Genomic DNA, 44,356 nt, shown 5'->3' with positions numbered 1-44,356 from the left:
CTTTTTTAGTATTTTTCGTTCCATCCGGCCAAAGAATAATAAGGTAATCAGGACTATTGCCGTAGTACCCATTGCCCCCTGATAAAAACCACACCCCAGGGCCAGGCCTATGCCGGCTACTGTCCAGAGACTGGCGGCTGTGGTTAAACCCCTGACTGACGCCTTGAATCTCAAAATCGTGCCGGCGCCCAGGAACCCGACCCCGGTAACTATCTGGGCGGCAATCCTGGCCGGATCTACCTGAGCTATTCCCTGATAAATCTCGGCGATATATATAGAAACCATCGTAATAAGCGCGGCACCCACGCAAACCAGGATATGCGTCCTAAAACCAGCGGCCCGGCCATGTATCTCCCGCTCAAATCCCACCAATCCGCTTAAGACAGCCGCTATAACCAACCGCAGCATAATCTGACCATCCGTCAACATTTTATCCCCCTCCAAATTCCAGGCTTGGCATTGCTGTTAGGCTCAAATCAAACCTTTTTCCTTTTTTATATTGCCTGTATCCTAAGCTGGCCACCATCGCCGCATTATCCGTGCAAAATTCCTTCTCCGGCCAACAGATTTTTATGCCTGATTTATCTGCTTCAGCAGTCAGTTTTTTTCTGAATCTAAGATTAGCTGCCACGCCCCCGCCGACCGCCATCTTATCAACCCTTTTCGTTTTGCAGGCAGAAATTGCTTTAGCGGTCAGGGTATCTACCACTGCCTCTTGAAAACCGGCAGCGATATCCGCTATCTGCGCTGTGCGCTGTGCGTCGTGCGTCGTGCGTTCTAATGTTTTAAAATTCCGCTTTTCTTCAAAATCCCGCTTTATTTTTCCTGACGCACGACGCACAACACACAATGCGCTACGATCAACATGATCTCTTACGTAGTATAACACAGATGTTTTTATTCCGCTAAAACTAAAATCCAGAGAATCCTTTTTTAAAAAACAGCGGGGAAATTTTATCTTTTGCGGATCGCCTTTCCTTGAGAGACGCTCAATGACCGGCCCTCCGGGATAACCCAGGCCTAATATCCTGGCCACTTTATCAAATGCCTCTCCGGCAGCGTCATCGCGAGTCCGGCCCAAAAGCTGATACCTTCCCTTCCTGTTATAAACCAAACTGGTATGGCCTCCGGAAACCACCAAGCCGATAAACGGGGAGCGGGGAATTCTCTTGCCGATAAAATTGGCCTCTAAATGGGCTTCTAAATGATTAATCCCGACAAGCTGTAACTTATGGCTGAGGGAAAAACTTTTAGCAACAGAAATCCCCACCAGCAGGCTGCCGACCAGACCAGGGCCATAGGTAACCGCGATTAAACCGATGTCTTCAAGCCCGGCTTCGGCCTGCTCCAGGGCCTGATGAATGACATAAATCACTTTTTCCAGGTGAGCCCGGGATGCTATCTCCGGAACAACCCCGCCAAATTTTTTATGCAGTTTAAGGCTGGAAAAGACAACGCTGGAAAGAACCTTTCTGCTGTTTTCTACTATGGAAACAGCTGTTTCGTCGCAGGAGGTATCTATGCCCAGCACTAACATTTTTTCGTAACTTTCAAAACTGGTTTATGGTTGTCGATGCTCGTATCGATGCTCGTCTTGGAAGCTGGAAGCTCGGGGTTTAATCCTAAATTATCCAGCTTCCAGTTTCCAGCTTCCAGTTTCGACACCAGCATCGACAACGTTAAACGAGCTTCCAGCATCACATGTTTTTAATCAGTTCGATCGCTTGCGACAACTGTCGATCATCAGCCGGGTCTTTAGGCTCAGTAAGCCCGGATATTTCCTCAGCTACTTGCTCCACGGTCGGTTCTTCTTCGTCCTCTTCCCGAGATTCTGGCTCTACGACTACATCGGGAGTAATACCGATATCGTGAATACAAATTCCACTGGGAGTAAAATATTTTGCAGTAGTTAACCTCAAAGCCGAGCCGTCGCTTAACGGAATTACTGTCTGAACCGAACCCTTGCCAAATGTTTTCTCCCCCAACAGCACGCCCCGCTTATGATCCTGGATTGCGCCAGCCACAATTTCAGAACCACTGGCACTACCTTTATTTACCAGAACAATCAAGGGATAACCGGGGTGAGTAAACCTGGCGCTGGCTCTGAATTTCATATTCTGGCTGTCCCTCCGGCCGCGGGTAGAAACAATCGGCTTGCCGCTAGAGATAAATTTATCCGCTACCTTGACCGCCACATCCAAAAGCCCGCCGGGATTATTTCTTAAATCCAAAATTAACCTGTCCATGCCTTGTTTTTCTAAATTATCCAGGGCCTGCTCCAAATCCCGGGGGGTCTTTTCTTGAAATTCAATAAGTTTAATATAACCTGTCCGCCCCTCGACCAGCCTAACATCTTTTACGCTTTTTATCTTTATTACAGCCCTGGTAATCGGGAACTCTAATAATTTCTGTTCAGGCTCTCTTAAGATAGTCAGGGTGCAATCTGTCCCCGGCTTTCCCCTCATTTTTTTAACCGCTTCCATCAGGGTAATGTCCTTTGTCGATTCATTATTGATCTTGATGATTTTATCCCCGGATTCCACCCCGGCCTTATAAGCCGGCGTATCCTCGATCGGAGAAATAATAGTCAACAGGCTGTCCCTGATAGTAATAACAATACCTAATCCCCCGAATTCACCCTTGGTTTCAACTTTCATTTCTCTGTAAGTATCCGGGTTCAGGAATTGGCTGTGTTTATCAAGGGAAGAAAGCATGCCTTGAAGCGCACCGTAGATTATGTCCCGGGCACCTACCTCTTCTACATAATCGGTTTGGATTATGCTTATGGCATCGGCAAAAATCGGCAGTTGGTCGTAAATCGATGTTTCTTTCTCTGCAGCCATTACCGGCCAGGCAAGATTCATGACAAAAGCAAATACCGCTACGTAAATAACTATTTTTTTTCTAATCATTATTGCCTCCATTATAGATAAATTGTTAAATGGTTATATTGTTAAATGGCTAAATGGCTAAATTGTTAAATGGTTAAATTGCTAAATTGCTATACTGGTTTAGCAATTTAGCAGTATATCTAGCAATTTATCAGTTTAACAGTTTAGCAATTTAGCTATTTATCAGTTTAGCTATTTTTAAGCCGCTCTTTTAATATCTCGTTTACCATCCGGGGATTGGCCATCCCCTTTGTCTGCCTCATTACCCGGCCTACTAAAAATTCCAGGGCCCTGACTTTGCCACCCTGGTAATCTTTAACCGATCCCGGGTTATCTTCTATTGCTTTATCTATTATCCCGGCCAACTGATCCTTGCTCGAGACCTGGACCAAACCCCTGTTTTTTACTATTTCAGCGGGAGAGGACTTCTTTTCGATTAATTCCGGCAATATCTGCTTAGCCATCTTAATATTAATCTCTTCGGAATCCACCATCTTGATCAATTCGGCTAAATGGGAAGCTAAAAGGCCAAGTTCTTTTATCCTCACGTGTCTCAAATTCAATTGGGCCAGCACCTCACCGGTAATCCAGTTGCTGATCTGCTTGGGATTGTTATACGATTTAACGCATTCCTCAAAATAATCCGCTAAATCCTTACTGGAAATCAATACCCCGGCGTCATAATCGGAAAGAAAATAATCTTTTTTAAAGCGTTCTTTTTTGCTTCCGGGAAGTTCGGGAAGCTGGTCTTTTATCGCTTCAATCTCAGCCGGTTCAATTACAAACGGCACCAGATCCGGCTCGGGAAAATAACGGTAATCATGGGCTTCTTCTTTACTGCGCATAGATTTGGTAACGCCTTCTGCCGCATCCCATAACCTGGTTTCCTGAATTATCCTTTCTCCTCCAGCAAGCATTTTCTCCTGGCGGGAAAGTTCATAACTTAGCGCGTCTTTAACCCCTTTGAATGAATTCATATTCTTTATTTCTACCTTCGCGCCTAAAGAGGCCGTGCCCTGAGGCCTGATCGAGACATTGGCATCACAGCGAAGACTGCCTTTCTCCATATTGCAATCGCTTATCTCTAAATAACCTAAAATTGATTTTAACAATGAAAGATACCGGTAAGCCTCCTCTGGAGAAGATATCTCAGGAGTGCTTACGATTTCCAGTAAAGGTATACCTGCGCGATTAAAATCAACCAGGCTCGTCTTAACGGATAATTCCGGATGCACGAGCTTGCCGGCGTCCTCTTCCAAATGAACCCTGACAATTCCTATCCGTCTGCCGGCGACTTCCAGATAACCCTGATAAGAAAGGGGTTCGCCAAATTGGGAAATCTGATAGTTTTTAGGCAGATCCGGATAAAAATAATTTTTGCGGTCAAACTTAAGCTTACCGGCTATCTTGCAGTTTAAAGCCAAGGCAACTTTAACAGCCCTGTTAAGCACTTCTTTATTTAAAACAGGCAAAGACCCGGGCAGTCCCAGGCAAACCGGACAGGTCTGGCTATTGGGCCGGGCTCCAAACCGGGTGCTGCATCCGCAAAATATCTTGCTTTTCGTGGAAAGCTGAACATGCACCTCTAAGCCGATATTCGCTTCGTACTTCACTGGTTGCTTTCAACTCCTTTTGAGCTTTGAGCTTTGAGCTTTGAGCTCAAAGCTCACTTGTGTTCTATTTCCGGTTTTTTCAGGTGATAGCCAGTGTTCTGCTCAAACGCGTAAGCGCATTTAAAAATAGCTTCTTCGTTAAATGGTTTAGCTATAATCTGAAGACCGATCGGCAATCCTGAAGCAGTAAAACCGCAGGGAATCGATACCGCCGGCAGTCCAGCCAGATTAACCGGAATAGTAAGTATGTCTGAAAGATACATCTTGAGAGGGTCATTGATTTTTTCTCCGATATTGAACGCAGGCGTCGGAGAGGTAGGGGTTAAAATCAAATCATAGCGGGAAAAAACCTTGTCAAAATCTTTCTTGAGCAGGGTGCGAACCTTCTGGGCCTTAATATAATATGCCTCGTAATACCCGCTGCTTAAGGCATAAGTCCCTAATATCACCCTCCGTTTGACCTCCCGGCCAAACCCTTGTTTTCTGGTATCGAAATAGGTATCAAGCAGGTTTTCTTCTTTTGCCCGATAACCATACTGGATGCCGTCGTATCGGGCAAGATTCGATGAGGCCTCGGCAGGCGCCAGGATGTAATATACGCTGACCGCAAATTCAGTGTGGGGCAGGCTTACCTCCCGGCATTCAGCCCCTAAATCAGATAACTTTTTAATCGCGTTGCGCACTGAATCTTCCACCTCCCGGTCAATGCCCCGGCCAAAGTATTCTTTAGGTATGCCTATCTTTAATCCTTTAACACCGGCCCGGAGCACCTGAGTATAATCGGGAACAGCTAAATCAACAGATGTGGAATCACAAGGATCATGTCCGGCGATCATATTTAAAAGCAAGGCAGCATCCTCTACGTCTTTTGTAATCACACCGATCTGGTCAAGGCTAGAGGCAAAAGCAATCAGGCCAAAACGGGAAACGCGGCCATAGGTAGGCTTTAAGCCTACCACTCCGCACATTGCAGCAGGCTGTCTGATCGAGCCGCCGGTATCTGAACCGATTGCCAAGATGGCCTGATCAGCGCTGACAGCAGCTGCCGAACCTCCGCTTGATCCGCCGGGAATAGTTTTTAAATTCCAGGGATTACGGGTCGGGCCAAAACAGGAGGTCTCGGTAGAGGAGCCAAAGGCAAATTCATCCATATTGGTCTTTCCGATAAAAACAGCCTTTGAAGCCTCAAGTTTTTGAATAACGCCGGCATTGTACGGCGGCCTGAACCCGCTTAATATCTTTGAACCGCAAGTGGTCGGCTTGCCTTTGGTGCAAATATTATCTTTGACAGCAACCGGAATGCCGGCGGGTCTGGCCTTTGCCTGGTTAAGCGATGCCTGTTTATCCAGAAAGACATAGGCATTTATATCTTTTTCAAAGCATTCGATCTGCTTAAAGATATCTTTAACCACTTCATGGGAACATATTTCTTTTTTCTTTATTTTAGCCAGCATTTCGTGGGCGGTTAATTCATTCAATCCCATTGTCCGTGACCTTTAATTCCCTCTATGAGCTATGAGCTTTGGGCTATGAGCTTAAAGCTCAAAGCACTCTCGGCACCTTAAAAGATGTTCCGTCTTTCATCGGTGCATTATCCAAGGCCTGATCTGTTGTCAAAGAATCCAAAACCTTGTCTTCTCTGAATACATTCTGAAGTTTGATTACATGGCTGGTGGACGGGACTTGCCCGGTATCTAACTGATTTAACTTGTTAATGTAGTCTAAGATAGTGGAAAGGTCTTTGGCAAAACGCCCCTTTTCCGAATCGGTCAACCCGATCCTGGCCAGCTTTGCCGCATAATTAATGTCTATGGTACTCAAGATAACACCCCCGGTTAAAAACCAAAATAACACAGCCTTATTTAAAAGTCAAATACCTGCCTTCAGGTTATTAAAAAGCCCGGCGAATTCCTCCAGCTTCAGGCTCTCGGCACGCCTTAAGGGGTCCAGCCGGGATTTTTTAAAGACGTCCGACCATTCCTGCTTAGTTAAATTAAAACATTTTGAACCGGCCAGAGAGTTCAAGATTGTTTTCCTCCTTTTGTTAAAAGAAGCCCTGACCAGCCTAAAGAACTCCTGCTCATCATTCACTCGTACCGCCGGCTGCTTAAGCATCTTAAGCCTGATGATACTACTGTCTACCTTTGGCCGGGGGAAAAAGGCATCTTTTTTTATTACGCTTTGCAGCGACGGCTCGCTGTAATATCTTATGTTCAGGGATATGCTTGCGTAATCTTTTGTATCCGGTCCGGCCAGTAAACGCCGGCCTACCTCTTTCTGGACAGTAATCAACACAACATCAATAATTTTTCCCGCATTAAGCAAACGAAAAATAATCGGACTGGTAATATAGTAGGGAAGACTGCCGATCACTTTCAACTTTTTATTGCCCCTGACCAGACTGAACAGGTCAATCTTTAATATATCATTACAAATGATCCGCAGGTTTGAATAATTGCCAAGAAGGTCCTTCAGAATCCGGCAAAGTTTTTTGTCTTTTTCAACCGCAATAACCTCTTTTGCCTGCCGGGCTATCTTTTCGGTCAGCATTCCCAGGCCAGGCCCGATCTCCAGCACTGAATCTGCCGGCTTTATCCCGGCAAACCCGATCATCTTATCCCTGACCTTATCGTTAATTAGAAAATTCTGCCCCCATCTCTTTCTCGGCCTGAAATCATACTTGCGCAATATCGGTTTAATATTCATTTTATATACAGATCAGCTATGAGCTGTGCGCTGTGCGCTTTTTAGCTCATAGCCCAAAGCTCATAGCCCAAAGTTCACATTACTGCTTACCTTTTCTGTGTCCATCTGTGTCTAATTCTAGTTTGTTAACTAGCTTTTTGTAGCGGCTGCCCCTGGGGATTAGTTTGATAATCCTGGCCTGTTGGCTGTGATGAAACAGCTCTATTTTTAGATGTTCGGCTGGCAGGGCGCCCTTTAAGCTCTCGGCCCATTCTATTGCGGTTATTCCATCTCCATAAACGTATTCGGTATAATTTATTTCTTCCAGATCGTCAGGGCTATCCAGCCTGTACAAATCAAAATGATAGAGCGGCAGCCTACCCTGATAGATATTTAACAAAATAAACGAAGGGCTCCGGACATAATTTTTAATTCCTACTCCCAAGCCCGAAGCCATACCCTGAACCAAGACAGTCTTGCCTGTTCCCAGCTCGCCTACTAAACCGACTACATCGCCTTTGTTTAAATACCGGCCTATTTCTCTTCCTAACGCCCTGGTCTGGCTGGTGCTCTTACTCAAAATAGCCTTCATCTAAAAATGCTGCCAGCCTTTTGGCCCGATGCTTTTTATTCTGCCGTGTTTATCGGCTAAACAAATGCCCTTGTTTTTGACAATCTCTCCGATCATGCTGATCGGGGTGCTGAACGCCTTTCCGAAAGAAGAAAGCGCCTTCCTTGCCTCAGCCTTTGGCATGGTAAATAACAATTCAAAATCTTCTCCATGCTCTATAGCCCGCTTAAAATCCCGGTTTGAACAGACAGGGATATCCCTCTGGTAAATCACAGCCCCCAGCCTGCTCTCTTTTGTAATATGGCCAAGGTCCCCAATAAGACCGTCAGATATATCGATCATGCTGTTTATTTTAAAATTATTATTTAAAAACCGTGCTTCGTTCAAGCGGGGCATAAACTTAAGGTGTTTATCAAAAATAACCCCTCCCAGCCTGCCGGTAACTAAAATAGCGTCTCCAGGCCGGGCTGTACTGCGCAAGAGAACATCTTTTTTATTTACCAGGCCGGTCATACTTACATTTATAACCAGTTTTTCCGATTTTACGATGTCTCCGCCCACCAGGTCAACAGCAAAAAGACCTGCCAGTTTTTTTAATCCGGAATATATTTGGTCGACAAATTTTACGCTCAACCCAGGTGCCAGTCCTAAAGATATCAGGGCCTGGCCCGGTAAAGCGCCCATGCTGGCTATATCGCTGATCGAAACACCTATTGCCTTCCACCCTATCTGATAAGGAGTGGCCCTGCTGCAATCAAAATGCACACCCTCAACCAGCATATCGCAGGTCAAAACCAAGTATTTATCCCTGCTAAACTTTATTATTGCGGCATCATCGCCGATGCCTTTGATTACCCGGCTGCTGGTTTTTGTCTTACGCCGGATTCTATCGATCAATCCGGCTTCACCGATATCTTTTAATAACTTCACGTTACGCCCCTAATGCTATGCACTTAGCTTTGGGCTTTGGGCTCATAGCTCATAGCCCACACCACTGCTTACTTTTTTCCTATTCACTTGCCCTTACCGGGGCTGCAGTTTTTCGATGATAGCATCAGCCATCTGAGAAGTGCCTACGGCTGAGGGGTCAAGGGGGGAGTCTTTCAAATCATAGGTAACTCTTTTTCCTTCCCGGATCACTTCTGCTGCCGCTTTTTCCAGCCTGTCAGCTGCCTGTTTTTCCTGAATATAGCGGAGCATTAAAACACCGGATAATATCATCGCAACAGGATTGACTTTATTCCGGCCTTTATATTTAGGCGCTGCCCCGTGGATCGGTTCAAACAGAGCGATATCATCGCCGATATTCGCCCCCGGGCCCAGGCCCAGCCCCCCGCACAGCCCGGCGCATAAATCAGAGATAATATCACCGTAAAGATTGGGCAAAACCAGCACGTCGTAAAGATGGGGTTTCTGGATCAACTGCATACACATATTATCAACCAGCCTGTCTTCAAATTCTATTCTGCCTTGATATTTCTGCGCTATTTTCCTTGCTGATTCCAGGAACAGGCCATCGGTATATTTCATAATATTGGCCTTATGAACCGCGGTAACCTTTTTCCTTTTATTTTCCAGCGCATATTCAAAGGCAAACCTTACAATTCGCTCAGAAGCGGATCTGGAAATCGGTTTTATGCTAATCGCTGAATCCCCGGCAATCTTTTGAAGAGAAATGCCCTCAATTTTTTTTATGATATCTAAAGCCGGGGAGCTGTTTTCCTCAAATTCTATTCCGGCATAGAGATCTTCGGTGTTCTCTCTGACCACAACCAGGTCTATATCTTTATATTTCGACCTCACGCCCTGGTAAGATTTGCAGGGCCTTAAACAGGCATACAATCCCAGGGCCTGCCGCATCTTCACGTTAACAGACCGAAAACCCCTGCCGATCGGGGTAACTATCGGGCCTTTTATCCCGACCTTATTTCTTTTTATTGAATCAAGCACTGCCGGAGGAAGGGAGTTATTCTCCTGGTCAAGCATTTTTTGGCCAGCCTCGACTTTTTCCCACTCTATCTTTACGCCGGTAGCGTCCAGGCATCTTCTCATTGCCTCCATTACCTCCGGTCCAATACCGTCTCCGGGAATAAACGTAATTTTATGGTCCAAATTCAAACCCTCCGTATTTCTTAAAATGCTCGATAGCCCCTCCGTCTTCGAGCAGTCTTTTCATCGTAGGGGGCAAAACACTTATTTTAATTTCAATATTTTTTGTAATGTCTTTAAGCAATCCCTGGTCTAAATCAACCACCAGCTGATCGCCCTGTTCGATGTTTGAGGTATCGCACTCAACCAGCGCCAGGCCTATATTAAAGGAATTGCGGTAAAATATCCGGGCAAAGCTTTTGGCGATAATCGCCGAAATACCGGCCGCCTTCAAGGCCAGGGGCGCTTGTTCCCGGGAAGAACCCATGCCGAAATTTTTTCCTGCCACCAAAAAAGATCCTTTTTTGACCCTGTTATAAAAATCATTGTCAATATCCTCAAAAATATGCCGGCTGAGCTCAACAGGATCCTGAATATGAAACTTATACCTTCCCGAGATTATATAATCGGTATTTATGTCGTCATCAAAGGGAAGTTTTAACGCATCGCCTCTTAACATTAAAGAAACTCCTATTATAATGCCTAATTAACCTAATTGACCTAATTTCTAATCAATTCCCAATTTCTAATGTCCAAATTTTGTTATTGTTAATTGGTCATTGGGATTTATTTAGGTCAATTAGAAATTAGTTATTTATTTACCAATATACTCTCGGGGATCGGTTATTTTGCCTTTGATTGCGCTGGCCGTAACAGTTGCCGGAGAAGCTAGATATATCTCCGCAGAGCTGTTCCCCATTCTTCCTTTAAAATTCCTGTTTGCTGTTGAAATAACCGCTTCTCCGTCAGCAGGAACCCCTCCCTGCGTTCCGACACAGGGCCCACAGCCAGGGGGCAAAATCACAGCCCCTGACTCTATAAAAGAAGAAAGCAGTCCTTTTCTTGCTGATTCCAGCATAATATTTTTAGACGCCGGGCAAACTATAAATTTTACCCCGGGTTGGATTTTCTTACCTTTGATAATCCCAGCGGCTATTTCTAAGTCTTCCAGCCGGCCATTGGTGCATGTGCCTAAAAATGCCTGATCGATGCGCTTGTCTTCCAGTTCTTTGATCCCGCAGACATTATCAACGGAATGGGGTTTTGAAACCTGGGGTTCTAATTTGCTGACATCATATTCCCTGATATCTTTATACCGGGCATCGCGATCTGCGCTAACCGGCCTGGGCTTTCGTTTAGAATGCTTCTCGATCCATTTTAGGGTCTTTGCATCTGCCTCCATCAATCCGCATTTTGCGCCCATCTCAACCGCCATATTGCTTATGGTAAACCTTGCTTCCAAGCTTAGCTGGTCGATCGTGCTGCCGGAGAATTCAATTGAATCATAGGTACAGCCATCGGCCTTTAGGCCGCCGATTATCGAAAGGATTACATCCTTGGAATAAACCCCCCGGGGTAATTTCCCTTTTATTTTTATCTTTATTGTTTCGGGGACCCTGAACCAATTCTTCCCGCTGGCCAGACTAATGGCAAGATCGGTAGACCCGACACCCGCAGCCAGGACATTGATTGCGCCATAAGTAGTAGTATGTGAATCTGCCCCGATTACCAAATCGCCGGCTACCACCAAGCCGCGCTCGGGAATTACTACGTGACAAACGCCATTACCAACATCATAAATTTTGCTAGCCGTATCAGTAGAAAAACGCCTCATCTTCTGGTGTAAATCCGAAACACCCTGGTTAGGGCTGGGCGCGCTATGGTCAATGACCATGCAGAACTTCCGGGGATCAGGTATGGACTTCAGGCCCATCTGATAAAAACTATCGATAATAATTCCGCTGGTGCCGTCCTGTCCGAAACAAAAATCCACTTCGCAGACAGCTATATCCCCTGCCCTTACTTCCCTGCCGGCGTGATTGGATAATATCTTCTCGGCTATTGTCTGTCCCATATTTTAATTAAACGTCATGGGTTATAGATCATAAGAAATTGGTAAACCATATGTCATGGGTTTTTACTTATGGCCTATGACCTATGGCCTAATGCGGCTTATGAACTTCGCCAACCTATTCACTCCTTCTTTTATATCTTCCATGCCCGTAGCAAAGCTAAGCCGGATGTAATTATCTTCTCCAAAAGCAACGCCGGGCACCACAGCCACTTTTTCCCGTTCAAGGAGTTTTTGGCTAAAATTTAACGAACCTCTGCCTGTTTTCGATATATCACAGAATAAATAAAACGCGCCTTCGGGTTTAGAAAATGAAATTTTATCTATTTTTCGAATTTCTTTTAAAAGATAGTTACGTCTTTTGCTAAATTCCTTTTGCATCTTAACGATAAACTCTTCCTTGCCGTTTAAAGCTGTCAGGGCTGCCTTCTGGGCAATTGAATTAGGATTAGACGTAGAATGGCTCTGGAGAACAGCTACGGCCGAAGCAAGCTCTTTTGGCCCGGCCAAATATCCTATCCTCCAGCCGGTCATCGAATAGGCCTTGGACAGGCCGTTTACTACAATGGTTATTTTATTAACTTTCTTGTTCAGGGAAGCAATAGAAATATGGCGCTTTTTATCATAGATTATCTTTTCATAAATTTCGTCGCTGATCAGATATATATTATGCCTGAGGACAACCCTGGCTATTTCTGCAAGTTCTTCCCGGTTATAAACACTGCCGGTCGGGTTAGCCGGGCTGTTTAAGATAACTGCCCTGGTCCGGGAAGTAATCGAAGATGCTAACTGCTTTCCGGTCATCTTAAATTGATTATTTATTTTTGTCGGAATAATAATCGGCCTGGCGCCGGCCAGCTTAACCATCTGGGGATAGCTTACCCAATAAGGAGAGGCAATTATTACTTGATCGCCTTTTTGACATAAGACCTGAAGGATATTAAATAAGGAGTGTTTAGCCCCGCAGGAAACGACAATTTGTTCTGTCTGATAATTTAACGCATTATCGCGCCTAAGCTTATCGCAGATGGCTGCTTTAAGCTCTCTTGCGCCGGAAACAGGAGTATATTTGGTAAACCCGTTATTAATGGCCTGGATTGCGGCTGTTCTGACATGCAGAGGAGTATTGAAATCCGGTTCTCCGGCTGCAAAATTTATGACCCTGATACCCCGGCCAGCCATCTGTTTAGCCTGGCTAGTGACAGCTAAGGTTACGGACGGCTTAATACCGGCAATTTTTTTAGCCAGATTCATGCCTAAAATATTTTCTCAAGCCTCGCAAAAAACCTTCGGGTTTTTTTACCTTCGGCTTTGCTTTTTCTTTCGGCTTTACTTCTTTTTCCGGCTTTGTCTCTTTTTTCAGCAGTGGTTTTTTATCTACCTGCTCTTCTTTTTTAAGCTTAGCCGGCTTGGAAGCTATTAATTCAGTCAACTCCAGAATTGCCATTTCAGCTTTATCGCCCGCCCGCGGCGAGATACGGATCAGCCGCGTATAACCTCCCTGACGATGTTCAAACTTAGGCCCTATTTCTGTAAATAACTTTTTTACCAACGACCTGTCCTGTAACGTCTTGATGGCCTGCCGCTGCCTGTGCACTGTGGGCTGTTTGGCTAAACTGATTAATCGATCAGCTAACCGCCTAATCTCCTTGGCCCGGGCTACAGTAATCTTGATCCTCTGGTGCGTAAACAAACTGATCAGAAGGCTTCTGATGATGGCTTTTCTATGCCCAACCCTGTGGGCTTTAATTCTCTTCTTTTTCTTTTTGTGCCGCATTTATAACCTTTCTTTGTCTACCTTTATTCCTAAAGACAGATCCATTCTTTTAAGAATTTCCAGAATTTCGCCTAAAGATTTTTTGCCAAAGTTTCTATATTTTAACATCTGATATTCGCTCTTCTGGACAAGCTCCCCGATTGTCTTGATCCTGGCTTCTCTCAAACAATTAGCGCTTCTTACCGACAACTCCAATTCAGATATTGGTTTCCGCAAAACTTCATAAAACTCTTTTTCTTCTTCTTTTTCCTCAACTTCTTCTTCTTCTGGAAGTTTGCCATATTCAACAAATACTTCGAGGTGTTTTTGCAGGATATTTGAACCATAAAGAAGAGCCTCTTCAGGAGAAAGGCTGGAATCTGTCCAGACTTCTAAGATCAGCCGTTCATAATCCGTCAGCCGGCCGACCCTGGTATTTTCAACATGATAGTTTACTTTTCTTACCGGAGAAAATATCGAATCTATCGGTATAATTCCTATGGGCTGATTTTCTTTTTTATTGCTCTCCGCAGGCAAATAACCTCTCCCTTTAGCCACTTCCATTTCTACGTTAAATTTAGTCTTTTCCGATAAGGTGGCAATGTGCAAATCGTTATTTAAAACCTCAACCGTTGCGTCTGTCTGAATATCCTTGGCCGTGATTTCTCCTTTCTTGTCCACATTTATTTTGATAGTTTTCGGCGTCCTTGAATGAGAACGCAGGACAAGCCCTTTTATGTTTAAGATAATCTGAGTCATGTCTTCGACTACTCCCGGAATGATCGAAAATTCATGAAGTACGCCATTTATTTTGACATTGGTTACTGCCGTACCTTCAATAGAAGAAATCAGGACCCGGCGCAAAGAATTCCCGATCGTAACCCCGTAACCTTTTTCAAAAGGTTCAGCTATAAATTTGCCGTAAGTAGCAGTTAACTTGGTCTTATCGCATTCCAATACCTTTGGTAACTCAAAATTTCTCCACCTTACGCCCATGTTAAAACCTCCTGATTACACAAATGTTTATTAGCTATTAAAAACTAAATAAATCAGATTAAGTCATAGGTCATAGGTTATAAGTTTTATGACTTATGACTTATGACCTTTTTAGGATTTATCCTTTATCCGCGCTCATCTGTGTTATTATTTCGAATATAGCTCTACTATTAACTCTTCCTGTATACCAATAGTGGCTTCTTCCCGACGCGGCGGCCTAAGAACCTTAGCGGTCAACGCTTGATGATCGGCTTTTAACCATTCCGGCACAGGCCGTTCACCCACCCGCTCTATGCTGTCTTTGGCCTGCTTTAAGCTTCTTTCAGATCCCTTGATCCGTATTTCATCTTTCTCTTTTACAATATAGGAAGGAATATTGACCTTTTTAGAATTTACATAAACATGATTATGCTTAACAAGCTGCCTGGCCTGGGCCCTGGACGTGCCGAAACATAACCGGAATATTACGTTATCAAGCCTTCGCTCTAAAAGCTCAAGAAGCTTCTGGCCGGTAACGCCTTTAGACGCTTCAGCCCTTTTGAAGAAAAGCCTGAACTGTTTCTCTAAAAGTCCGTATATCTTCTTTACCTTTTGTTTTTCTCTGAGCTGCAAGCCGTAATTAGACAGTTTCATCCGCGCTTTACCATGTTGTCCGGGACGATGGCCTCTTCGGTCAAACGCACATTTATCAGTCTGGCATCTAGTGCCTTTTAAGAATAACTTTGCTCCTTCTCTCCGGCAAAGCCTGCAAACCGGACCTAATCTTCGTGCCATCGGTTAAACCCTCCTGCGTTTTGGCGGACGGCAGCCATTATGGGGAATCGGGGTAACGTCTTTAATAATGCTTATTGAAAGCCCTGCGGCCTGTAAGGCCCTGATGGACGACTCGCGTCCAGAACCCGGCCCCTTAACATAGACCTCGACTTCTTTCATTCCGTGCTCCATCGCCTTTTTAGCGGCATTTTTACTGGCCATCTGCGCTGCAAAAGGAGTGGATTTTTTCGAACCTTTAAACCCAATTGCTCCGCTTGAAGACCATGATATAGTTGCTCCGCCAATACCGGTAATGGTAATTATGGTATTGTTAAATGTTGCCTGAATATGGGCGATTCCTTTAACTACTGATTTGATCTTTTTTTCCTTAGCCATTTATTTTTTCTTTTCCCCCTTCGTTGGCGCTGTTTTAATTCGCCTTACACCTACGGTTCTCTTCGGCCCTTTTCTTCCCCGGGCATTTGTATGCGTCCTCTGGCCCCTTGCCGGAAGGCCTTTGCGGTGGCGCAGACCCCGATAAGTGCCGATGTCAATCAGCCTCTTAATGTTCTGAGAAATTTCCCTTTTTAAATCTCCCTCTACCTTGCATCCCTTCCGGATAACAGCCGAGAGCCGGGAGACCTCTTCGTCAGTCAAATCCCTTGCTCTTCTCTCAAGATCTATTCCGGCAGTTTTCAACAATCTATTAGATAAAGACCTGTTTATTCCGTAAATATAAGTAAGGGCTATTTCTATTCTTTTATCTTTTGGCAAATCAACCCCGACAATCCTTGGCATCCTACCTCCTTAATAATATTGCTAAATGGCTAAATTGCTAAATTGCTATAACAGTTTAGCAATTTATTTCTGTCTCTGTTTATGTTTCGGATTGGAGCAGATTACTCTTACTACTCCTTTCCGCCTGATAATCTTGCACTTGGCGCACATTATTTTAACCGAAGATCGTACTTTCATTTTGCCCTGTAGGTAATCCTTCCTCTGCTAAGATCGTAAGGAGAAAGTTCTACTTTGACCTTATCTCCGGCAAGAATCCTTATATAGTACATCCTCATTTTCCCGGAGATATAAGCCAGTATCTTGTGGCCGTTTTCCAATTCCACCCTGAACATGGCATTGGGTAATGTCTCGACCACCGTGCCTTCTACCTCTATATGCTCTTCTTTTGCCATTTTTTCGTAACTTTCGAAGCTGATTTATAGTTAAGGAGCTTCCAATATCACAGTGTTGACATTCCAATTAATGCTTCCGGCCCATTTTTAGTGACCGCTACGGTATCTTCAAAGTGGGCTGAAAGCAGCCCATCACAAGTTACAGCTGTCCAGTGATCACCCAGCACCTTAATTTTCCAGCCGCCCTGGGTCGCCATTGGTTCAATGGCCAATACCATGCCCGGCTCTAACATCGGGCCCTGATTTGGCTGGCCAAAATTCGGTATCGCCGGTTCTTCGTGCAGTTCAGAACCAATACCATGGCCGACAAAATCACGAACTATTGAAAATCCGCTGGCCTCTATAAATTTCTGAATAGCGCAAGATAAATTCGACAATCTATTCCCGGGTCTGGCTTGCTCGATACCTATCTTAAGAGCATTCCTGGTAGCTTCAAGCAGTTTTTTGGCTTCTTCGGATATCCTGCCCACCGGCAAAGTAACAGCTCCATCGCTAAAATATCCTTCAAGCTCAACACCGATATCTATGCTGATTATATCCCCGTCTTTTAATCTGCGGGGCCCGGGAATCCCGTGCACCAGTTCATCATTTAAGGAAACACAAATATTACCCGGAAAACCCCGGTAACCGAAAAACGCTGGTTTGGCCGAATTTTCGATAATCAACTCTCCGGCTATTTGATCAATATCTTCAGTCCTCGTGCCCGGCTTGACATATTCAGTTAACTTCCTGGCTACTTTAAAGAGTATTCCGGACGCATTTTTGATCAATTCGATTTCTCTTGCCGATTTAATTGGGATCATAGAGTAGATTTTTTAAAAAGGTATCGATTATGACTTTATAAAGAGCCTCTATTCCTAAATCTCCGCAAACACTCTCTAATATTCCTTTTTCACGATAGTACTCAATCAACGGAGCGGCATCTTTATAATATAAGTTTATTCTTCTGAGAACTGTTTCGGGTTTATCATCACTGCGCTGATATAATTTCCCTCCGCACTTATCGCAAATGCCTTCTACCTTAGGAGGGATATTTTTAATATGATAATTTGCAGCGCAGTTTTCACAAATTCTTCTTCCGGAGAGACGTTCAATAATCACCGGGTTAGTGGTTTTAAAATCCATAACCAAGTCTAACTTTTTATTTAACTTAGTCAGGAGCCTGTCTAAGCGCTCAGCCTGCTCTAATGTCCGGGGAAAACCGTCCAGAATAAAACCGTTCTTTAGAAATTGTGAACCGATAAATTCCTCTACCATCTTGATAACTATTTCGTCGGGGACAAGCTCTCCTTTTTGCATATATTCCCGGGCCCGCCGGCCAATCGATGTATCATCCTTAACATTCTGCCGTAGTATATCCCCGGTAGAAACATGGGGAATATTGAGCCTTTGAGAAAGAACCTCGGCTTGTGACCCTTTGCCCGCTCCCGGCGGGCCTAACAACACTAAATTCAACAGCCTTCTCCTTATTAATTAAATTGCTAAATTGCTATATTGCTAAATGGTCAAACTGTTATATAAATTATCTTTTAATTTAACAGTTTAGCAATTTAACAGTTTAGCAATTTAATTTATCGCCTTCCCCTGATCTTTCCTTTTTTCATAAAACCTTCGTAATGCCGCATTAAAAGCTGGGATTCTATCTGTTTCATGGTATCCAGGATTACTCCGATGATAATTAAAACTCCTGTCCCGCCAAAAAAGCTGGCTACCAAATAAGGTATCTTAAACCCCTGCGAAACAAAATGGGGGAGTATTGCGACAATCGCCAGGAATACAGCACCGCTTAAGGTGATCCTGGTCATTATATGGTCAAAATAAACCGCCGTCGGCCTGCCCGGCCTGATCCCCGGCACAAAGCCACCGTATCTTTTCATATTGTCAGCTATGTCTACCGGATTAAAAGTGATCGCAGTGTAAAAGTAACAGAAGAAAATTATCATAATCGCATAAAAGATTTCGTAAAAAGCCTTGCCTGGCACCAGCAAGTTAGCTATGGTCTGAACAGCCCTTCCGGGAATGAGCCCGGCAATGGTAGCCGGAAAAAGAATAACCGATTGGGCGAAAATAATCGGGATAACCCCTGCCTGATTAACCCGAAGCGGTATATAGGTGCTTTGCCCTCCGTAAACCCGGCGGCCGACGATCCTGCGGGCATATTGAACAGGTATCCGGCGCTGGCCCTGGGTAATAAGGATTATACTCACGATAACAGCCAATAGCATTACCAGCATCAAGCCAACGGTCAAGATATCCACCTGTTTCTTGATTAAAAGAACGTAAAGCTGATAAAACGCAGCCGGCATTCTTGAAACAATACCTGCGGTAATTATCAATGAAATCCCGTTTCCTATACCCCGTTCAGTAATCCGCTCGCCGACCCACATAATAAACGTCGTACCCGCAGTCAGGGTAAGGACGGTTAGCAGCCTGAACGACCACCCGGGAAATTGAACGATTTGGATACCCTGGAAATGGGCAGAGTTCTCAAGCCATAAACTGATAAAAAAGGATTGGATAATACAGAGTACGACCGTGCCATAGCGGGTATACTGGGTTAATTTGCGCCGGCCAATCTCGCCTTCCTTGCTTAATTTCTCTAATTGGGGAATGACTACTGTTAAAAGCTGGAGGATAATCGATGCCGAAATATAAGGCATAATTCCCAGGGCAAAAATCGTCATCCTGGTCATAGCGCCGCCAGTAAACATATTCATCAGGCCGAATAATGTCCCGCCTTGAGTTTTAGCTATATTATCAAAGAACTGGGCCAACGCCCTTCCGTCAATACCCGGAGTAGGAATAAACGCGCCGATTCTATAAACCGCGATTAAACCGAATGTAAAAAGTATTTTCTTTTTTAAATCCGCTATCTTAAAAACATTACTTAACGCTTTTAACATTTATCGTTGTTTAACTCCTCTTTTAAATTGCTAAACTGTTAAATAGTTAAATTGCTAACTTCTAATTCTAAGTATTTTCTTACGTTACAATTTAACAGTTTAGCAATTTAACAATTTAGCAATATAATTTTCCCTCCGGCTTTTTCTATTTTTTCTTTTGCATTTTTAGAAAAAGCATGAGCCTTTACAGTCAATGGCTTGGAGAGTCCGCCCCCACCCAGAATTTTAATGTTCTGATCTATCTTTTTTATACTCTTGCATTCTTTTAAGCTATCCGGCGTAACCACTGAGTTCTTGTCAAGACCCTCGAGTTGATCGAGATTAATCAGCTGATAATGCTTCTTAAACTGGGAGCAAAAACCTCTTTTGGGAATCCTTCTGCTCAAAGGCATCTGTCCCCCCTCAAAGCCAGGCCGCACTCCACCGCCGGAACGGGCCTTCTGGCCTTTATGTCCCCGGCAAGATGTCTTGCCATGGCCTGAACCAATCCCCCGGCCTCTACGCTTTTTTTTCTTCCGTATCTGCGATAACATCCTTTTCCTCTCGTTTGTTAAGGGTCATGCTGGTCAAGCCTTCTATTGTTGCCTTGACTACGTTAATCGCATTTTTCGTTCTCATGCATTTAGTCAAAATATCTTTTATCCCGCAGCACTCGCAGACAGCCCGCACCGGCCCCCCGGCAATTACCCCTGTACCTTCAGAAGCAGGCTTTAACAATACCCGGGCAGCGCCAAAATGTCCTATTACCTGATGAGGAATAGTGGTCCCCTTAATCGGGATAGAAACCATGTTTTTTCTGGCATAATCACTGGCTTTCTTAATGGCCTTACTGACCTCTTTAGCTTTTCCCAGGCTATAGTTAACCCGGCCGCGGCCATTGCCTACAACCACCAGCGCATTAAAAGAAAAACGCCTGCCACCCTTAACTACCTTAGCCACCCTGTTAATGTTGATAACCTTTTCGATCAATTCCGGCAGCTGTTCTTCTGTTTTCCGTTCTTTTCTTTTGATAGTTTTTTTCATAGTCTTTAACATTTAAGCCCATTGGCTTTTAGAGATTCAGCCAGGGCTTTTATCCTGCCGTGATAAATATAACCTCCCCGATCAAACACGGCTTTATCAATACCTTTTGATTTTATCTCTCCGGCCAAGACCCGGCCCAAAAGTTTAGCCGCCTCAATGTTGCCGCCTTTAGAGCTTTTTTTTCTGAACTTTTCATTTTTGGTAGAAGCCGAAAATATGGTCTTGCCTTTAACATCGTCTACCAGCTGAACATAGAGATTAAGATGGCTCCTGTGCACGCTAAGCCGGGGAATTATTCCGGTCCCGATTATCTTTTTTCTGATCCTCTTGTGCCTTTTCTTCAGCGCGATTTCTTTTTTATTCTTTTTCATTACGCAACAGCCTTACCCTGTTTACGCCGGACATATTCTCCGGCATATCTTACCCCTTTTCCTTTATAGGGTTCTGGTTCATAAAAACGGCGGATCTTGGCAGCTACTTCATGCACCTTTTGTTTATCAATACCCTTGACAACAATCCTGGTGGGCTTGGGCACTTCTATTTTGATCCCTTCGGGAATAGAAAAATCTATCGGATGCGAATAGCCCAATAACAGACTGAGTAAATGACCTTTGAGCTGGGCCCGATAACCCATGCCGTGAATTTCAAGCTCTTTAGAGTGTTGATCGGTTACGCCGGTTATCATATTGGCGATCAAGCTTCTGGTCAAGCCATGGAGTGAGCAATCCTGTTTAGATTCAGACGACCTGATAATTAAAATCCGACTATCCTTCTGCTCTATCTTCATCCGAAGATTTATATCCCGGGACAATTCGCCCTGCGGCCCCTTAACTTTTATATGAGCGCCTGATATTTCAACCTTAACCTTCTCCGGAATGCTTATCGGATTCTTGCCTACTCTTGACATTTTTCGTCTTTAACTCCTAATTTAAATTGTCAAATGGCTAAATTGCTAACTTGTGATCCTAAGCATTTTCTCACGTCACAATTTAACAGTTTAGCAGTTTAACAGTTCAACAGTTTAACAATATAGCAATTTACCACACGTAGCACAGTACTTCTCCGCCAACTTTCTTTTCTCGGGCAGTCTTGCCAGTCAAAACACCCTTAGAGGTTGAAAGTATACTCATTCCCATCCCCTGCAAAACCGTGGGTATCTTGCCGCGGTTAACATAAATACGCAGTCCCGGTTTTGAAATCCTTTTAATGTTTTTGATAATCGGTTTATTCCTGGAAGTAAATTTTAAATAAGTCCTTAATGTCCCCTGTTTATTATCAGAAATTTTTTTATAATTAGAAATATATCCTTCTTTTTTTAAAATCCTTACAATCTCTTCCATCACTCCGGAAGCAGGAATATCGGCTTTTTCGTGCCCGGCCCGGCCGGCATTCCTGATTATGGTCAAGCCATCCGCTATTGGATCTGTAATACTCATTTAGCTACCTCTTTTAAATTGTTAAATGGTTAAACTGCTAAACTGTTAAATTGAAAATCTCTGAAAACATGCTTTAACGCAGGCTGTTATGAAAAATTCGCGTTTTAAAACTTAGAAGACAAATCTCCGGTTTAACAGTTTAGCAGTTTAGCAATGTTGTTTTTCACCAGCTCGCCTTGGTTACTCCCGGTATTTCTCCCTTAGATGCAAGTTCCCGGAAACATATCCGGCACAATCCAAATTTTCGCATATAACCCCTCGACCGGCCACAAACCCGGCAGCGATTATATGCCCTTACCTTAAACTTGGGTTTTCGTTGTTGTTTTTCGATCAATGACTTCTTAGCCATTCTTCATTCCTTCTTATACACAGGTTACAAAAATCAGAGGTCAGAAAACAGAGGTCTGTGTTTATTTTCTAAACGGCATTCCCATCAGCCGCAACAATTCAAAGTTCTGTTTATCCGAATCACCGGTAAAAACCACTGTTATATCCATACCCTGAGTCCTCTGGACCTTATCATAATCAATCTCAGGAAATATCGTTTGTTCATTTATTCCTAGAGAGTAATTACCTTTTTTGTCAAATGAGCCTTTAGGCACTCCTCTAAAATCCCTGACCCGGGGCAAGGTAACATTTATCAAACGATCCAGGAATTCGTACATCTTCCTGCCCCTTAACGTAACTTTGCAACCGACCGGAACACCGGCTCTGATTTTAAAGCCAGCCACTGCTTTTTTGGCAAGCGTTTTTATTGGTTTCTGGCCGGTAATAATAGCTAATTCGGCCATGGCTTGCTCCAAAATTTTTATATCCTGAGCGCCTTCGCCTACACCCATATTGACAACCAGCTTTTTCAGCCTGGGAATAGCAAGCTTATTTTTAAAGCCGAACTTATCCAGCATCTTGGGGATAATCTCGTTATTGTATAGTTCCAATAATCTGACCATTGTTTATCACCTTTTTATTATATAATCTCCCCGCATTTCTTACAGGTCCTGACTTTAGCGCCGTCGGATAAGAATTTATGACCGATCTTAGCAGGCTGTTTACACTTTGGGCAAAATAACATCAGATTAGACAAATGGATAGATCCTTCTTTTTTAACAATACCGCCCTGGGGATTTATCTTGGTAGGCCGGCTGGCCTTTTTTACTATATTTAAACCTTCCACTATCGCCCGGCCCTGCTTAGAAAAAACTTTTAAAACCTTACCGGTTCCCTTTTTTTCCTCGCCGTTGATGACCATAACCAGATCATTCCGCTTAATATGCCTCATTATCTATCTCTCCTGCCATCTAAGATTTTGGTCATTATGAATTTGGATCTGTATATTATCTCACACTACTTCCGGAGCAAGAGAGATAATTTTCATAAAATTCTTATCTCTCAGTTCCCTGGAAATAGAACCAAATATCCTTGTCCCTTTGGGATTGCCATCTGCATCTATAATAACAACTGCGTTCGAATCAAACTTTACATATGAACCGTCTTTGCGCCTAATCGGAAAACATGTCCTGGCCACCACAGCCCTTACCACTTCGCCCTTTTTTATTACTGCTGTTGGCGTAGCTTCCTTGACCGCACAGGTAATTATATCTCCTATTGAAGCATATCTTTTCCCGGAACGGCCGATTACCCCAATACAGCCAACTTTTTTCACGCCAGTATTATCAGCCACATCTAAAATGCTCTGCATCTGTATCATTTTTTCTCGCTGCTCGCTAACTATACGCCAATCTTACTATGCCTCTCATCACTACTTACCTCTTGCTTCTTCCGTGCTTACCACTTCCACCAACCTCCATCTTTTCTGTTTAGAAAGAGGCCTGGTTTCCATAATTTTGACCTTATCCCCGGTCCTGGCTTTGTTATCCTGATCGTGGACCTTAAATTTGCTGGTCTTGGTAATGACCTTGTTGTAAACAGGATGCTTGCTCAACCTGGCTATCCGCACAACAATGGTCTTATCCATCTTATCGCTTATTACTATGCCAACTTGTTCTCTGCGAAGGCCTCTTTTATTTTTTGTCATGGTCTTTTACGCTTTCTGTCTGGCGCTTAATAGTTAAAATCCTGGCTATCATCCGCCTGGCTTCACTAATCCGGCTGGGCTTTTCAAGCTTGCCTGATTTTGCCTGGAACCTCAGCTTGAAAAGTTCCTCTTTTAACTCAGCCAACTTATGTTCTAATTCGGCAGTACCTAACTGTCTGATTTCGTCTGTTTTCATCTTTTGACAAATTTAGTTCGTAAGGGCAGTTTATGAGCGCAGGTCCTCATTGCTCCTCTAGCCAACTCCTCGGGCACACCATCTATTTCAAATAATATCCTGCCCCGCTTAATTACGCATACCCAATACTCGGGCTCACCTTTTCCTTTACCCATCCTGGTTTCTGCTGGTTTCTTGCTCACTGATTTATCGGGAAAAACCCTTACCCATATCTTTCCTTCCCGCTTGACGTGTTTAGTCAAGGCTACCCGGGCAGCTTCAATTTGGATGTTCGTCAACCAGACATTACCTAACGCTTTTATCCCGTACTCGCCAAAAGCAATTGTCGAACCCTTGCTGGCAACTCCGGATCTCCGTCCCCGCTGTGATTTACGATATTTAACCCTTTTGGGCATTAGTGCCATTATCGGATTTTCCCTTCTTGAACCTGTTTTTGGGGCCTGGATCCAGTATTTCTCCCTTGTATACCCAAACCTTTACCCCGATCAAACCATAAGTAGTCTGGGCTTCGCAAAAACCATAATCTATATCCGCCCTAAAGGTATGCAGGGGAATCTTACCTTCTTTATAACCTTCCGAGCGCGCTATTTCCGACCCCTCTAACCTCCCGGCACAGGCAATCTTTATCCCCAAACCACCTGCTTCTACTGTAGCAGCTATTGCTTTTTTCATCGCCCGCCGGAAATTAATGCGTTTTTTAAGCTGAAAAGCGACATTCTCGGCAACTAATTGAGCGTTAAGCCGGGGAGATTTTACTTCTTTTATATTAATATAGATTTCCTGACCGGTAAATTTTTGAAGGTCTTCTTTGAGCCGCTCGATCTCCTGGCCGCGACGGCCGATTATAACACCGGGTTTAGCGCTATAAATATTAAGTTTAACGTTGTGACCGGCACGTTCAATTTCAACTTTGGCTATGCCGGCGAATGAAAATCTCTCCTTGATAAAACGCCTTAATTTTACGTCTTTGTAAACAAGCCCGCCAAAATCCCTGCTTTTAGCAAACCATGATGAACTCCACTCTTTAATATATCCTAACCTCAGCCCTGTTGGATGTACTTTTTGACCCATAATCTTCCGTTTAACTCCTTATTTAAATTGTCAAATTGTCAAATGGCTAAATTGCTAAACTGATAACTTTTAACTCTGAGTATTTTTTTCATCTTGCAATTTAACAATTTAGTTCGGTTTTTTGTCTAATTCTACAGTTATATGAGCTGTTTTTTTTAAAATCGAAGCAGCCCTGCCCATTGCCCGCGGCCGAAACCTTTTCAGCATCGGGCCTTTATCCGCAACCACCTTGGAAATATACAGATCCTGTTCATTTATTTCCGGCTTTTGTTTGGCATTACTAACTGCCGACTTTAAAACCTTGGCAATGCAGCCAGCAGACTTTTTGTTTACCCCGGCTAAAATAACCAGAGCCCTCTGGGCATTTTTACCCTGGACTAATCGGGTTACCTGCCTTACCTTCTGGGGAGAAATCCTGATATATTTGGCAATTGCCCTAGAAATCATTGTCGTCGTTCAACTCCTCATTTAAATTGTTAAATTGCTAAATGGCTAAATTGTTATTTAAAAAATACTTTATCGATTTAGCAGTTTAACAATTTAACAATTTATTTACTTCAACGCTACAGAAACCTCGGTGGCAGAACCGTGCCTTCTGAATATCCTGGTCGGCGAAAACTCACCCAGCTTATGCCCAACCATGTTTTCGGTAATAAAGACCGGCATAAACTTTTTCCCATTATGGACAGATACGGTCAAACCTATAAAATCCGGGGTTATGGTAGAACGCCGGGACCAGGTCTTAATCGCCTTTCGGTCACCCGACTTTCTTGCTTTATCAACCTTTATTAGAAGCTTGGGGTCAACGTATGGACCCTTTTTTAACGAGCGTCCCATATTAAATTACCTCTTTTTCTTTTTCCTTTGCCGGCGTTTAACAATAAACCTATCGGAATATCTTCTTTTCCTTCTTGTTTTAAGGCCTTTGGTCGATTTGCCCCAGGGTGTAACCGGGTGTCTGCCGCCGGAGGCTTTTCCTTCACCGCCGCCAAGAGGATGATCTACGGGATTCATAGCCACTCCCCGGGTAGCCGGCCTTACTCCCAACCACCGTTTTCGACCGGCCTTGCCAAAGGATAGAGCATTATGATCTATATTTGAAACCCGGCCGATAGTGGCAAAACAATCAAGCCCAACCAACCGTATCTCACCAGAAGGTAGTTTAATATGGGCAAATTGGCCTTCCTTAGCAGCAATCAAGGCATTATTACCGGCGCTGCGCACTAACTTGCCTCCCTGGCCAGCTTTTAATTCAATATTATAGATTGGCATACCCGCCGGGATTTTACGCAGAGGCAGGCAATTGCCTGTTTTTATTTCACCTTCAACACTGGAAATTATTTCGCTGCCTACTTCTAAATCTGAAGAAGCTATTATATATCTTTTTTCACCGTCATTATACTCAACCAGAGCTATCCGGGCAGACCTGTTGGGGTCATACTCAACAGACAGCACTTTTGCCGGAACATCATGTTTATCTCTCTTGAAATCAATAATCCTGTATTTGCGGCGGTGACCTCCACCCCTGTGCCTGATAGTAATACGGCCATATACGTTTCTTCCGTCTATTTTTTTAAGCGTTTTGATTAAAGACCGCTCCGGTTTTTTGGAAGTGACATCCTCAAACGTAGATACACTCCCAAATCTTCTGGTAGGCGTTGTCGGTTTAAATTTCCTGATTGCCATATATTCCTTTTAACTATAACTAGTTGAAATATGCTCTAAAATTTTTTCAGAACTTCGCCGCGAAATTAATTTCAATGAGACTCTTCTTATGTTATATCGATGGTTTGTCCTTCAGCCAAAGTCACAACAGCCTTTTTCCAATTCGCTGTTCTTCCTTCCTGAAAACGTACTCTTTTCTTTTTGCCCCGCACCTTCATCGTATTAACAGCGTTGACTTTTACTTTATATATTTCCCCAACAGCCTTTTTTATCTCTATTTTATTAGCATTGACATCAACTGAAAAAAAGTATTTGTTAAGAGGGCCCTGCTTAGTTCCCTTTTCAGTCAGCAGCATATATTTAATTATAGAATACGGATTTTTCATGACTCTCTACCTTTTTTATCTGTATTCATCTGTTGTTTTTTCAGCAATCGGTCAGTCACGGCTTTAAGGGCCTGTTCAGTGATAACTAACTTATGATGCCTGATCAAGTCATAGGTATTAAGATCAGCCGGGCTCTTTATAGCCAGGCCGAAGATGTTTCTTGCTGACCTGATTAAAACTGAATCTAAATTATCAACAATAACCAAAGGCTTATCCAGTGCTTTTAATTTCAACAAGATAGAGGCAACCTCTTTTGTCTTTGGCTTACTGATTGTTATCTCTTTAACAACTATTATCTGTTTACTTTGAAGTTTAGAATTTAAGGCTGAGATCAAAGCCAGGCTTTTCATCTTTTTAGAAAGCTTGCAGGAATAATCCCGGGGATGCGGTCCAAAAATCACTCCGCCTCCCTTCCATAACGGCGACCTGATGGTGCTGGCCCTTGCCCGGCCAGTGCCCTTCTGCCTCCAGGGCCTGCTTCCTCCGCCTCTTACGTCCTTACGGGTTTTTGTAGAAGCGTAACCCCCGCGCTTATTCCGGGCATAAATCATCATTGCCTGCTTTAACAGCGGTTGGTTAACCCTGCCGTTAAAAACTCTTTCGTCAAGATCAACCTTGCCGGTTTGCTTTCCTTTTAAATCATAAATAGTAGCTGACGATATCATTGCTTATCTGATTTATCTGTCTTAACGGTTTGTTGCTTTTTTTTAGCGTTTCTGATCATCAAATAACTGTTTCTATGGCCTGAAACCGAGCCTTTAATCATAAGAATATTACTTTCTAGATCTACCTTAACGACCTTTAAGTTCTGGATAGTCTTTCTCTGCCCCCCCATTCTCCCGGGAAGATGATGGCCTTTGACCACTCTGGATGGAAAGGCACTGGCCCCTATTGACCCGGGACGGCGATGGGTCATCGAGCCGTGAGAAGCGCACTGGCCGCTCCAGCCCCATTTTTTCATCCCTCCTTGAAATCCCTTGCCAATAGATACGCTTGTAATATCAACAAAATCGCCTTCATTGAATACATCGACCTTTATCTCCTGGTTGACCTTAAACTTATCTTCCCCGGAAATTTTAAACTCCCGGATAAATCTTTTTTCCTTAAAGCCTAACTGAATGGCCCGATACCCGTCATTTTCGAGAGTTTTCAGCTGGATTACTAAACAGGGGCCGGCTTCTATTACGGTTACCGGAATAGCATCACCGTTCTGTTTAAAAATCTGCATCATCCCTATTTTTTTTCCCAAAATCCCTTTAACCATTGTCTTTGCTTTCCCGCTGCTCTGTGTCATCCTGCGGTTAAACCGCAGGATCCGGTTAAATATCGTCTTATAGCTTAATTTCTACGTTTACACCTACCGGCAAGTCAAGCTTCATTAGGGCATCCACGGTTTTGGAAGTGGGTTCTAGTATATCAAGTAGTCTTTTGTGGATTTTAATCTGGAATTGCTCCCGCGATTTTTTATCAATTACCGGACTGCGTAAAACCGTATAATCTTCCCTGGCGGTAGGCAAAGGTATAGGCCCGGAGATCTTTGCCCCTGTCCGTTTAGCGGTGTTGACAATCTCTAAGATAGACTGGTCCAATACCCTATGATCATAGGCCTTTAATCTTATTCGTATTTTTCCCTGCGAAACTTTTCTTTTAGTCATTTTCTGCTTCTTTCCCCAACTTAAGCCATGAGCTTCCGACTACGCAATTACTTCCGAAACCACCCCGGCACCCACTGTATGTCCGCCTTCCCGGATAGCAAACCGCTGTTCTTTTTCCATGGCGATCGGGATGATCAGTTCTGCTTCCAATTCTGCGTTATCTCCGGGCATTACCATTTCTACGCCCTTGGGCAGGGTTGCTACGCCGGTAACGTCAGTGGTCCTGAAATAAAACTGAGGACGATAACCGGTAAAGAACGGGGTGTGCCTGCCGCCCTCTTCCTTGCTCAGGATATAAACCTTGGCTTTGAATTTGGTATGAGGGGTGATTGATTTTGGTTTAGCCAAAACCTGGCCTCGGCTAATCTGCTCTTTTTCTACACCTCTTAACAACAGGCCCACATTATCTCCGGCCTGGCCGGAGTCCAGGGTCTTTCTGAACATCTCGACTCCAGTAACTACTGTCTTTTTGATCTCTTTGGTAAGACCGACTATCTCTACCTCTTCGCCTATCTTGATCTGGCCTCGTTCAACCCTGCCGGTGGCAACCGTTCCTCTACCGGTGATTGAGAATACGTCTTCTACGGGCAAAAGGAATGGTTTGTCAATATCTCTTTTAGGGGTAGGGACGTAGTTATCAACGGCGTTAAGCAGTTCGGGAACAAATTTACAATCCGGGCAATCATCTTTTCCACAGCCACAGTTCATTGATTTGACCGCGCTTCCTTTTATTACCGGAATGTCGTCGCCGGGAAATTCGTATTTGGTGAGAAGTTCCCTTACTTCGAGTTCTACCAGGTCTAAGAGTTCGGGATCATCTACCTGGTCTATTTTGTTCAAAAATACTATGATGTAAGGTACGCCTACCTGACGAGACAGAAGAATGTGTTCTCTTGTCTGGGGCATCGGGCCGTCAGCTGCTGAGACTACTAAAATAGCGCCGTCCATCTGGGCAGCGCCGGTAATCATGTTCTTGATATAATCAGCGTGCCCCGGGCAGTCGATATGAGCGTAATGCCGCTTGTCGGTCTGATATTCGATGTGGGAAACTGCAATGGTAATACCCCGTTCCTTTTCTTCCGGAGCATTATCGATAGACTCAAAGGAACGTTCTTCAGATAAGCCTTTTTTGCTTAAAAACTTGGTCATTGCACTGGCTAAAGTAGTCTTTCCATGATCTACGTGCCCAATAGTGCCGATGTTGATATGAGGTTTGGTGCGTTCAAATTTTTCTTTGGCCATAAGTTACCTCCTTTTTTTAGATTTTCCCGATTATCTTTTCCGCTATCTGCCCGGGAACCTCTCCATAATGAGCGGGCTCCATGGTATAAGTAGCCCGGCCCTGGCTAAGGTTCCTTAAGGCAGTCGCATAACCAAACATCTCTGATAAAGGCGCAAACCCCTTAATTATCTTTCGGGTTGCGCCTTGTTCTATTTCTATTTCTTCTATCTTGGCTCGACGCGAATTAAAGTCACCAACCACAACACCCATATATTCTTCCGGAACCACGACTTCTACTTGCATTATCGGCTCCAGCAATATTGATTGCGCTCTCTTTAACCCATTATTAAATGAGATAGAAGCCGCCATCTTAAAGGCAAACTCAGAAGAGTCTACCTCATGATACGACCCATCAAACAGAACAATCCGGCAATCCACAACCGGATATCCCGCCAGGACTCCGCTTTTAGCCGCTTCTATTACCCCTTGTTTCGTAGAAGCGATAAACTCCCGGGGAATTTTACCTCCGATAATTTTATTTTCAAATATAATTCCCTGACCCGCCGGAGCAGGTTCGATTTTGAATAATACATGTCCATACTGGCCTTTACCGCCGGTCTGTTTGACAAATTTACCTTCTGATTCCACCGATTTAGTAATAGTTTCTTTATAAGCTACCTGGGGTTTCCCAACATTAGCTTTCACTTTAAAATCTCTGAGCATTCTCTCTTTCAAAATTTCTAAATGCAGCTCCCCCATTCCGGAAATTATAGTTTGCTCTGTTTCTCGATCGATTTTGACCTTAAACGTCGGATCTTCCTCGGATAATTTTTTCAGAGTAAGAGAAAGCTTTTCTCTATCTAAGCTGGTCTTCGGTTCAATAGCCACAGATATCACTGGATCTGGAAAATGTATCGACTCCAGGACAACAATATTTTCCTTATTACACAACGTATCACCGGTAGTGACAGATTTTAATCCCACCGCAGCGACGATATCACCGGCATACACCTCGGATCTATCCTCCCGTTTATTAGCATGCATCTGCAAGAGTCTGGCAATCCGCTCGCGCCTCTGTTTTGTAGAATTATAGATTTGTGAACCCGCAGAAATCCGGCCTGAATAAACCCTGAAAAAAGCCAGTTTTTCTACATAAGGATCGGTAACCATCTTAAACACCAGGGCGCTGAATGGCGCTTGCTCAGAAGCCGGACGCTCTTCTTCCCTGTCGGTTTCGGGGTTTACTCCCTTGATCGAAGGAATATCTATTGGCGAAGGAAGATAATCGAGTATAGCGTCAAGTAATGGCTGAACCCCTTTATTCTTAAGGGCGGTTCCGCACAATACCGGGACAATTTTCCCTTTTATAGTCGCCTCTCTTAATGCTCTTTTTATTTCTTTTATGGTCGGCTGGCCGCTATGGACAAACTTATCCATAATGATCTCGTCTTCCTCTGCCAGTTTTTCGATCAACCTTGCTCTATAGTTATTTGCTTCCTCAATTAATTCGGAAGAAATATCCTTCTCAATAAAAACCGCGCCTGATTTCTGATTATCGCTATAGGTTATAGCTTTCATTTTTACCAAGTCGATAACCCCGCTAAAATCATCTTCTTTCCCTAACGGCAGCTGAATCGGGACTACGTTTGCTTTTAATTTCGTCTCCATTTCCTCTAGGCAGGAAAAAAAGTCCGTTCCTGACCTATCCATTTTGTTGACAAAAGCAATCCGGGGAATATTATACCTATCCGCCTGATACCAAACAGTCTCGGTCTGCGGTTGAACCCCTCCTACCCCACAGAATATACCGATCGCCCCGTCTAACACCCTTAATGACCGTTCCACTTCAGCAGTAAAATCCACATGACCCGGGGTATCAATGATGTTTACCTTGTGATTACGCCAGAAACAAGTAGTGGCTGCCGAAGTAATGGTTATCCCCCTCTCTTTTTCCTGGCTCATCCAATCCATAGTAGCCGTTCCTTCATCAACTTTTCCCATCTTATACAATCTGCCGGTGTAATAAAGTATCCTCTCGGTGATACTGGTCTTACCAGCGTCAATGTGGGCCATTATTCCAATATTCCGTGTCTGTTCTATGGGATATTCTCTTGTCATTGTTTATCGTTCAGCATTTACCAACGATAATGCGCAAATGCTTTGTTTGCCTCGGCCATTCTATGAGTATCTTCTCTCTTCTTTATGACTGATCCCTCTTTTTTATAAGCAGCGATTATTTCAGCGGCTAATTTCTCTTCCATCGGTTTGCCCTTTTTAGCGCGGGCAAAATTCCTCATCCACCTCAAAGCCAGCACAATCCCTCTGGCTGAACTTACTTCGATCGGAACCTGATAGGTCGCACCTCCGACTCTTCTTGACTTTACTTCCAGCAAAGGTTTGGCATTATCAACCGCTTTTTTAAAAATCTCTAGGGGATCCTGCTTATCTGTTTTACTGCTGACAATATCAAAGGCGCTGTAGGCTATTCTTTCAGCCAGAGATCTTTTCCCCTTGAGCATCAACATACTAATCAGCGTTCCTACCAACTTGTCGTTATATTTTGTATCTGGTTTTATCCCGCGTCTTGGCGCCCGCTGCCTTCTCATTTATCGTTTAACTCCTCATTTAAATTGTTAAATTGCTAAATGGCTAAATTGTTATTTAAAAAATACTTTATCCATTTAACAGTTTAACAGTTTAGCAGTTTAGCAGTTTATTTATTTCCCTCTCTTTGATCCGTATTTGGATCTTGATTTCTTCCGGTCAGTAACACCGGCAGTATCAAGCATCCCCCTGACTATGTGATATCTCACACCAGGCAGGTCTTTAACCCTGCCGCCCCTGATAGTCACTATTGAGTGCTCTTGAAGATTGTGGCCAACACCCGGAATATAAGCAGTCACTGTTGTATTATTAGTTAAACGGACCCTGGCTACTTTGCGAAGGGCGGAATTCGGTTTTTTGGGCGTCTGTGTCTTAACCAATAAGCAAACACCTTTTTTCTGGGGTGAACCCTCCATGGCTTTGGACTTACTCTTTTTAAAACTACTCTTTCTTCTTTTTCTGATTAACTGGCTTACTGTCGGCATCTATCGTTTAACTCCTCATTTAAATTGTTAAATTGCTAAATGGCTAAATTGTTATTTAAAAAATACTTTATCCATTTAACAGTTTAACAGTTTAGCAATTTATTTATTTCTCTTCAGCTATCTTCTTTACCATTTCGATCTCTCGATGTTCCCTGAATCCCGTTCCGGCCGGAATAAGATGGCCCATGATAACATTTTCTTTAAGACCAAGCAAGCTGTCCTTTCTGCTTCTGGCAGCTGCATCCGTTAAAATACGGGTGGTTTCCTGAAAACTGGCCGCAGAAATAAAACTATCTGTGTCTAAGGACGCTTTGGTTATCCCCAAGAGCAGCGGAGTTGCCCGGGCAGGCTGTTTGTTCTTTTTGGCCATTTTCTCATTTTCCTCGTGAAACCTGAACTTATCCACATTTGCTCCGACCAAAAATTCTGTATCACCCGAATTCTCTATTCTTACCTTTCTAAGCATTTGCTTGACGATAACCTCGATATGTTTATCATTTATCCGCACGCCCTGCAGACGGTAAACCTCCTGAATCTCTCTAACCAGATATTCCTGAAGATGTTTATCTCCGCGAACCCTTAAAATATCATGGGGCACTATCGGGCCTTCGATCAACTGCTCACCGGCTATCACCTTATCGCCCTTATAAACATTAAGATGGCTATCATAGGGTACGGTGTATTCCTTTTTCATTCCGGTCGGCGATTTAACAACAATCTTTCTTTGCCCCTTCGGCGCTTCGCCAAATTCGACTGTTCCGTCAATTTCGCTGATAACCGCTGGATTTTTGGGCCGCCTGGCCTCAAATAGCTCGGCTACTCTGGGCAGCCCACCGGTAATATCTCTGGTCTTGATAAACTTACGAGGAGTTTTCGCTAATAGATCTCCAGCTTTAACCCCCTGGTTATCTTTGACTACAATATGCACGCCTACCGGCATGGGATAAAACGTCAAAATCTCTCTTTTGGACCCGTAAATAACGATCTGGGGATGAAGATCTTCTTTATGCTCTACAATTACTCTCTTGGTCAAATTGGTGGTTGAATCCAATTCCTCCTTAATAGTCACGTCTTTAATTACATCTTCAAACCTGACTTTGCCTTTAACCTCAGTAAGGATTGGAATGGTATAAGGATCCCATTTAACAAAAATTTTCCCTTTCTTAACCATTTCATTTTCCTTAACCAGTATTTTGGAGCCAATCGGGATGGTATGCCGTTCCAGTTCTCTTTTTTTATCATCATGGACGCTGACCTGGCCGTTCCTATTTAAAATGATCATCTCTCCTTTTAAGCCGGATTCTACTATCTTCAGGTTATGATATTTCAACGTCCCTTTATTCCTGGCTTTAACAAATGATTGTTCAATAACCCTGCTGGCAGTACCCCCGATATGAAAAGTCCTCATTGTAAGCTGAGTTCCCGGTTCCCCGATAGACTGGGCAGCTACAATGCCTACTGCCTCGCCTATTTCGACCAACTTACCTGTAGCAAGGTTTCGACCGTAACATTTAGCACAAACTCCGCTTGCTGCCTCACAGGTCAAAACACTTCGAATACGGATCTTTTCAATCGAAGCAGCCTCGATTTTCACAGCCATCTCTTCGGTAATGTCTTCTCCGGCGCGGACAATAACTTCGTCGGTGATAATGTCCACTACGTTATCCAATGCGATCCGGCCGATAATCCGCTCTTTTAGGCTCACCACCACTTCATCGCCTTCAATTATCGCCTCGACTGTAATTCCGTTCAAGGTTCCACAATTTATCTCTCTGATAATAACATCCTGGGCTACATCAACCAGCCTTCTGGTCAAATACCCGGAGTCAGCTGTCTTTAGCGCTGTATCAGCCAATCCCTTACGGGCACCGTGAGTAGAAATAAAATATTCCAGCACTGTCAGGCCTTCGCGGAAATTAGCGGTGATCGGATTCTCGATAATCTCACCGGAAGGTTTAGCCATCAAACCCCGCATCCCACAGAGCTGCCTGATCTGAAGTTTTGAGCCGCGGGCTCCGGAATTAGCCATCATAAAAATAGGATTAAACGTGTTCAGGGTTTCGAATATCCGTTCAGAAACCTTATCGCTGGTGCGCGTCCAGATATCAACAACCCTGTTATATCTTTCCCGGTTAGTAATCAGGCCTTTACGGTACTGCTCTTCAATAGTGCCTACCTCCTGCTTTGCCTCGTTTAAATATTCTCTTTTTTGCGGAGGTATCTGAAGGCTGTCAATAGAGATAGAAATTCCTGCTGAGGTTGATTCTTCGAAACCAACCTCTTTTAATTTGTCTAAAATCAAAATTACCTGGTACTGGCCAAACTGTTTATAGCAATCTACGATAATACGGCTAAGCTTACTTTTATTGATTACATCGTTGAAAAACGGAAATCCTTCAGGAAAGATTTCATTAAACTGAACCCGGCCGACAGTGGTCTCGATAATTTTTTTGTTGATCCTTACCTTAATTTTGGCCTGCAGGCCCACTTCTTTATCTAAATAAGCGGTAGTGACTTCCCGGGGGTCAGAAAATATTTTTCCTTCTCCCGTATCCCCTGGTTTTTCTCTAGTTAAATAATAACAACCTAGGACTATGTCCTGGGTGGGACTGGCAATCGGCTCTCCGTTAGCCGGGGAAAATATATTGTTGGAAGCGAGCATTAAAATCCTGGCCTCCATCTGGGCTTCTATTGATAATGGAACGTGAACTGCCATCTGGTCGCCGTCAAAATCAGCGTTAAACGCCGCGCAAACCAGCGGATGAACGCGGATAGCCTTGCCTTCCACCAAAATCGGTTCAAATGCCTGGATACCTAAACGGTGAAGAGTAGGAGCGCGGTTAAGTAAAACCGGGTGTTCACTTACCACTTCCTCTAATATATCCCAAACTTCTGATTTAATCTTTTCCACCATTTTTTTGGCGCTCTTGATAGTGTGAACCAATCCTTTTTCTTTTAGTCTTTTAATAATAAACGGCTCGAATAATTCCAGGGCCATTTTTTTAGGGAGCCCGCACTGATTAAGTTTAAGTTCCGGGCCAATTACGATTACGCTTCTTCCGGAATAGTCAACCCTTTTACCAAGAAGATTTTGACGAAAACGACCTTGTTTACCTTTAAGCATATCGCTCAAAGACTTTAACGGACGGTTGCCCGGACCCAAAATAGACCGGCCGTGCCGGCCATTATCAAATAGTGCATCAACCGCTTCCTGGAGCATCCTTTTCTCATTACGAATAATAATATCCGGAGCCTTGAGCTCAAGAAGTCTTCTCAACCGGTTATTCCTGTTTATTACTCTCCGATAAAGATCGTTCAAATCTGAGGTAGCGAACCTGCCGCCATCCAAAGCCACCAACGGCCTTAAATCAGGAGGAATGACCGGGATTACATCCAGAACCATCCATTCCGGCTTATTCCCTGATTTTCTGAACGACTCTACTACCTTTAACGATTTGACCAACCTGAGCATTGTCTGTCTTGATGTTGAAGCTCCTAACTGCCTGCGAAGGCCAACAGCCATTTTGTTAAGATTGATCTCGCTCAATAATTCTTTTATTGCCTTCCCGCCCATCCTGGCTGTAAACTTCGAACCGTACTGGGACAGATACCTTTGATATTCTGGTTCGGATAAAAGTTGTTTTTTCTTTAGCGGCGTCTGGCCCGGATCAATAACTATATAGTCTTCGTAATACAAAACCCTTTCTAATGCCCTTACGCTCATATTCAACAGCGCGCCGATGCGTGAAGGCGAAATTTTAAAGAACCAAATATGGGACACCGGCACAGCTAATTCAATATGTCCCATTCTTTCCCTTCTTACTTTGGCTTGAGTAATCTCTACCCCGCACCTGTCGCAGATAATACCCTTATTTTTGATGCGCTTATATTTACCACAGGCACATTCCCAATCCCTGCTTGGCCCAAATATTTTCTCGCAAAACAACCCGCCTTTTTCAGGCCGCAGGGTCCGGTAATTTATAGTCTCTGGTTTTTTAACTTCTCCCCTTGACCAGCTCCTAATTATTTCCGCAGAAGCAATCCTAATAGTTACTGAATCAAAAACATTAATATTATCGTGTCCCATCGGCTTTTAGAACCCCTCCATCTTTTTCCTTTGTCCGCTCAACTGCTACATCTAACGCCAGGCTCTGCAGCTCTTTAATTAACACGTTAAAAGATTCCGGGGTTCCCGGCTGAAGCGCATTTTCTCCTTTAACAATTGCTTCATAAATCCTGGTCCGTCCGCTTACATCGTCTGATTTAACCGTAAGCAATTCTTGAAGACAATAGGCTGCTCCGTAAGCTTCTAATGCCCAAACTTCCATCTCACCAAAGCGCTGGCCGCCGAACTGGGCCTTTCCTCCCAGCGGCTGCTGGGTGACCAAAGAATAAGGTCCGATAGACCGGGCATGGATCTTATCAGCAACCAGATGGGCTAATTTCATAACATAGATATATCCAACCGTTACCTTCTGTTTAAAAGGCTCTCCTGTCCGGCCATCATAAAGTCTGATCTTGCCGTCTTCGGGAAGAAAGGCCTTTCTGAGTTCTTCTTTTATTTGCAACTCGCCAGCGCCGTCAAAAACAGGCGTTTTTACATAAAAACCTAATACTTTAGCAGCCCAGCCCAAATGAGTTTCCAGGATCTGCCCGACATTCATTCTGGAAGGAACCCCTAGTGGATTTAAAACTATCTCTACCGGCGTGCCATCGGGCAAGAACGGCATATCTTCTTCGGGTAGTATCTTGGCGATAACCCCTTTATTGCCGTGGCGACCGGCCATTTTATCGCCTACCGACAGCTTTCTTTTCGTAGCAATATAAACTACGACTTTTTTGATCACTCCCGGCGGAAGTTCATCTCCTTTTTTTAAATATTCGATCTCTTTTTCCTGCTCGTCTATCAACTGCTCGATGGAATCATCGCAAATTCGGGCAACCTTGGATATTTCTTCTTCTACCGCAGTGTTTGTTTCTAACTTAATGTTTTGGAAATCACATTTCTTAATCTTGTTGATATTAATCTTGCTGATCTTTTTCCCTTTGGCAACAAGAATTGCTCCGGATTGGCTATCCAGCAACGGTTCACCTAAAACCTTCCCCATTAAAAAGCTGGAAATCCTTTGAACCTTCTCCCGGGTAATTTCTAATATTCTTTTTTTATAGCTTCGCCGAATCTTATCCATTTGGTTAAGTTCGGATTTTCTTTGTTCCTTGGTTCTGGGACCAGCAGACTTCCTGGAAAAAACTTTGACATCTACCACTATCCCTTCCAAGCCTGCCGGCGCAGTGAGCGAGGCATCTCTTACATCACCTGCTTTTTCGCCAAAGATAGCCCGCAATAACTTTTCCTCTGGCGAAAGTTCTGTTTCTGATTTGGGAGTAACTTTTCCTGCTAATATATCTCCTGGCCCGATTTCAACGCCGATCCGAGCAATACCCTCGTCATCCAGGTGGCTTAAGGCATCTTCTCCAACATTGGGAATATCGCAGGTTATCTCTTCATTCCCCAATTTAGTATCCCGGGCTTCTATTTCAAATTCCTCAATATGAATCGAGGTATACGCATCGTCTTTAAGCAGCTTTTCGCTGACCAGAATTGCATCTTCAAAGTTATAGCCACGCCAAGGCATAAATGCCACCAGCACATTCCTGCCCAGAGAAAGCTCTCCCTGACAGGTGGCCGAGCCATCGGCTATTACTTGCCCTTTCTTGATCTTATCGCCGACAGAAACAATCGGCTTCTGATTTATACAGGTGCTTGCGTTAGACCGGGCAAACTTTGTCAGCCGATATTCTTTTTCATCAATTCGAATCCGGTCTGCGGTCACCTCTTTAACCACTCCTGAATGCTCAGCTATAACCACTACTCCTGAATCTCTGGCTACTACGCCTTCCATCCCTGTGCCGATCAACGGAGCTTCGGGAGTAAGAAGCGGCACTGCTTGGCGCTGCATATTTGATCCCATCAACACCCTGTTGGCGTCATCATGCTCAAGAAACGGAATAAGGCTGGCCGATACCCCAACCAGCTGTTTAGGTGAAACATCCATATAGTCTACTTTACCTTTTAGTACCCTGATAAAGTCGTCCTGATATCTACAGAATACAATATCTTCAATAAAATTATTTTTTTTATCTAATTTTGCATTAGCTTGGGCAATAGCATATTTGTCTTCAATATCAGCAGAAAGATATTCGATTTTATCGGTTACCCGTTCGTTAATAACCTTTCGGTAGGGACTTTCCAAAAAGCCAAACTCGTTTACTCTGGCATAAGTGCTCAGTGAAGATATTAAGCCTATGTTCGGGCCTTCGGGGGTTTCTACCGGACAAACACGTCCATAATGTGAATAATGAACGTCTCTAACTTCAAATCCCGCCCTTTCCCTGCTTAATCCTCCCGGGCCAAGAGCAGAAAGCCTGCGCTTATGGGTCAATTCAGCTAATGGGTTGATCTGGTCCATAAACTGGGAAAGCTGACTTCGGCCAAAAAAATCCTTAACAGTGGCAGAAATCAACTTGGCATTAATCAAGTTATGGGGCATAGCGGAATTTAAATCATAAATTGACATTCTTTCTAAAATTGACCGTTCCATCCGGGCCATTCCTACTCTGAACTGATTTTGAAGCAATTCGCCGATAGTCCTGACACGGCGGTTACCTAAATGGTCAATATCATCAATTTTGCCCTCGCCGTTTTTTAATCTTACCAAATATTTAATAGCTTCTATAATATCTTTCAATTCCAGAATTCTTTTATCCAGCAACACATTCAATTTTAATTTTCGATTAAGAATATATCTGCCGACCCGGCCAAGATTATAGTAGTGCGAATCCAGAAAAAGTCTGTTAATCAAAGCCTCTGCGTTTTCTTTTATCGCTGGGTCTCCCGGCCGCATCCTTCTATAAATAGCCAGTAATGCTTCTTCTTTAGAACGATGAACATCTTTTAGCAAGGTATTAATTATGGCAAAATCTTTAACTGGTTCTTTTAAAACCTTGACCGTTTTGATCCGGAGCGTCCGCAAGTCCTTCAATAAATCCTCGCTGATCTTCTGGCCAGCCTTGGCCAGAAGTTTATTATTTTCCTTATCAATAATATCATGCGCTAATATTCTATTGATCAGCTTATGAACTGATTGGTTCTTATCTATCTTAAAGGATTCAGATTCATAAAACAGCGTTATAATTCCTCCGTCATCAGAACATCCTAATGCTTTAAGAAATGTGCTGGCTAAAAACTTTCGGCGCCTATCAATATAAACAAATAATACATCATTTATGTCCAATTCTAATTCCAACCAGGCTCCGCGATAAGGAATAAGCCGGGCAGTATAGACCCGTTTTCCGCTGGGATGAATAGCTTCTTCAAAGCTGACACCCGGAGAACGATGAAGCTGGCTAACCACTATCCTTTCGGCACCATTTATAATAAATGTCCCTGTCCTGGTCATCAGCGGAAGATCACCAATATAAACATCCTCTTCCTTAGGATCCGCCTCTTTCCGGGAGAGCCTTAATTTCAATTTCAAAGGCGCGGCATAAGTTATACCCCGTTTCTGACATTCTTCAGCAGTGTACTTCGGCCTTCCCAGAGAATAACTGATAAATTTAAGCGTTACCTCGCCGTCATAACTCTTGATCGGAAAAGCCTGGTTAAAAACCGCCTGCAGACCTTTATTCTCCCGTTTCGTTTTCGGACAGCCTATCTGCAAAAAATCTTCGTAAGAAGACGTCTGAATTTCTATCAGGCTGGGTAGATTAATAACTTCCGGGATGCGCGCATAATTTTTTCGCTTTAACATTTTTTCCTTTTTTTATCCTTTTACTTAAGTTCTACTGTCGCGCCCTGGGCTTCGATTTTTTTCTTCATCTCTTCGGCCTCTTCTTTAGAGACGCCTTCCTTGATCGGCTTGGGCGCAGCCTCAACCAAGTCCTTAGCCTCTTTCAAGCCCAGGCTGGTCATACTTCTGATTTCTTTAATAACCTGAATTTTCTTGTCCCCTATTTTTGCCAAAACAACGCTAAAGGTAGTTTTTTCCTCAGCAGCCGCTCCAGCACCAGCCGGACCAGCCATAGAACCAGGAACCATGGCCATCATCGGAGCAGCAGCTGAAACTCCGAATTTATCCTCCATTGCTTTCACTAATTCAGACAGCTCTATCACGCTCATTTGTCCAATAGACTTCATTATCTCTTTGAGCTTGTCGGATATCTCCGGAGCAGGTTTTGCCTCAGTTTTCACAACAGGTTCTGCCTCAGCTTTTGGTTCAGGTTTCTTCTTCTCTTTCTTTTCTTCTTTCAACTCAGACATTCTAACCTCCCTGTTTTTCCTGTTTCTTTCTGATTTTATCCAGTACGATAACAAATTTCCTTATTACCTGGCTTAATGCATTAACCAAGCCATTGACCGGTGCGTTCAATCCCCTGACAACGCTGGCTAATAAAACCTCCCGGCTCGGCAAAGCAGCAATGGCTTTTACGCAATCACTTGAAAGTAATTTTTCACCTGTCAGTGCACCGCAAATATCCAGCGCCGGGTGGTCTTTGTTAAAATCAACCAGAGATTTGAAAATACTCTCCGGTGATTCCTTGCTGATAGCTATTCCTACAGAATCTTCTATTAAATCAAGTCCTTTTGATAGATTTGAGTTCTTCAGGGCCAATTCAGCAAGACGGTTTTTAACAACCAAGTACTGCCCGGCCTGCGTATTGAGCTTGCGCCTCAACTGGTTCATTTCCATAGCGCTAAGCCTATTAATTTTGGTGAAGATTAAAACTTCGGCCTGTTGAAATCTGCTCGTCAATTCCTTAACTAGTAATTCTTTATCAAACGATGCCATTTTGCCTCTTCTTTGTTTAAATTGTTAAATTGCAACCTCTCATTTTAACAGTTTAGCAATTTGACAATTTAACAATACTATTTTAGAGAACTAACATCCAGCCTGATTCCTGAACCCATTGTGGTACTTAAACTCATGCTTTTTATATACTGACCTTTGGAATGTGAAGGTTTATGTTCGATTACTGCTTTGATCAAGCTACGTATATTTTCAGAAAGTGCTTTTGGTTGAAAAGAAATCCTGCCTACTCCGAGATGAATATCGGCTTGCTTGTCAACCTTAAATTGTACCTTTCCTTTTTTTGTCTCGCTGACTGCTTTTTTGATATCCGGAGTTACGGTGCCGGCTTTGACACTGGGCATTAAGCCGCGCGGCCCGAGAATACGCCCCAACCTGCTTATTTCCTTCATCATATCAGGGCTGGCAATGGCTACATCAAAATCCAGCCAGCCGGAATTTACTTTCTTAATCAACTCTTCTGAGCCTACAAAATCCGCCCCTTCTTCCTTAGCTATTCTTTCATTTTCGCCTTTACAAAAAACTGTTACTTTAACTTTTTTGCCGGTCCCGTGGGGTAAGATCACCGTACCCCGCACTAATTGATCAGACTTTTTGGGATCAACTCCTAATTTAAAAGAAACCTCTACCGTTTCATCAAATTTAGCTCCGGAAAATTTCTTTAATGTCTCGACCGCTTCCTGGAGCCCATAGAGTTTGTTTTTATTAACTAATTTTTGAGTTTCTTTATATCTTTTACTCGGTTTCAATCCCCATACTCCTCGCCGTACCCTCAATAATCCTCATTGCGCCACTTAGGTCTTTAGCATTTAAATCCTTGATTTTAATCTTGGCTATTTCTTCAACCTGCTGTTTGGTTACTTTACCAATTTTTTCTTTATTCGGCTCACCCGAAGCCTTGGCTATACCACAAGCCTTTTTTAAAAGCACGGCAGCCGGCGGGCTTTTGACAATAAAAGTAAATGATCTATCTTCATAGGCAGTAATAACAACCGGAATAACCAATCCTTCTTTGCCTTTGGTAATTACGTTAAAAGCCTTGCAAAACTCCATAATATTAAGTCCGTGTTGCCCTAAAGCCGGACCAACTGGGGGAGCTGGATTTGCCTGAGCACCTGCAACATGCAATTTTATAACTGCCTTAACTTTCTTAGCCATTTTATACCTTCTCCACCTGCCAATATTCCAATTCAACCGGCGTGGGCCTTCCGAATATTGAGACTGTTACTTTTAATTTACCCTTAGCCGGATTTATTTCTTCGATACTGCCGTTAAAATTGGTAAAAGGACCTTCTTTCACCCTAACTATTTCTCCTTGCTCAAAAAGAACTTTGGGTTTCGGCTTAGCTGTCTTTTCTTCAATTTGTTTTAAAATATTCTTTACTTCGCTATCGCGCAATGCCAAGGGTTTGGTACCTGAACCGACAAAGCCGGTAACCCCGGGAGTATTCCTTACCAGATACCAAGTTTTATCGTTCAAGTCCATTTCTACTACAAGATATCCTGGAAAAAACTTCCTTTGGCTTATAGATTTTTTTCCGCTTTTAACCTCGGATACTTGTTCTGTGGGGATTAAGACCTGAGAAATACTGCTTGCTAATCCGTTTAACTCCGCACGTTTCTTAAGACTAACTTTTACTTGATGTTCGCGTCCGGTCTGGGCATGAACTACATACCATTTCTTGGCCATTTCTCACCTGATCAACAATCCGATACCTCTAGACAAAAAATAATCACAGATGCCTATAAAAGTAACCAACAATAAAGTAACAACTATTACTATCACGGTTGAACCGATTAACTCATCTTTGGTAGGCCACGATACTTTTTTTAATTCTGTCCGAGCTTCTTTTAAAAAACCTACTATTTTATTAGCCATTTATATTTCTTTTTATTTCTATAGGTACCAACAATTTGCCGTTAAGGCAAATCGTCGGTACTAATTCGGTCTTACAGCTTAGCTCGTCCCTTCAGGACTTGCTAAGTTATGACTTCATTAGCAGGCCTGGAGGGATTCGAACCCCCATCACCCGGTTTTGGAGACCGGTGCTCTAGCCAATTAGGAGCTACAGGCCTTCATTTCGTTTCTTTGTGTACGATATGCTTTTTGCAAAACCGACAGTATTTGTTTAATTGCAGTTTATCGGGGTTTTTTCTCTTATTCTTAGTGGTAGTGTAATTTTTTCTTTTACATTCACCACAAACCAGTGTAACTATTTCCTGCGGCATTTTCTGCTTCTTTCCCCAACTTAAGCCATGAGCTTCCGACTACGCAATTACTTCCGAAACCACCCCGGCACCCACTGTATGTCCGCCTTCCCGGATAGCAAACCGCTGTTCTTTTTCCATGGCG

57 protein-coding genes and 1 tRNA gene are annotated in these 44,356 nt (G+C 43.5%); all 58 read right to left on the bottom strand.

Going from position 1 to position 44,356, the window contains the following annotated elements:
* The coding region (locus U9Q08_01125) for an MgtC/SapB family protein (GenBank protein MEA3328335.1) at nucleotides 1–429 on the bottom strand (429 nt) is incomplete at its 3' end.
* A gap of 1 nt (nucleotide 430) precedes the next feature.
* Nucleotides 431–1,537, bottom strand: a complete 1,107-nt coding sequence (tsaD, locus tag U9Q08_01120) for a tRNA (adenosine(37)-N6)-threonylcarbamoyltransferase complex transferase subunit TsaD (protein ID MEA3328334.1) — start codon at nucleotides 1,535–1,537, stop codon at nucleotides 431–433.
* Nucleotides 1,538–1,697: 160 nt separating this feature from the next.
* Nucleotides 1,698–2,912, bottom strand: a complete 1,215-nt coding sequence (locus U9Q08_01115) for a S41 family peptidase (protein MEA3328333.1) — start codon at nucleotides 2,910–2,912, stop codon at nucleotides 1,698–1,700.
* Nucleotides 2,913–3,079: 167 nt separating this feature from the next.
* The gene (gatB, locus tag U9Q08_01110; protein MEA3328332.1) at nucleotides 3,080–4,504 is read right to left on the bottom strand and encodes an Asp-tRNA(Asn)/Glu-tRNA(Gln) amidotransferase subunit GatB; all 1,425 of its coding nucleotides are present in this window, start codon (nucleotides 4,502–4,504) and stop codon (nucleotides 3,080–3,082) included.
* A 53-nt stretch (nucleotides 4,505–4,557) separates the two neighbouring features.
* Complete coding sequence (gatA, locus tag U9Q08_01105) at nucleotides 4,558–5,988, bottom strand: Asp-tRNA(Asn)/Glu-tRNA(Gln) amidotransferase subunit GatA (protein MEA3328331.1); 1,431 nt, start codon at nucleotides 5,986–5,988, stop codon at nucleotides 4,558–4,560.
* 58 nt (nucleotides 5,989–6,046) lie between these two features.
* Nucleotides 6,047–6,325: an Asp-tRNA(Asn)/Glu-tRNA(Gln) amidotransferase subunit GatC gene (gene gatC / locus U9Q08_01100; GenBank protein ID MEA3328330.1), complete on the bottom strand. Its 279-nt coding sequence runs from the start codon at nucleotides 6,323–6,325 to the stop codon at nucleotides 6,047–6,049.
* Nucleotides 6,326–6,373: 48 nt separating this feature from the next.
* Complete coding sequence (rsmA, locus tag U9Q08_01095) at nucleotides 6,374–7,210, bottom strand: 16S rRNA (adenine(1518)-N(6)/adenine(1519)-N(6))-dimethyltransferase RsmA (protein ID MEA3328329.1); 837 nt, start codon at nucleotides 7,208–7,210, stop codon at nucleotides 6,374–6,376.
* 79 nt (nucleotides 7,211–7,289) lie between these two features.
* A complete protein-coding gene (gene tsaE, locus U9Q08_01090; GenBank protein ID MEA3328328.1) occupies nucleotides 7,290–7,781 on the bottom strand; it encodes a tRNA (adenosine(37)-N6)-threonylcarbamoyltransferase complex ATPase subunit type 1 TsaE in 492 nt (163 codons plus the stop codon).
* The gene (locus U9Q08_01085) at nucleotides 7,782–8,690 is read right to left on the bottom strand and encodes a thiamine-phosphate kinase (protein ID MEA3328327.1); all 909 of its coding nucleotides are present in this window, start codon (nucleotides 8,688–8,690) and stop codon (nucleotides 7,782–7,784) included. It lies immediately after the preceding gene.
* 93 nt (nucleotides 8,691–8,783) lie between these two features.
* The gene (locus U9Q08_01080) at nucleotides 8,784–9,872 is read right to left on the bottom strand and encodes an isocitrate/isopropylmalate dehydrogenase family protein (protein MEA3328326.1); all 1,089 of its coding nucleotides are present in this window, start codon (nucleotides 9,870–9,872) and stop codon (nucleotides 8,784–8,786) included.
* A complete protein-coding gene (locus U9Q08_01075; GenBank protein ID MEA3328325.1) occupies nucleotides 9,862–10,368 on the bottom strand; it encodes a 3-isopropylmalate dehydratase in 507 nt (168 codons plus the stop codon). The genes U9Q08_01080 and U9Q08_01075 overlap by 11 nt, the downstream gene beginning before the upstream one ends.
* A gap of 135 nt (nucleotides 10,369–10,503) precedes the next feature.
* Nucleotides 10,504–11,763, bottom strand: coding sequence for a 3-isopropylmalate dehydratase large subunit (locus U9Q08_01070; protein ID MEA3328324.1), 1,260 nt, complete (start codon nucleotides 11,761–11,763; stop codon nucleotides 10,504–10,506).
* 81 nt (nucleotides 11,764–11,844) lie between these two features.
* Nucleotides 11,845–13,014 carry a pyridoxal phosphate-dependent aminotransferase gene (locus tag U9Q08_01065; GenBank protein MEA3328323.1) on the bottom strand — a complete coding sequence of 390 codons (1,170 nt, stop codon included), beginning with the start codon at nucleotides 13,012–13,014 and terminating at the stop codon, nucleotides 11,845–11,847.
* The gene (gene rplQ, locus U9Q08_01060) at nucleotides 13,001–13,537 is read right to left on the bottom strand and encodes a 50S ribosomal protein L17 (GenBank protein ID MEA3328322.1); all 537 of its coding nucleotides are present in this window, start codon (nucleotides 13,535–13,537) and stop codon (nucleotides 13,001–13,003) included. Before rplQ ends, U9Q08_01065 begins: the two co-directional genes overlap by 14 nt.
* The gene (locus tag U9Q08_01055; protein MEA3328321.1) at nucleotides 13,538–14,512 is read right to left on the bottom strand and encodes a DNA-directed RNA polymerase subunit alpha; all 975 of its coding nucleotides are present in this window, start codon (nucleotides 14,510–14,512) and stop codon (nucleotides 13,538–13,540) included.
* Between the two features lie 147 nt (nucleotides 14,513–14,659).
* Nucleotides 14,660–15,286, bottom strand: a complete 627-nt coding sequence (gene rpsD / locus U9Q08_01050; protein ID MEA3328320.1) for a 30S ribosomal protein S4 — start codon at nucleotides 15,284–15,286, stop codon at nucleotides 14,660–14,662.
* A gap of 3 nt (nucleotides 15,287–15,289) precedes the next feature.
* Nucleotides 15,290–15,661, bottom strand: coding sequence for a 30S ribosomal protein S11 (rpsK, locus tag U9Q08_01045; GenBank protein ID MEA3328319.1), 372 nt, complete (start codon nucleotides 15,659–15,661; stop codon nucleotides 15,290–15,292).
* On the bottom strand, nucleotides 15,662–16,063 hold the full coding sequence (rpsM, locus tag U9Q08_01040) for a 30S ribosomal protein S13 (protein ID MEA3328318.1): 402 nt from the start codon (nucleotides 16,061–16,063) through the stop codon (nucleotides 15,662–15,664).
* Nucleotides 16,064–16,126: 63 nt separating this feature from the next.
* A complete protein-coding gene (rpmJ, locus tag U9Q08_01035) occupies nucleotides 16,127–16,240 on the bottom strand; it encodes a 50S ribosomal protein L36 (GenBank protein ID MEA3328317.1) in 114 nt (37 codons plus the stop codon).
* Entirely contained in the window at nucleotides 16,237–16,455 is a 219-nt protein-coding gene (gene infA, locus U9Q08_01030) for a translation initiation factor IF-1 (protein ID MEA3328316.1), read from the bottom strand. Before infA ends, rpmJ begins: the two co-directional genes overlap by 4 nt.
* A 47-nt stretch (nucleotides 16,456–16,502) precedes the next feature.
* Complete coding sequence (map, locus tag U9Q08_01025) at nucleotides 16,503–17,258, bottom strand: type I methionyl aminopeptidase (protein ID MEA3328315.1); 756 nt, start codon at nucleotides 17,256–17,258, stop codon at nucleotides 16,503–16,505.
* Nucleotides 17,245–17,901 carry an adenylate kinase gene (locus tag U9Q08_01020; GenBank protein ID MEA3328314.1) on the bottom strand — a complete coding sequence of 219 codons (657 nt, stop codon included), beginning with the start codon at nucleotides 17,899–17,901 and terminating at the stop codon, nucleotides 17,245–17,247. The genes map and U9Q08_01020 overlap by 14 nt, the downstream gene beginning before the upstream one ends.
* A gap of 125 nt (nucleotides 17,902–18,026) precedes the next feature.
* Nucleotides 18,027–19,358: a preprotein translocase subunit SecY gene (gene secY, locus U9Q08_01015; GenBank protein MEA3328313.1), complete on the bottom strand. Its 1,332-nt coding sequence runs from the start codon at nucleotides 19,356–19,358 to the stop codon at nucleotides 18,027–18,029.
* A gap of 107 nt (nucleotides 19,359–19,465) precedes the next feature.
* Nucleotides 19,466–19,891, bottom strand: coding sequence for a 50S ribosomal protein L15 (gene rplO / locus U9Q08_01010; protein ID MEA3328312.1), 426 nt, complete (start codon nucleotides 19,889–19,891; stop codon nucleotides 19,466–19,468).
* Nucleotides 19,857–20,381 (bottom strand): 30S ribosomal protein S5, encoded by a 525-nt coding sequence (gene rpsE / locus U9Q08_01005; protein ID MEA3328311.1) that lies wholly within the window; start codon nucleotides 20,379–20,381, stop codon nucleotides 19,857–19,859. The genes rplO and rpsE overlap by 35 nt, the downstream gene beginning before the upstream one ends.
* A gap of 5 nt (nucleotides 20,382–20,386) precedes the next feature.
* Entirely contained in the window at nucleotides 20,387–20,752 is a 366-nt protein-coding gene (gene rplR / locus U9Q08_01000; GenBank protein ID MEA3328310.1) for a 50S ribosomal protein L18, read from the bottom strand.
* Nucleotides 20,752–21,288, bottom strand: coding sequence for a 50S ribosomal protein L6 (gene rplF, locus U9Q08_00995; protein ID MEA3328309.1), 537 nt, complete (start codon nucleotides 21,286–21,288; stop codon nucleotides 20,752–20,754). Before rplF ends, rplR begins: the two co-directional genes overlap by 1 nt.
* 130 nt (nucleotides 21,289–21,418) lie before the next feature.
* A complete protein-coding gene (gene rpsH, locus U9Q08_00990) occupies nucleotides 21,419–21,817 on the bottom strand; it encodes a 30S ribosomal protein S8 (protein MEA3328308.1) in 399 nt (132 codons plus the stop codon).
* Between the two features lie 163 nt (nucleotides 21,818–21,980).
* The gene (locus U9Q08_00985) at nucleotides 21,981–22,166 is read right to left on the bottom strand and encodes a type Z 30S ribosomal protein S14 (protein MEA3328307.1); all 186 of its coding nucleotides are present in this window, start codon (nucleotides 22,164–22,166) and stop codon (nucleotides 21,981–21,983) included.
* A 61-nt stretch (nucleotides 22,167–22,227) separates the two neighbouring features.
* Nucleotides 22,228–22,767, bottom strand: coding sequence for a 50S ribosomal protein L5 (gene rplE, locus U9Q08_00980; protein ID MEA3328306.1), 540 nt, complete (start codon nucleotides 22,765–22,767; stop codon nucleotides 22,228–22,230).
* A 17-nt stretch (nucleotides 22,768–22,784) separates the two neighbouring features.
* Nucleotides 22,785–23,096, bottom strand: a complete 312-nt coding sequence (gene rplX / locus U9Q08_00975) for a 50S ribosomal protein L24 (GenBank protein MEA3328305.1) — start codon at nucleotides 23,094–23,096, stop codon at nucleotides 22,785–22,787.
* 60 nt (nucleotides 23,097–23,156) lie between these two features.
* Entirely contained in the window at nucleotides 23,157–23,525 is a 369-nt protein-coding gene (gene rplN / locus U9Q08_00970; protein ID MEA3328304.1) for a 50S ribosomal protein L14, read from the bottom strand.
* 51 nt (nucleotides 23,526–23,576) lie between these two features.
* A complete protein-coding gene (rpsQ, locus tag U9Q08_00965) occupies nucleotides 23,577–23,852 on the bottom strand; it encodes a 30S ribosomal protein S17 (protein ID MEA3328303.1) in 276 nt (91 codons plus the stop codon).
* Nucleotides 23,839–24,048, bottom strand: a complete 210-nt coding sequence (gene rpmC, locus U9Q08_00960; protein ID MEA3328302.1) for a 50S ribosomal protein L29 — start codon at nucleotides 24,046–24,048, stop codon at nucleotides 23,839–23,841. The genes rpsQ and rpmC overlap by 14 nt, the downstream gene beginning before the upstream one ends.
* Complete coding sequence (gene rplP, locus U9Q08_00955; protein ID MEA3328301.1) at nucleotides 24,045–24,452, bottom strand: 50S ribosomal protein L16; 408 nt, start codon at nucleotides 24,450–24,452, stop codon at nucleotides 24,045–24,047. The genes rpmC and rplP overlap by 4 nt, the downstream gene beginning before the upstream one ends.
* A complete protein-coding gene (rpsC, locus tag U9Q08_00950) occupies nucleotides 24,427–25,119 on the bottom strand; it encodes a 30S ribosomal protein S3 (GenBank protein MEA3328300.1) in 693 nt (230 codons plus the stop codon). Before rpsC ends, rplP begins: the two co-directional genes overlap by 26 nt.
* A gap of 108 nt (nucleotides 25,120–25,227) precedes the next feature.
* A complete protein-coding gene (gene rplV, locus U9Q08_00945; GenBank protein MEA3328299.1) occupies nucleotides 25,228–25,566 on the bottom strand; it encodes a 50S ribosomal protein L22 in 339 nt (112 codons plus the stop codon).
* Between the two features lie 105 nt (nucleotides 25,567–25,671).
* Nucleotides 25,672–25,956 (bottom strand): 30S ribosomal protein S19, encoded by a 285-nt coding sequence (gene rpsS, locus U9Q08_00940; GenBank protein ID MEA3328298.1) that lies wholly within the window; start codon nucleotides 25,954–25,956, stop codon nucleotides 25,672–25,674.
* Nucleotides 25,957–25,962: 6 nt separating this feature from the next.
* Complete coding sequence (gene rplB, locus U9Q08_00935) at nucleotides 25,963–26,805, bottom strand: 50S ribosomal protein L2 (GenBank protein ID MEA3328297.1); 843 nt, start codon at nucleotides 26,803–26,805, stop codon at nucleotides 25,963–25,965.
* A gap of 86 nt (nucleotides 26,806–26,891) precedes the next feature.
* The gene (rplW, locus tag U9Q08_00930) at nucleotides 26,892–27,170 is read right to left on the bottom strand and encodes a 50S ribosomal protein L23 (GenBank protein ID MEA3328296.1); all 279 of its coding nucleotides are present in this window, start codon (nucleotides 27,168–27,170) and stop codon (nucleotides 26,892–26,894) included.
* The gene (rplD, locus tag U9Q08_00925; GenBank protein ID MEA3328295.1) at nucleotides 27,167–27,835 is read right to left on the bottom strand and encodes a 50S ribosomal protein L4; all 669 of its coding nucleotides are present in this window, start codon (nucleotides 27,833–27,835) and stop codon (nucleotides 27,167–27,169) included. Before rplD ends, rplW begins: the two co-directional genes overlap by 4 nt.
* Nucleotides 27,832–28,434 (bottom strand): 50S ribosomal protein L3, encoded by a 603-nt coding sequence (gene rplC, locus U9Q08_00920; GenBank protein MEA3328294.1) that lies wholly within the window; start codon nucleotides 28,432–28,434, stop codon nucleotides 27,832–27,834. Before rplC ends, rplD begins: the two co-directional genes overlap by 4 nt.
* A gap of 67 nt (nucleotides 28,435–28,501) precedes the next feature.
* Complete coding sequence (rpsJ, locus tag U9Q08_00915; protein ID MEA3328293.1) at nucleotides 28,502–28,825, bottom strand: 30S ribosomal protein S10; 324 nt, start codon at nucleotides 28,823–28,825, stop codon at nucleotides 28,502–28,504.
* 39 nt (nucleotides 28,826–28,864) lie between these two features.
* Nucleotides 28,865–30,067 carry an elongation factor Tu gene (gene tuf, locus U9Q08_00910; protein MEA3328292.1) on the bottom strand — a complete coding sequence of 401 codons (1,203 nt, stop codon included), beginning with the start codon at nucleotides 30,065–30,067 and terminating at the stop codon, nucleotides 28,865–28,867.
* A 16-nt stretch (nucleotides 30,068–30,083) separates the two neighbouring features.
* A complete protein-coding gene (gene fusA / locus U9Q08_00905) occupies nucleotides 30,084–32,165 on the bottom strand; it encodes an elongation factor G (GenBank protein MEA3328291.1) in 2,082 nt (693 codons plus the stop codon).
* Between the two features lie 17 nt (nucleotides 32,166–32,182).
* Entirely contained in the window at nucleotides 32,183–32,653 is a 471-nt protein-coding gene (gene rpsG / locus U9Q08_00900; GenBank protein ID MEA3328290.1) for a 30S ribosomal protein S7, read from the bottom strand.
* Between the two features lie 111 nt (nucleotides 32,654–32,764).
* On the bottom strand, nucleotides 32,765–33,136 hold the full coding sequence (rpsL, locus tag U9Q08_00895; protein MEA3328289.1) for a 30S ribosomal protein S12: 372 nt from the start codon (nucleotides 33,134–33,136) through the stop codon (nucleotides 32,765–32,767).
* A 103-nt stretch (nucleotides 33,137–33,239) separates the two neighbouring features.
* Nucleotides 33,240–37,223, bottom strand: a complete 3,984-nt coding sequence (gene rpoC, locus U9Q08_00890; protein ID MEA3328288.1) for a DNA-directed RNA polymerase subunit beta' — start codon at nucleotides 37,221–37,223, stop codon at nucleotides 33,240–33,242.
* Entirely contained in the window at nucleotides 37,210–40,947 is a 3,738-nt protein-coding gene (gene rpoB, locus U9Q08_00885; GenBank protein MEA3328287.1) for a DNA-directed RNA polymerase subunit beta, read from the bottom strand. Before rpoB ends, rpoC begins: the two co-directional genes overlap by 14 nt.
* A 20-nt stretch (nucleotides 40,948–40,967) precedes the next feature.
* Nucleotides 40,968–41,357, bottom strand: a complete 390-nt coding sequence (rplL, locus tag U9Q08_00880; protein MEA3328286.1) for a 50S ribosomal protein L7/L12 — start codon at nucleotides 41,355–41,357, stop codon at nucleotides 40,968–40,970.
* Between the two features lie 100 nt (nucleotides 41,358–41,457).
* Nucleotides 41,458–41,985: a 50S ribosomal protein L10 gene (gene rplJ / locus U9Q08_00875; protein ID MEA3328285.1), complete on the bottom strand. Its 528-nt coding sequence runs from the start codon at nucleotides 41,983–41,985 to the stop codon at nucleotides 41,458–41,460.
* Nucleotides 41,986–42,062: 77 nt separating this feature from the next.
* Nucleotides 42,063–42,752 carry a 50S ribosomal protein L1 gene (rplA, locus tag U9Q08_00870; protein MEA3328284.1) on the bottom strand — a complete coding sequence of 230 codons (690 nt, stop codon included), beginning with the start codon at nucleotides 42,750–42,752 and terminating at the stop codon, nucleotides 42,063–42,065.
* Nucleotides 42,739–43,161 carry a 50S ribosomal protein L11 gene (gene rplK, locus U9Q08_00865; GenBank protein ID MEA3328283.1) on the bottom strand — a complete coding sequence of 141 codons (423 nt, stop codon included), beginning with the start codon at nucleotides 43,159–43,161 and terminating at the stop codon, nucleotides 42,739–42,741. Before rplK ends, rplA begins: the two co-directional genes overlap by 14 nt.
* Nucleotide 43,162: 1 nt before the next feature.
* Complete coding sequence (gene nusG / locus U9Q08_00860; protein MEA3328282.1) at nucleotides 43,163–43,693, bottom strand: transcription termination/antitermination protein NusG; 531 nt, start codon at nucleotides 43,691–43,693, stop codon at nucleotides 43,163–43,165.
* A gap of 3 nt (nucleotides 43,694–43,696) precedes the next feature.
* On the bottom strand, nucleotides 43,697–43,882 hold the full coding sequence (gene secE / locus U9Q08_00855; GenBank protein MEA3328281.1) for a preprotein translocase subunit SecE: 186 nt from the start codon (nucleotides 43,880–43,882) through the stop codon (nucleotides 43,697–43,699).
* Nucleotides 43,883–44,003: 121 nt separating this feature from the next.
* Nucleotides 44,004–44,079 (bottom strand) — tRNA-Trp (locus U9Q08_00850).
* Nucleotides 44,080–44,232: a 50S ribosomal protein L33 gene (gene rpmG / locus U9Q08_00845; GenBank protein MEA3328280.1), complete on the bottom strand. Its 153-nt coding sequence runs from the start codon at nucleotides 44,230–44,232 to the stop codon at nucleotides 44,080–44,082.
* Between the two features lie 39 nt (nucleotides 44,233–44,271).
* Nucleotides 44,272–44,356 (bottom strand): elongation factor Tu (locus U9Q08_00840; protein MEA3328279.1); only part of this gene is annotated, 85 nt, incomplete at its 5' end.

The organism is Candidatus Omnitrophota bacterium (genome assembly GCA_034717435.1).
GTDB lineage: Bacteria > Omnitrophota > JAUWXU01 > JAUWXU01 > JAUWXU01 > JAYELI01.
This window is presented reverse-complemented; position numbering and strand designations above follow the sequence as displayed.

Excerpts from the sequence above, each read along its gene's own strand:
- gatA (MEA3328331.1), bottom strand. The coding sequence starts at position 5,988 with ATGGGATTGAATGAATTAACCGCCCACGAAATGCTGGCTAAAATAAAG.
- rplP (MEA3328301.1), bottom strand. The coding sequence starts at position 24,452 with ATGGCACTAATGCCCAAAAGGGTTAAATATCGTAAATCACAGCGGGGA.
- rpsM (MEA3328318.1), bottom strand. The coding sequence starts at position 16,063 with ATGCCAAGGATTGTCGGGGTTGATTTGCCAAAAGATAAAAGAATAGAA.
- rpsH (MEA3328308.1), bottom strand. The coding sequence starts at position 21,817 with ATGAGTATTACAGATCCAATAGCGGATGGCTTGACCATAATCAGGAAT.
- nusG (MEA3328282.1), bottom strand. The coding sequence starts at position 43,693 with ATGGCCAAGAAATGGTATGTAGTTCATGCCCAGACCGGACGCGAACAT.
- rpsQ (MEA3328303.1), bottom strand. The coding sequence starts at position 23,852 with ATGACAAAAAATAAAAGAGGCCTTCGCAGAGAACAAGTTGGCATAGTA.
- rpsK (MEA3328319.1), bottom strand. The coding sequence starts at position 15,661 with ATGGCTAAGGAAAAAAAGATCAAATCAGTAGTTAAAGGAATCGCCCAT.
- rplK (MEA3328283.1), bottom strand. The coding sequence starts at position 43,161 with ATGGCTAAGAAAGTTAAGGCAGTTATAAAATTGCATGTTGCAGGTGCT.
- tsaE (MEA3328328.1), bottom strand. The coding sequence starts at position 7,781 with ATGAAGGCTATTTTGAGTAAGAGCACCAGCCAGACCAGGGCGTTAGGA.
- rpsD (MEA3328320.1), bottom strand. The coding sequence starts at position 15,286 with ATGGCACGAAGATTAGGTCCGGTTTGCAGGCTTTGCCGGAGAGAAGGA.
- tuf (MEA3328292.1), bottom strand. The coding sequence starts at position 30,067 with ATGGCCAAAGAAAAATTTGAACGCACCAAACCTCATATCAACATCGGC.
- rplB (MEA3328297.1), bottom strand. The coding sequence starts at position 26,805 with ATGGCAATCAGGAAATTTAAACCGACAACGCCTACCAGAAGATTTGGG.
- rplN (MEA3328304.1), bottom strand. The coding sequence starts at position 23,525 with ATGATACAGATGCAGAGCATTTTAGATGTGGCTGATAATACTGGCGTG.
- U9Q08_01115 (MEA3328333.1), bottom strand. The coding sequence starts at position 2,912 with ATGATTAGAAAAAAAATAGTTATTTACGTAGCGGTATTTGCTTTTGTC.
- rpsC (MEA3328300.1), bottom strand. The coding sequence starts at position 25,119 with ATGGGTCAAAAAGTACATCCAACAGGGCTGAGGTTAGGATATATTAAA.
- rpmC (MEA3328302.1), bottom strand. The coding sequence starts at position 24,048 with ATGAAAACAGACGAAATCAGACAGTTAGGTACTGCCGAATTAGAACAT.
- rplF (MEA3328309.1), bottom strand. The coding sequence starts at position 21,288 with ATGTCAAGAGTAGGCAAGAATCCGATAAGCATTCCGGAGAAGGTTAAG.
- infA (MEA3328316.1), bottom strand. The coding sequence starts at position 16,455 with ATGGCAAAAGAAGAGCATATAGAGGTAGAAGGCACGGTGGTCGAGACA.
- rplV (MEA3328299.1), bottom strand. The coding sequence starts at position 25,566 with ATGATTTCTAGGGCAATTGCCAAATATATCAGGATTTCTCCCCAGAAG.
- rpmG (MEA3328280.1), bottom strand. The coding sequence starts at position 44,232 with ATGCCGCAGGAAATAGTTACACTGGTTTGTGGTGAATGTAAAAGAAAA.
- rpsS (MEA3328298.1), bottom strand. The coding sequence starts at position 25,956 with ATGGGACGCTCGTTAAAAAAGGGTCCATACGTTGACCCCAAGCTTCTA.
- U9Q08_00985 (MEA3328307.1), bottom strand. The coding sequence starts at position 22,166 with ATGGCTAAGAAGTCATTGATCGAAAAACAACAACGAAAACCCAAGTTT.
- rplW (MEA3328296.1), bottom strand. The coding sequence starts at position 27,170 with ATGAAAAATCCGTATTCTATAATTAAATATATGCTGCTGACTGAAAAG.
- rplJ (MEA3328285.1), bottom strand. The coding sequence starts at position 41,985 with ATGGCATCGTTTGATAAAGAATTACTAGTTAAGGAATTGACGAGCAGA.
- rpsJ (MEA3328293.1), bottom strand. The coding sequence starts at position 28,825 with ATGACTAAAAGAAAAGTTTCGCAGGGAAAAATACGAATAAGATTAAAG.
- rpoB (MEA3328287.1), bottom strand. The coding sequence starts at position 40,947 with ATGTTAAAGCGAAAAAATTATGCGCGCATCCCGGAAGTTATTAATCTA.
- rpmJ (MEA3328317.1), bottom strand. The coding sequence starts at position 16,240 with ATGAAAGTACGATCTTCGGTTAAAATAATGTGCGCCAAGTGCAAGATT.
- U9Q08_01070 (MEA3328324.1), bottom strand. The coding sequence starts at position 11,763 with ATGGGACAGACAATAGCCGAGAAGATATTATCCAATCACGCCGGCAGG.
- secY (MEA3328313.1), bottom strand. The coding sequence starts at position 19,358 with ATGTTAAAAGCGTTAAGTAATGTTTTTAAGATAGCGGATTTAAAAAAG.
- rplR (MEA3328310.1), bottom strand. The coding sequence starts at position 20,752 with ATGAAAAAGAATAAAAAAGAAATCGCGCTGAAGAAAAGGCACAAGAGG.
- map (MEA3328315.1), bottom strand. The coding sequence starts at position 17,258 with ATGATCCCAATTAAATCGGCAAGAGAAATCGAATTGATCAAAAATGCG.
- rplO (MEA3328312.1), bottom strand. The coding sequence starts at position 19,891 with ATGTTATCGCAGATACGGAAGAAAAAAAAGCGTAGAGGCCGGGGGATT.
- rpsL (MEA3328289.1), bottom strand. The coding sequence starts at position 33,136 with ATGCCGACAGTAAGCCAGTTAATCAGAAAAAGAAGAAAGAGTAGTTTT.
- rsmA (MEA3328329.1), bottom strand. The coding sequence starts at position 7,210 with ATGAATATTAAACCGATATTGCGCAAGTATGATTTCAGGCCGAGAAAG.
- rpsG (MEA3328290.1), bottom strand. The coding sequence starts at position 32,653 with ATGAGAAGGCAGCGGGCGCCAAGACGCGGGATAAAACCAGATACAAAA.
- tsaD (MEA3328334.1), bottom strand. The coding sequence starts at position 1,537 with ATGTTAGTGCTGGGCATAGATACCTCCTGCGACGAAACAGCTGTTTCC.
- rplE (MEA3328306.1), bottom strand. The coding sequence starts at position 22,767 with ATGGTCAGATTATTGGAACTATACAATAACGAGATTATCCCCAAGATG.
- secE (MEA3328281.1), bottom strand. The coding sequence starts at position 43,882 with ATGGCTAATAAAATAGTAGGTTTTTTAAAAGAAGCTCGGACAGAATTA.
- rpoC (MEA3328288.1), bottom strand. The coding sequence starts at position 37,223 with ATGGGACACGATAATATTAATGTTTTTGATTCAGTAACTATTAGGATT.
- rplQ (MEA3328322.1), bottom strand. The coding sequence starts at position 13,537 with ATGCGGCACAAAAAGAAAAAGAAGAGAATTAAAGCCCACAGGGTTGGG.
- U9Q08_01065 (MEA3328323.1), bottom strand. The coding sequence starts at position 13,014 with ATGAATCTGGCTAAAAAAATTGCCGGTATTAAGCCGTCCGTAACCTTA.
- rplC (MEA3328294.1), bottom strand. The coding sequence starts at position 28,434 with ATGGTTAAAGGGATTTTGGGAAAAAAAATAGGGATGATGCAGATTTTT.
- rpsE (MEA3328311.1), bottom strand. The coding sequence starts at position 20,381 with ATGAAAAAAACTATCAAAAGAAAAGAACGGAAAACAGAAGAACAGCTG.
- rplX (MEA3328305.1), bottom strand. The coding sequence starts at position 23,096 with ATGAGGCATATTAAGCGGAATGATCTGGTTATGGTCATCAACGGCGAG.
- U9Q08_01055 (MEA3328321.1), bottom strand. The coding sequence starts at position 14,512 with ATGGGCGTAAGGTGGAGAAATTTTGAGTTACCAAAGGTATTGGAATGC.
- fusA (MEA3328291.1), bottom strand. The coding sequence starts at position 32,165 with ATGACAAGAGAATATCCCATAGAACAGACACGGAATATTGGAATAATG.
- U9Q08_01075 (MEA3328325.1), bottom strand. The coding sequence starts at position 10,368 with ATGTTAAGAGGCGATGCGTTAAAACTTCCCTTTGATGACGACATAAAT.
- rplD (MEA3328295.1), bottom strand. The coding sequence starts at position 27,835 with ATGATATCGTCAGCTACTATTTATGATTTAAAAGGAAAGCAAACCGGC.